The 56,641-nt window shown below is 67.1% G+C and carries 53 protein-coding genes and 1 tRNA gene (1 of these 54 only partly in view); 20 read left to right on the forward strand and 34 right to left on the reverse strand.

Annotated elements, in window-relative coordinates; all coding sequences use genetic code 11:
* The 5 genes from pafA to CGUA_RS06715 all read right to left on the reverse strand — a co-directional run.
* Window positions 1–488: the beginning of a Pup--protein ligase gene (gene pafA, locus CGUA_RS06695; protein ID WP_290193989.1), read on the reverse strand. The gene continues 856 nt to the left of window position 1, outside the view; only the first 488 of its 1,344 coding nucleotides appear in the window; its start codon is at window positions 486–488; its stop codon lies beyond the left edge, outside the window.
* Window positions 485–676, reverse strand: coding sequence for a ubiquitin-like protein Pup (locus CGUA_RS06700; protein WP_290193991.1), 192 nt, complete (start codon window positions 674–676; stop codon window positions 485–487). The genes pafA and CGUA_RS06700 overlap by 4 nt, the downstream gene beginning before the upstream one ends.
* A 3-nt stretch (window positions 677–679) precedes the next feature.
* On the reverse strand, window positions 680–2,149 hold the full coding sequence (dop, locus tag CGUA_RS06705; RefSeq protein ID WP_290193993.1) for a depupylase/deamidase Dop: 1,470 nt from the start codon (window positions 2,147–2,149) through the stop codon (window positions 680–682).
* A 61-nt stretch (window positions 2,150–2,210) separates the two neighbouring features.
* Window positions 2,211–3,710, reverse strand: coding sequence for a proteasome ATPase (gene arc, locus CGUA_RS06710; RefSeq protein ID WP_290193995.1), 1,500 nt, complete (start codon window positions 3,708–3,710; stop codon window positions 2,211–2,213).
* Window positions 3,711–3,734: 24 nt separating this feature from the next.
* Complete coding sequence (locus CGUA_RS06715) at window positions 3,735–4,571, reverse strand: tRNA (adenine-N1)-methyltransferase (RefSeq protein WP_290193997.1); 837 nt, start codon at window positions 4,569–4,571, stop codon at window positions 3,735–3,737.
* Between the two features lie 175 nt (window positions 4,572–4,746).
* Between CGUA_RS06715 and CGUA_RS06720 the strand changes: the two genes are divergently transcribed.
* Window positions 4,747–5,235: a CinA family protein gene (locus tag CGUA_RS06720; RefSeq protein ID WP_290193999.1), complete on the forward strand. Its 489-nt coding sequence runs from the start codon at window positions 4,747–4,749 to the stop codon at window positions 5,233–5,235.
* A gap of 10 nt (window positions 5,236–5,245) precedes the next feature.
* On the opposite strand, the gene CGUA_RS06725 is transcribed toward CGUA_RS06720, so the two are convergent.
* Window positions 5,246–6,469: a M18 family aminopeptidase gene (locus tag CGUA_RS06725; protein ID WP_290194001.1), complete on the reverse strand. Its 1,224-nt coding sequence runs from the start codon at window positions 6,467–6,469 to the stop codon at window positions 5,246–5,248.
* A gap of 126 nt (window positions 6,470–6,595) precedes the next feature.
* Between CGUA_RS06725 and CGUA_RS06730 the strand changes: the two genes are divergently transcribed.
* Complete coding sequence (locus tag CGUA_RS06730) at window positions 6,596–7,462, forward strand: RecB family exonuclease (protein ID WP_290194003.1); 867 nt, start codon at window positions 6,596–6,598, stop codon at window positions 7,460–7,462.
* Here CGUA_RS06730 and CGUA_RS06735 read toward each other — a convergent pair.
* The 8 genes from CGUA_RS06735 to CGUA_RS06770 all read right to left on the reverse strand — a co-directional run bounded on the left by CGUA_RS06735 (window position 7,459) and on the right by CGUA_RS06770 (window position 15,113).
* Entirely contained in the window at window positions 7,459–9,117 is a 1,659-nt protein-coding gene (locus CGUA_RS06735; protein WP_290194005.1) for a formate--tetrahydrofolate ligase, read from the reverse strand. The genes CGUA_RS06730 and CGUA_RS06735 overlap by 4 nt on opposite strands.
* Window positions 9,118–9,320: 203 nt before the next feature.
* The gene (gene aspA / locus CGUA_RS06740) at window positions 9,321–10,763 is read right to left on the reverse strand and encodes an aspartate ammonia-lyase (protein WP_290194007.1); all 1,443 of its coding nucleotides are present in this window, start codon (window positions 10,761–10,763) and stop codon (window positions 9,321–9,323) included.
* Window positions 10,764–10,838: 75 nt separating this feature from the next.
* Window positions 10,839–11,681 (reverse strand): ATP phosphoribosyltransferase, encoded by an 843-nt coding sequence (gene hisG, locus CGUA_RS06745; RefSeq protein WP_290194009.1) that lies wholly within the window; start codon window positions 11,679–11,681, stop codon window positions 10,839–10,841.
* A 21-nt stretch (window positions 11,682–11,702) separates the two neighbouring features.
* Window positions 11,703–11,966 carry a phosphoribosyl-ATP diphosphatase gene (locus CGUA_RS06750; protein ID WP_290194011.1) on the reverse strand — a complete coding sequence of 88 codons (264 nt, stop codon included), beginning with the start codon at window positions 11,964–11,966 and terminating at the stop codon, window positions 11,703–11,705.
* Window positions 11,953–12,627, reverse strand: a complete 675-nt coding sequence (locus CGUA_RS06755) for an HAD family hydrolase (protein WP_290198336.1) — start codon at window positions 12,625–12,627, stop codon at window positions 11,953–11,955. Before CGUA_RS06755 ends, CGUA_RS06750 begins: the two co-directional genes overlap by 14 nt.
* Window positions 12,628–12,634: 7 nt before the next feature.
* Entirely contained in the window at window positions 12,635–13,018 is a 384-nt protein-coding gene (locus CGUA_RS06760; RefSeq protein ID WP_290194013.1) for a hypothetical protein, read from the reverse strand.
* Window positions 13,019–13,033: 15 nt separating this feature from the next.
* Window positions 13,034–14,275: a cysteine--1-D-myo-inosityl 2-amino-2-deoxy-alpha-D-glucopyranoside ligase gene (mshC, locus tag CGUA_RS06765; RefSeq protein WP_290194016.1), complete on the reverse strand. Its 1,242-nt coding sequence runs from the start codon at window positions 14,273–14,275 to the stop codon at window positions 13,034–13,036.
* Between the two features lie 10 nt (window positions 14,276–14,285).
* Window positions 14,286–15,113, reverse strand: coding sequence for an undecaprenyl-diphosphate phosphatase (locus CGUA_RS06770; protein ID WP_290198337.1), 828 nt, complete (start codon window positions 15,111–15,113; stop codon window positions 14,286–14,288).
* Between the two features lie 105 nt (window positions 15,114–15,218).
* Here CGUA_RS06770 and CGUA_RS06775 point away from each other — a divergent pair, with 105 nt between their 5' ends.
* Entirely contained in the window at window positions 15,219–16,226 is a 1,008-nt protein-coding gene (locus CGUA_RS06775) for a hypothetical protein (RefSeq protein WP_290194018.1), read from the forward strand.
* Window positions 16,227–16,244: 18 nt separating this feature from the next.
* Complete coding sequence (locus CGUA_RS06780) at window positions 16,245–17,321, forward strand: quinone-dependent dihydroorotate dehydrogenase (RefSeq protein WP_290194020.1); 1,077 nt, start codon at window positions 16,245–16,247, stop codon at window positions 17,319–17,321.
* Window positions 17,322–17,325: 4 nt separating this feature from the next.
* Here CGUA_RS06780 and CGUA_RS06785 read toward each other — a convergent pair whose 3' ends face one another.
* Window positions 17,326–17,868 (reverse strand): YbhB/YbcL family Raf kinase inhibitor-like protein, encoded by a 543-nt coding sequence (locus tag CGUA_RS06785; RefSeq protein ID WP_290194022.1) that lies wholly within the window; start codon window positions 17,866–17,868, stop codon window positions 17,326–17,328.
* Between the two features lie 174 nt (window positions 17,869–18,042).
* On the opposite strand from CGUA_RS06785, the gene CGUA_RS06790 reads away from it, so the two are divergent.
* Window positions 18,043–18,128, forward strand: a tRNA-Leu gene (locus CGUA_RS06790).
* A gap of 203 nt (window positions 18,129–18,331) precedes the next feature.
* On the opposite strand, the gene CGUA_RS06795 is transcribed toward CGUA_RS06790, so the two are convergent.
* Complete coding sequence (locus tag CGUA_RS06795; RefSeq protein WP_290194025.1) at window positions 18,332–18,745, reverse strand: cupin domain-containing protein; 414 nt, start codon at window positions 18,743–18,745, stop codon at window positions 18,332–18,334.
* A gap of 161 nt (window positions 18,746–18,906) precedes the next feature.
* On the opposite strand from CGUA_RS06795, the gene CGUA_RS06800 reads away from it, so the two are divergent.
* Both CGUA_RS06800 and CGUA_RS06805 read left to right on the forward strand, forming a co-directional pair.
* Window positions 18,907–19,617 carry a TVP38/TMEM64 family protein gene (locus tag CGUA_RS06800; protein WP_290194027.1) on the forward strand — a complete coding sequence of 237 codons (711 nt, stop codon included), beginning with the start codon at window positions 18,907–18,909 and terminating at the stop codon, window positions 19,615–19,617.
* A gap of 21 nt (window positions 19,618–19,638) precedes the next feature.
* The gene (locus CGUA_RS06805; protein ID WP_290194029.1) at window positions 19,639–20,199 is read left to right on the forward strand and encodes a MarR family transcriptional regulator; all 561 of its coding nucleotides are present in this window, start codon (window positions 19,639–19,641) and stop codon (window positions 20,197–20,199) included.
* On the opposite strand, the gene CGUA_RS06810 is transcribed toward CGUA_RS06805, so the two are convergent.
* From CGUA_RS06810 to CGUA_RS06820, 3 genes are read right to left on the reverse strand one after another with little or no spacing between them, the layout of a single operon-like run.
* Window positions 20,196–21,437, reverse strand: coding sequence for an SPFH domain-containing protein (locus CGUA_RS06810; protein ID WP_290194031.1), 1,242 nt, complete (start codon window positions 21,435–21,437; stop codon window positions 20,196–20,198). The genes CGUA_RS06805 and CGUA_RS06810 overlap by 4 nt on opposite strands.
* A gap of 4 nt (window positions 21,438–21,441) precedes the next feature.
* Entirely contained in the window at window positions 21,442–21,870 is a 429-nt protein-coding gene (locus tag CGUA_RS06815; RefSeq protein WP_290194034.1) for an NfeD family protein, read from the reverse strand.
* Between the two features lie 23 nt (window positions 21,871–21,893).
* Complete coding sequence (locus CGUA_RS06820) at window positions 21,894–22,727, reverse strand: DUF3097 domain-containing protein (RefSeq protein WP_290194035.1); 834 nt, start codon at window positions 22,725–22,727, stop codon at window positions 21,894–21,896.
* Between the two features lie 33 nt (window positions 22,728–22,760).
* Between CGUA_RS06820 and CGUA_RS06825 the strand changes: the two genes are divergently transcribed.
* Window positions 22,761–23,516 (forward strand): Rv1486c family protein, encoded by a 756-nt coding sequence (locus CGUA_RS06825; protein WP_290194036.1) that lies wholly within the window; start codon window positions 22,761–22,763, stop codon window positions 23,514–23,516.
* Here CGUA_RS06825 and CGUA_RS06830 read toward each other — a convergent pair.
* The 3 genes from CGUA_RS06830 to CGUA_RS06840 form a co-directional block, all read right to left on the reverse strand.
* Entirely contained in the window at window positions 23,489–24,589 is a 1,101-nt protein-coding gene (locus tag CGUA_RS06830) for a ferrochelatase (RefSeq protein WP_290194039.1), read from the reverse strand. The genes CGUA_RS06825 and CGUA_RS06830 overlap by 28 nt on opposite strands.
* Before the next feature lie 66 nt (window positions 24,590–24,655).
* Entirely contained in the window at window positions 24,656–26,389 is a 1,734-nt protein-coding gene (locus CGUA_RS06835) for a DIP1281 family NlpC/P60 protein (RefSeq protein WP_290194041.1), read from the reverse strand.
* A gap of 610 nt (window positions 26,390–26,999) precedes the next feature.
* Window positions 27,000–27,506: an Rv1476 family membrane protein gene (locus tag CGUA_RS06840; protein ID WP_290194043.1), complete on the reverse strand. Its 507-nt coding sequence runs from the start codon at window positions 27,504–27,506 to the stop codon at window positions 27,000–27,002.
* Between the two features lie 233 nt (window positions 27,507–27,739).
* Between CGUA_RS06840 and can the strand changes: the two genes are divergently transcribed.
* Together can and CGUA_RS06850 are read left to right on the forward strand one after the other, a co-directional pair.
* Window positions 27,740–30,577 carry an aconitate hydratase gene (can, locus tag CGUA_RS06845; RefSeq protein ID WP_290194046.1) on the forward strand — a complete coding sequence of 946 codons (2,838 nt, stop codon included), beginning with the start codon at window positions 27,740–27,742 and terminating at the stop codon, window positions 30,575–30,577.
* Between the two features lie 182 nt (window positions 30,578–30,759).
* The gene (locus CGUA_RS06850) at window positions 30,760–31,323 is read left to right on the forward strand and encodes a TetR/AcrR family transcriptional regulator (protein WP_290194048.1); all 564 of its coding nucleotides are present in this window, start codon (window positions 30,760–30,762) and stop codon (window positions 31,321–31,323) included.
* A 59-nt stretch (window positions 31,324–31,382) separates the two neighbouring features.
* Here the strand turns inward: CGUA_RS06850 and CGUA_RS06855 are convergent, their stop codons facing one another.
* The 3 genes from CGUA_RS06855 to CGUA_RS06865 are packed head-to-tail and all read right to left on the reverse strand — an operon-like array spanning window position 31,383 to window position 32,797.
* Window positions 31,383–32,033 (reverse strand): NAD(P)H-binding protein, encoded by a 651-nt coding sequence (locus CGUA_RS06855; protein ID WP_290194050.1) that lies wholly within the window; start codon window positions 32,031–32,033, stop codon window positions 31,383–31,385.
* A gap of 21 nt (window positions 32,034–32,054) precedes the next feature.
* On the reverse strand, window positions 32,055–32,633 hold the full coding sequence (locus CGUA_RS06860; protein WP_290194052.1) for a DUF1990 family protein: 579 nt from the start codon (window positions 32,631–32,633) through the stop codon (window positions 32,055–32,057).
* The gene (locus CGUA_RS06865) at window positions 32,561–32,797 is read right to left on the reverse strand and encodes a PLDc N-terminal domain-containing protein (protein WP_290194055.1); all 237 of its coding nucleotides are present in this window, start codon (window positions 32,795–32,797) and stop codon (window positions 32,561–32,563) included. Before CGUA_RS06865 ends, CGUA_RS06860 begins: the two co-directional genes overlap by 73 nt.
* A gap of 37 nt (window positions 32,798–32,834) precedes the next feature.
* On the opposite strand from CGUA_RS06865, the gene CGUA_RS06870 reads away from it, so the two are divergent.
* From CGUA_RS06870 to CGUA_RS06880, 3 genes are all read left to right on the forward strand, one after another.
* On the forward strand, window positions 32,835–33,101 hold the full coding sequence (locus CGUA_RS06870; RefSeq protein WP_290194058.1) for an ACT domain-containing protein: 267 nt from the start codon (window positions 32,835–32,837) through the stop codon (window positions 33,099–33,101).
* A 58-nt stretch (window positions 33,102–33,159) separates the two neighbouring features.
* Window positions 33,160–34,479 (forward strand): PFL family protein, encoded by a 1,320-nt coding sequence (locus CGUA_RS06875; protein ID WP_374725069.1) that lies wholly within the window; start codon window positions 33,160–33,162, stop codon window positions 34,477–34,479.
* A 203-nt stretch (window positions 34,480–34,682) separates the two neighbouring features.
* Complete coding sequence (locus CGUA_RS06880; protein ID WP_290194061.1) at window positions 34,683–37,379, forward strand: HAD-IC family P-type ATPase; 2,697 nt, start codon at window positions 34,683–34,685, stop codon at window positions 37,377–37,379.
* Window positions 37,380–37,449: 70 nt separating this feature from the next.
* Here the strand turns inward: CGUA_RS06880 and CGUA_RS06885 are convergent, their stop codons facing one another.
* The 8 genes from CGUA_RS06885 to CGUA_RS06920 form a co-directional block, all read right to left on the reverse strand.
* Complete coding sequence (locus CGUA_RS06885; RefSeq protein WP_290194063.1) at window positions 37,450–39,078, reverse strand: ABC-F family ATP-binding cassette domain-containing protein; 1,629 nt, start codon at window positions 39,076–39,078, stop codon at window positions 37,450–37,452.
* Window positions 39,079–39,207: 129 nt separating this feature from the next.
* Complete coding sequence (locus CGUA_RS06890; protein ID WP_290194064.1) at window positions 39,208–39,612, reverse strand: metal-sulfur cluster assembly factor; 405 nt, start codon at window positions 39,610–39,612, stop codon at window positions 39,208–39,210.
* A gap of 2 nt (window positions 39,613–39,614) precedes the next feature.
* Window positions 39,615–40,067 (reverse strand): Fe-S cluster assembly sulfur transfer protein SufU, encoded by a 453-nt coding sequence (sufU, locus tag CGUA_RS06895; RefSeq protein ID WP_290194066.1) that lies wholly within the window; start codon window positions 40,065–40,067, stop codon window positions 39,615–39,617.
* Window positions 40,068–41,330 carry a cysteine desulfurase gene (locus CGUA_RS06900; protein WP_290194068.1) on the reverse strand — a complete coding sequence of 421 codons (1,263 nt, stop codon included), beginning with the start codon at window positions 41,328–41,330 and terminating at the stop codon, window positions 40,068–40,070.
* Window positions 41,331–41,375: 45 nt separating this feature from the next.
* The gene (gene sufC, locus CGUA_RS06905) at window positions 41,376–42,134 is read right to left on the reverse strand and encodes a Fe-S cluster assembly ATPase SufC (protein WP_290194071.1); all 759 of its coding nucleotides are present in this window, start codon (window positions 42,132–42,134) and stop codon (window positions 41,376–41,378) included.
* A gap of 42 nt (window positions 42,135–42,176) precedes the next feature.
* Window positions 42,177–43,340 carry a Fe-S cluster assembly protein SufD gene (gene sufD, locus CGUA_RS06910; protein WP_290194073.1) on the reverse strand — a complete coding sequence of 388 codons (1,164 nt, stop codon included), beginning with the start codon at window positions 43,338–43,340 and terminating at the stop codon, window positions 42,177–42,179.
* A 2-nt stretch (window positions 43,341–43,342) separates the two neighbouring features.
* On the reverse strand, window positions 43,343–44,788 hold the full coding sequence (gene sufB, locus CGUA_RS06915) for a Fe-S cluster assembly protein SufB (RefSeq protein WP_290194075.1): 1,446 nt from the start codon (window positions 44,786–44,788) through the stop codon (window positions 43,343–43,345).
* Window positions 44,789–44,804: 16 nt separating this feature from the next.
* Window positions 44,805–45,584, reverse strand: a complete 780-nt coding sequence (locus CGUA_RS06920; RefSeq protein ID WP_290194077.1) for a helix-turn-helix transcriptional regulator — start codon at window positions 45,582–45,584, stop codon at window positions 44,805–44,807.
* 144 nt (window positions 45,585–45,728) lie between these two features.
* On the opposite strand from CGUA_RS06920, the gene mptB reads away from it, so the two are divergent.
* The 4 genes from mptB to CGUA_RS06940 all read left to right on the forward strand — a co-directional run bounded on the left by mptB (window position 45,729) and on the right by CGUA_RS06940 (window position 50,153).
* Window positions 45,729–47,381, forward strand: coding sequence for a polyprenol phosphomannose-dependent alpha 1,6 mannosyltransferase MptB (gene mptB, locus CGUA_RS06925; RefSeq protein WP_290194079.1), 1,653 nt, complete (start codon window positions 45,729–45,731; stop codon window positions 47,379–47,381).
* 11 nt (window positions 47,382–47,392) lie between these two features.
* Window positions 47,393–48,319 (forward strand): ABC transporter ATP-binding protein, encoded by a 927-nt coding sequence (locus tag CGUA_RS06930; RefSeq protein WP_290194081.1) that lies wholly within the window; start codon window positions 47,393–47,395, stop codon window positions 48,317–48,319.
* 45 nt (window positions 48,320–48,364) lie between these two features.
* Window positions 48,365–49,129, forward strand: a complete 765-nt coding sequence (locus tag CGUA_RS06935) for an ABC transporter permease (RefSeq protein WP_374725070.1) — start codon at window positions 48,365–48,367, stop codon at window positions 49,127–49,129.
* A gap of 73 nt (window positions 49,130–49,202) precedes the next feature.
* Entirely contained in the window at window positions 49,203–50,153 is a 951-nt protein-coding gene (locus CGUA_RS06940) for a COX15/CtaA family protein (protein ID WP_290194083.1), read from the forward strand.
* 202 nt (window positions 50,154–50,355) lie between these two features.
* On the opposite strand, the gene CGUA_RS06945 is transcribed toward CGUA_RS06940, so the two are convergent.
* Window positions 50,356–51,297, reverse strand: a complete 942-nt coding sequence (locus CGUA_RS06945; protein WP_290194085.1) for a heme o synthase — start codon at window positions 51,295–51,297, stop codon at window positions 50,356–50,358.
* Window positions 51,298–51,744: 447 nt separating this feature from the next.
* Between CGUA_RS06945 and tkt the strand changes: the two genes are divergently transcribed.
* The 3 genes from tkt to zwf all read left to right on the forward strand — a co-directional run bounded on the left by tkt (window position 51,745) and on the right by zwf (window position 56,610).
* On the forward strand, window positions 51,745–53,847 hold the full coding sequence (tkt, locus tag CGUA_RS06950) for a transketolase (RefSeq protein WP_290194087.1): 2,103 nt from the start codon (window positions 51,745–51,747) through the stop codon (window positions 53,845–53,847).
* Between the two features lie 29 nt (window positions 53,848–53,876).
* Window positions 53,877–54,962: a transaldolase gene (gene tal, locus CGUA_RS06955; protein ID WP_290194089.1), complete on the forward strand. Its 1,086-nt coding sequence runs from the start codon at window positions 53,877–53,879 to the stop codon at window positions 54,960–54,962.
* 109 nt (window positions 54,963–55,071) lie between these two features.
* Window positions 55,072–56,610, forward strand: coding sequence for a glucose-6-phosphate dehydrogenase (gene zwf, locus CGUA_RS06960; protein WP_290194091.1), 1,539 nt, complete (start codon window positions 55,072–55,074; stop codon window positions 56,608–56,610).
* Window positions 56,611–56,641 lie beyond the last annotated feature (31 nt).

The raw sequence follows: 56,641 nt of genomic DNA on the forward strand, positions 1-56,641 counted from the left end.
CGCTGGGAGACGAGGAAACCCTCTTCCGTGACCAGGCCCGCCCCGCAGATGAGCTGGCGGGTGATCATGAAGGCGAGCAGCTGCTTGCCCAGCGTCTTGAGCACCATCTCGCGGCCGATGAGGTAGTTCTCGTGGCAGCCGTAGGAGTTGCCGGCGTCGTCGACGTTGTTCTTGATCAGATGGACGTGACCGCCGATCCGCTCTTCCTCGAGGGCCTTCTCGGCCGTGTCGGCGAGATCGTTGAGGATCCGGTCCCCGGCCCGCTCATGGGCGATGAGCTGGCCGAGGCGGTCGCACTCGCCGGTCGCGACCTCCGGGTGCGAGCCTACGTCGAGGTACAGGCGCGAGGCGTTCGGGATGAAGATGTTCGTGGAGAAGTACTCCGCGACGATCGGCCGGAACAAATACCGCGCCGTGTCCTCCGGCGAGAGCTTGCCGGCGATGCCGTACTCCGTCTCGATGCCGGTGATACGGCGCGTGTAGATCACTGGCCGCCCTTCTGGACGTAGCCGCGGACGAACTCCTCGGCGTTGGCCTCGAGCAGACCGTCGATCTCGTCGAGGAGGTCGTCGGTGCCGGAGGTGTTGATCTGGGCCTGGCCGCCGGACAGGGCGTCAGCGTCATCGGCGGAGTCGTCTCCGCCACCCGGGGTGATGTTCTGCTGCGGATTGGTCATGGCCTAGATGTTACCCCGAGAGGCCACCCATGCCTCGAGACCGCCGGCGGCCTCCACCTCCTCGCGCGTCGAGCCGTCCACCTCTATGAGTTCGACCCGGGTGCCGTCGGCGAAGGTGATCAGCTGCCAGGACGCGGAGGTGATGTCCCTGGCGTAGGCCTCGCTGATCTTGCCGCGTGCCCAGGCCCGGGAATCCGCCGGCGGCTCGGCGGCCGCACGGTGGATTTCCGCCGGCGAGACCAGCGTCTCCATCCGTTGCTTGCGCACCAGCGCGTGGTAGAGGCTGCGGGAGGGATCGATGTCGGCGTACTGCAGGTCAATGAGCTTGAGCTTGGCGTCGGACCATGCCACGCCCCGGTCCACGTAGCCTTTGACCAGGGCGTACTTGGCGGTCCAGTCCAGCAGGTGCCTGGTCGACAACGGATCGGCGAGCATGTCGAGGATCCTCCCCCACAGCTCGACGACCTGCTTGTCGACACTGGTCCGCGGCGTCACGCGGGCCAGATACTCCCGCTGAATCTCGCGCGCGGTGAGCCGTCGGCCGTCGGCGAGCTCGAGCTCGTGGACGCAGTCGAGATCGCGGGAGACGTGGCGCAGCTCCGTCACCGCGTCCCTCAGCCGCAGATCCGAGAAGTCCACCCCCTCCTCGATCGCGTCGATGACCAGGCTGGTGGCGCCCAGCTTGAGGAAGTTGGAGTACTGCGACATGTTCGCGTCGCCGACGATGACGTGCAGTCGGCGGTAGGTGAGGAAGTCGGCGTGTGGCTCGTCGCGGGTGTTGACGATGCCGCGGTTGAGCGTCGTCTCCAGGGAGATTTCCTGCTCGAAGTAGTCGGCGCGCTGGGAAATCTGGAAGCCGTCGACCTCCCCGGCGGGTCCGATGCCGACGCGGCCGGCGCCGGCGTAGATCTGGCGGGTGGTGAAAAACGGGATCAGCGCCCGGGCGAAGCCGTCGAAGTCGGTGGTGCGCAGGAACTGGTAGTTCTCGTGGCTGCCGTAGGAGGCGCCCTTGCCGTCAACGTTGTTCTTGTAGAACTTCAGCGGCGGACACGGGTCGTGTCCCGCGAGCACCGAGTGCTTCTTCTCCCACAGCCCCGCGATGTCCTGGGCGGCCTGGTTGAGGATGACGTCGCCGGCGGCGTCCCAGACCATCGCGTCCCACGCGTTGGCGCACTCCGGGCTCGAGTACTCGGGGTGGGCGTGGTCGACGTAGTAGCGCGCGCCGTTGGGCAGCACGACATTGGCCACGCCGATCGCGTCCGGGTCCACCACCGGGGTGGTCGAGTAGCGGCGCAGGTCGAAGCCCCGGGTGTCCTTGAGCGGCGCCTCCCCGGCGTAGTCCCACCGCGAACGTGCGCCGGTGTGCAGGCTGGCGTAGGCGACCACCGCGTGGGTGGAGGTGACGATCGGCGAGATCGACGGGTCCTCGCAGGTGATGCCGTATTCGGTTTCGGTACCCAGGTAGCGGGCCATGCAGTTTTCCTTGTTCCTTTCAATTGACCGACGGCCGACGTCCGATGTCGGCCGGGCGGGCTCAGCTGAGCACGCGGGCCTCGACGATGCGGGAACCCCGGACGCCGGAGATGCGTGACCAGGCGTCCGGGTCGTTGGTGTTGGGCAGGTCCTCGGACTCGTCCTGCTCCATGATCACGGCGGCGCGCAAGTGCTCGGCCGTGAGGCCGGCCACCTCCGCCTCACCGGCGAGCGACGAGCCCACCGTTTCCTTGATGGCGAGTTTCTTCGCCCGGTCGACGACGTTGGCGATCATGGCGCCGGAAATGAAGTCGCGGTAGTGCAGCGTCACCTCACCGCCGTCGATGAGGCGCAGCTGAACGTAGGGACGGTCGGCGAAGAGGGCGTCGACCGTGGCGTCGACGAGCTCCTCGCGCGTGGCCGCCAGCGGCAGCCGCCCGGTGATGTAGCGCCGCGTGATGTCGCGGGCGCCCTCCCGGTCCGGGCGGTCGACGCGGATCTTGATGTCGAGGCGGCCCGGGCGGAGAATGGCCGGATCGATGAGCTCCTCGCGGTTGGTGGCGCCGATGACGATGACGTTGCTCAGCGACTCCACCCCGTCGAGCTCGGTGAGCAGCTGGGGCACGACGGTGGTCTCCATGTCCGAGGACACGCCGGAACCGCGGGTGCGGAAGATCGACTCCATCTCGTCGAAGAAGACGATGACGGGTTGGCCGGACTCGGCGATGTCGCGGGCACGCTCGAAGACCAGACGGATGCGGCGCTCGGTCTCGCCGACGAACTTGTTGAGCAGCTCGGGTCCCTTGACGTTGAGGAAGTGGCTGGAGCCGCCGCCGAGCTGATTGGCGATCGCCTTGGCGATCAACGTCTTGCCGCAGCCCGGCGGGCCGTAGAGCAGGATTCCCTTCGGCGGGTGCAGCTCGTAGCGGCGGTAGAGCTCCGGGTAGGTGAAGGGCAGTTCGATGGCGTCGCGGATCTGCTCGATCTGCGCGTCCAGGCCGCCGATGTCCTCCCAGGCGACGTCGGCTACCTCCTCCAGCGAGAGCTGGTTGACCTCGGTCTTGTCGATGATCTCCGTGGCCAGGCCGAGCTTGGTGTCGACCAGCAGCGTGTCGCCGGCACGGGCGGTGTCCATCAGGGGTTCGGCCAGGGAGACGACGTTCTCCTCGCCGCTCGCCGACGCCACGATCGCCCGGTCTTCGCCGATGCGCTCCATCAGCTGCGCCAATCCCCCGGTCTCCTCGTAACCGCCCTCCTCGACGATGATGAGACCGTCGCCGAGACGCACCCGCATGCCCGGCTTGAGGCTGTTCGGGCTGACGAAGGGCGAGATCTTCACCCGCAGGCGGTGTCCGGAGGCGTTGAGGATTTCCGCCTCCCGGTGCCGCTGGCCGTAGGCGAGGAAGGTCCCGTAGGTGCTCGCCGGCTCCGCGAGTTCCTCCAGCTGCGCGTTGAGCTGCTGCAGCTTGTCGCGGGAGTTCTTCAGGGTCTCCGCCAGCCGCCGGTTGCGGGCGGCCAGTGTCGCTTCCCTGCTCTGGCTGTTCGGTGTGTCGGGCTCCATACTTGACGAGCCTAGTCGCCGGGCCTATCGACGCGCGCGTCGCTGCGGGCGGGGCGGAGTCACCCCGTCCGCCAGGCGGCGGGTCCACACCAGGAAGGCCGTGTGGGCGTTCATGCGGTGCTCCGGGCGAGTGGCCAGGCCCTCGACCTTCCACTCTCGCAGCAGCGTCTCCCACGCGCGCGGCTCGGTGAAGCACTGCAGCTCACGGATCTTCTCCATGGTCTTCATCAGCTGTGGGACGGTGGCCACGTAGGTCATGAACACGCCGCCCGGGATGAGCACGTCCCGGACGGTCTCCATGAACTCCCAGGGTTCGACCATGTCGAGGATGACGCGGTCGACCTTGCCGCCGAGATCCTCCGGGGTGATCTCCCCGAAGTCGCCCAGGCGCGGCGACCACCACTGCGGACGCTCGCCGAAGTAGTCCTCGACGTTGGCCACGGCGTAGTCAAGGTGATCGTCGCGGATCTCGTAGGAGAACACGTGGCCCTCCGGGCCGACGGCGCGCAGCAGGCTCATCGACAGCGCCCCGGAGCCCGCTCCGGCCTCCAGGACGCGCGCGCCCATGAAGATGTCGCCCTCAACGAGAATCTGGGCCGAATCCTTCGGGTAGATCACGGCGGCGCCCCGCGGCATGGACAGCACATGGTCGACCATGAGGTGACGGAAGCACAGGTACTCGGTGCCGAGCGCGGATTCCACCACCGACCCCTCGTCCTTGCCGATGATGTCGTCATGGGCGATCGCGCCCTTGTGGGTGTGTTCTTTCGCGCCGGGGGTCAGGCGGACGGTGAGGTGACGACGCTTCGGGTCGGTCAGCTGCACCTTGTCGCCGGGCTGGAAGGGGCCGGTGTAGGCCATGCGGGGTTCCTTTCTCGCGGATCGACTCATCCTAGCGCGGGCGCGGTGCGCGCGGTCAGTTCCCCCGGTGTGCCACCTGCGGTTTTGCCCCGGCAGCCCGACGTGGCCCCGGTGAATGCCCTGGCCGGCGGAAATGTCCTCGCTGCGTGGCCGGTCAAGCGATAAACTGGCGGGCATGACTGGAATTGAGGAGAAGAACTCCGACATCTCCGCGGCGATTTCCGGGCTCGCCCGCTCCCGGGGCCTGACCGTCGCCGTCGCCGAGTCCCTGACCGGCGGGGCGCTGAGCGCCGAACTGGCCGCCGCCGAATCCTCCTCGGAGTGGTACGCCGGCGCCGTGGTCGCCTACCAGTCACGCACCAAGTACGACGTGCTCGGTGTCGCGGAGGGGGCTCCGGTGATCACGGAATCCGCCGTCCTGCAGATGGCCCGGGGGGTGCGCGAGCTGCTGCGCACCGACGCCGCCGTGGCCGTTTCCGGGGCGGGCGGTCCGGAGGGCCAGGACGGGCAGCCGGCCGGAACGGTGTGGATCGCCGTCTCCGTCGGCGAGGACACCCGCACGGAGAAGCACCTGTTCGACGGCTCGCCGGAGGAGATTCTCGCCCGCACCACGACCAGGGCGCTGACGCTGCTGCGGGAGACGATCAAGCGCGGCAGCGCCTGAGAAACGCCGCCTAGAGATCGACCAGGTAGGCGTGGAGGGCGCGAATGAAGTTCTCCAGGTCACCGACCGAGACCATCTCCCGGGCGGAATGCATGCTCAGCAGCGGGACGCCCACGTCGACGGTGGGGATGCCCAACCGGGTCGCGGTGATCGGGCCGATGGTGGATCCGCACGGCACCGCGTTGTGGGAGACGAAGCGCTGGATCGGAACGCCCGCGGCCCGGGCGGCGTTTTCCCACCGGGCGACGCTGGACGCCTCCGAGGCGTAGCGCTGTTTGGCGTTGAACTTGGTCACCGGGCCGGCGCCGAGCAGCGGGCGGTGGGTCGGGTCGTGCTTGCCGGCGTAGTTCGGATGCACCGCATGCGCCGCGTCAGCGGAGACGCAGGAGGAGGCGGCGTACATCCGGCGCTCGTCGCGGCCCAGGGCGCGGGCGGTGCGCACGAGCACGTCCTCCAGGATCGGGCCCGCGGCGCCGGTGGCGGAGGCGGAGCCGACCTCCTCGTGGTCGAAGAAGGCCAGGACCAGGACGTCGTCGCCGACTTCCTCGGACGCCACCGCCCCCAGGTAGGCCTGCAGCCCCGCGTAGACGCTGGAGAGGTTGTCGAGGCGCCCGGCCATCACTGCGTCATTGAGGAACTCGCCCTTCTGGGCGTCGGCGGTGATGAGGTCGTGGGAGATGATGTCGCTGCGGTCGACGCCCAGGGTGCGGGCGATGGTGCCCATGATCGGCGCCGGGGTGATCGGCTGCACCGAGGTCTGCGGATCGACCTTGGGATCGCGGTCCAGGTGCGGCGCCAGATGCGGGATGCGGGCGATGGGGCCGGTGTTGACGAGACGCTGGGAGCCGTCGGCAAGCAGCACTCGCCCGGCGACGGTGAGTTCGCGGTCGAAGAAGGAGGTGATTATCGGGCCACCGTAGACCTCCACGGCGATCTGGTGGAAGCCGTGCGCATCGAACTCCGGGTTCGGCTTGAGCCAGAACCCCGGAGAGTCCGTGTGCGCGCCGATGATCCGAAACCCCCGTGGCTCGGCCACGTCCGGCACCCACCACGCCATGACCGCGCCGCCGCGGACCAGGTAACGCCCGCCGGCGGCCTCCCACTCGGCGGTCTCGTCCTGGCGGGTGAAGCTGGCGGCCTCGAGGGCCTTCGCCACCTCCTCCGCGGCGTGGAAGGAACTCGGTGATGCGGCGATGAAGTCGATGATGGGGCGAACGTCGGGTGTCAGGTTCATGGGCTCAACTCTGCCACGAGCGCGCGTGGACCGTCGGCGGGGCGCGTCACGGGACTACTCGTCACGGGCCCGTGTGAGCGCCGGAAATACGCGCCCGCACGCGCGCCGATTATGGTTGAGCCCACTATGACACCCCGACCGATCGCCCTGTCCCCCTCCCGAGCCAACGACTACAAGCAGTGCCCGTTGAAGTACCGCCTCCGGGCGATCGACAAGTTGCCGGAGCCGAAGACGCTGGCCCAGGTCCGGGGCACCCTCGTGCACGCCTGCCTCGAGGACGTGCACGGCTGGGAACGATCGCGACGCACCTATCCGGCGGCGGTTAAGCGCATCAGGCCCAACTGGGAGAAGATGTGCGCGGAGGACGAGGAGATGCTCGAACTCGTCCCGCCGGAGCAGACCGAAGAATTCTTCATCGAGTGTCGGACCCTCCTGCGCGGCTACTTCGAGATGGAGAACCCGCAGGGCTTCGACGCCCACGAGGTCGAGATGTACGTCAACACCGTGCTGCCCAACGGTGTGCCCGTCCGCGGCTTCATCGACCGCGTCGACGTCGCCCCCACCGGCGAGGTCCGCGTCGTCGACTACAAGACCGGCAAGAAGCCCTCGCCGCGCTTCTCCGACGAGGCGAAGTTTCAGATGCGCTTCTACGCGCTGGTCTACTGGCGGCTCTTCGACGTGATCCCGGCCCAGCTGCGTCTGATGTACGTCAAGGTCATTGACTCGATGTTCCTGGCGCCCTCCCGGGAAGAACTGGAGTACTTCGAGCGTGACCTCGGCGATCTCTGGGCGCGCATCGAGGGCGACGGGCGCGCCGGGTCCTTCCGGCCGAAGAAGTCGAAGCTGTGCGGCTGGTGCAGCTTCCAGTCGCTGTGCCCCGAATTCGGCGGCACTCCCCCGGACTACCCGGGCTGGCCCGGATCAGCGGCCGAGGACATCGCCGCCGACGCGCATGAGCGGGTCGAGGCCGAGGGAGACGCCGAGGAGAGTTAGAACAGACCCGAGATCCTGCCGTCCTCGTCGACGTCGATGTTCTCGGCGGAGGGGCGTTTCGGCAGCCCCGGCATGGTCATCACGTCACCGGTCAGGGCGACGATGAAGCCGGCGCCGGTGCGCGGAATCAGCTTGCGCACATGAAGGGTGTGCCCGGTCGGGGCGCCGAGCTCGCCGGCGTTGTCCGAGAAGGAGTACTGGGTCTTGGAGATGCACACCGGGTACTGGTCCCAGCCGTTCTCGAGGATCTGCTGCAGATCCTTCTCCGCGTTCCAGGAGAAGTTGACCTCGCCGGCCCGGTAGACCTCGCGTGCAATGGTCTCGATGGAGGCGCGCACGCCCTCGGCGGGATCGTAGAGCGGCGTCGACTCGCCTTCGACGAGGCTGTCCAGGACGACCTGGGCCAGTTCCAGCGCGCCCTCGCCGCCCTTGGCCCAGACCTCGGCCTCGGCCAGCTGGACGCCGAAATCCTCGGCCCACTGCTTCATCCAGGCCCGCTCGGCGTCGGTGTCGGTGGCGAAGAGATTCAGGGCGATAACCGGGTTAACGCCGAATTTGCGGATGTTCTCCACGTGGCGGGCCAGGTTGGCGACGCCCAGCTCCAGCACCTCAACGTTCTCTTCGGTGAGCTTGTCCTTCTTGACGCCGGCGTTGTACTTGATGGAGCGGATGGTCGCGGTGACGACGGCGCCGGCGACGTCGAGCCCACCGAAACGGGCCTTGATGTCGAAGAACTTCTCGCCGCCGAGGTCGGAGCCGAAACCGGCCTCGGTGAGCACGATGTCGCCGTACTTCAGGGCCGCACCGGTGGCCAGGAGCGAGTTGCAGCCGTGGGCGATGTTGGCGAAGGGGCCTCCGTGGACGAACGCCGGGGTTCCGCCGAGCGTCTGCACCAGGTTCGGGTTGAGCGCATCCTTGAGCAGCGCGGTCAGGGCGCCGGAGGCGCCGATCTGATCCGCGTTGATGGCGGCGCCGTCGAAGGAGTAGCCGATGGTGATGGCTCCCAGGCGACGCTTGAGGTCGGCCAGATCGGTGGCCAGGCACAGGATCGCCATGATCTCGGAGGCGGCGGTGATGGTGAAGCCGTCCTCGCGGGGAATTCCGTTGGCCTTGCCCCGCAGACCGATGACGACGTTGCGCAGCGCGCGGTCGTTGACGTCGAGGCAGCGCTGCCAGGTGATCTGGCGCGGGTCGATGCGCAGTTCGTTGCCCTGCTGGATGTGGTTGTCGATCAGCGCGGCCAGGGTGTTGTTGGCGGCGGTGATGGCGTGGAAATCACCGGTGAAGTGGAGGTTGATGTCCTCCATGGGGACGATCTGGGAGTAACCGCCACCGGCGGCGCCGCCCTTGATGCCCATGACCGGGCCCTGGGAGGGCTCACGCAGCGCGACCACTGCCTTGTTGCCCAGCATGGACAGTGCATCGGTCAGGCCGATGAGCGTGGTCGACTTTCCCTCTCCCGCCGGGGTCGGCGAGACGCCGGTGACCAGCACCAGCTTGCCGTTTGGGCGATCCCAGTCGAGCTTGGTGATGTCGACCTTGGCCTTGGTGGTGCCGAAGGGGATGAGCGCGTCCGACGGGATGCCGGCCCGGTCGGCGATGCGGGTGATCGGCTCCAGGGTGTGCTCCTGGGCAATCTGAACGTCGGACTTCATGGTCGTGGGCTCCTTTAGGGCTGGTGGGGATCACTACGCAAAAAGCATAAGCGCAAAAGTCGGGCCGGCGGACGGCTGTCGGCCCGGGAAGGTCGGGGCCGAATGAAAGCACCAAAGGCCCGCACGTGTCCATTCTGCGACATGTACGGACCCTCACTGGCATCTCCGTCCTGTGATTTTGCTCTCACCGGCGCCGTGGCCGATTAGTTGGTGGGACCTTCCGGGTAGGTCTTGCCGGCGAAGGTCGGGTTGACCAGGTTCTCCTTCGACAGCACACGGTCCAGGGTCTCAACGTCCAGGAGCTTGCGCTCCAGGACGATCTCGCGGACGCTGCGCCCGGTCTCGAGCACCTCCCTTACCACCAGGTCACCGTTGTGGTGACCGATGAACGGGTTGAGGTAGGTGACGATGCCCGCGGAACGCTCCACGTAACCGCGGGTGACGTTCTCATTCGCCGTGATGCCGTCGACGCAACGCGAGCGCAGGGTCTCGGAGGCGGCGGTGAGGAAGCGGATGGACTCGAACAGCGCCTGGGCGATCGCCGGCTCCATGACGTTGAGCTGCAGCTGACCGGCGTCTGCCGCCATGGTCACGGTGTGGTCGTTGCCGAAGACCTTGAAGCAGACCTGGTTGACGACCTCCGGGATGACCGGGTTGACCTTGCCCGGCATGATGGAGGAACCCGCCTGCATCGCCGGGAGGTTGATCTCGTTGAAGCCGGCGCGCGGTCCGGAGGACAGCAGGCGCAGGTCGTTGGAGATCTTGGAGAGTTTGATGGCCGCGCGCTTGACGGCGGAGTGGGCGTGGACGTAGTCCCCGGTGTCGCTGGTCGCCTCGATGAGATCCTTCGCGCCCTTGATGTTGAGCCCGGTGACCTCGCCGAGCGCCTTGACCACTTCCTCCTGGTAGCCCGGCGGTGTGTTGACGCCAGTGCCGATGGCGGTCGCGCCCATGTTGACGGCGAGCAGGGCCATGGCCGCGTTCCGCAGGACGGCCTCCTCCTCCTCCAGCGTGCTGGCGAAGCCGTGGAACTCGGAGCCGAGGGTCATCGGGACGGCGTCCTGCAGCTGGGTGCGGCCCATCTTGAGGACGTCCTTGAACTCCTCGCCCTTGGCGCGGAAGGACTGCGCGAGCTCATCGAGCTCCTCGCTGAGACGCTTGAGCGCGAAGTACAGGCCGATGCGCAGACCCGTCGGGTAGGCGTCGTTGGTGGACTGGCTCATGTTGACGTCATCGTTGGGGTTGATGATGTCGTAGCGGCCCTTCTCGTACCCGAGGTGCTCGAGGGCGAGGTTGGCGACGACCTCGTTGGCGTTCATGTTGGTCGAGGTGCCCGCACCGCCCTGGAAGACGTCGATCGGGAACTGGTTCATCGCCCGGCCCTCGTAGTAGATACGGTCGCACGCCCAGACGATGGCGTCACACTTTTCCTTGGGCAGCACGCGCAGGCGGTAATTCGCCAGCGCGGCGGCTTTTTTCGCGGCCGCCAGGCCACGGATCATGTCCGGAAGCTGGTTGATGGTGGTGCGTGAGATCGGGAAGTTGTTCGTCGCGCGCTGGGTGTGGATTCCGTAGTACGCCTCGGACGGAACCTCCAGCGTGCCGAGGAGATCCTCCTCGGTACGGGTGCCGGCTACCTCAGTCATGGGGGGAGACCCTTTCTCAATCGAAGTGATACCCCCTCCACCTTAGCCAACCCTGGCCTAAGACCGGCCCCCGGCTCAGATGCGGGCGATCCGCAGCTCCGAGGCGAGGATCGCCTGGGCGCCGACTGCGTGGAGCTCATCCATGATGTGGTTGGCTTCCTTGCGTGGCACCATCGCGCGGACGGCGACCCAGTTCTCCCGCGACAGCGGGGACACGGTCGCGCCGGACAGGCCCGGCGTGATGGCCTGGGCGGCCGCGAGGTCGTCGCGGCAGACGTTGTAGTCGATCATCAGGTAGTTCTGCGCGGTGAGGATGCCGCGGATGCGGCCGAGGACGCGGCGGTCCTCATCGGTGAGCTCCCGGTCCGCGCGCTTGACGACGACCGCCTCCGAGTCGACGATCGGTTCGCCGAAGGGGGCGAGCCCGTGGGCGCGCAGGGTGTTGCCGGTGGAAACGACGTCGGCGATGACGTCGGCGACGCCCAGCTTGATGGAGATTTCCACGGCGCCGTCGAGGCGGGTGACCTCGGCGCTCATGCCGTGCTCGGCCAGGAAGGTGCGCACCAGGTTGGGGTAGCTGGTGGCGATTCGCTTGCCGTCGAGGTCCTGCACGGTCCAGGTCTCGTCCTTCGGGGCGGCGAAGCGGAAGGTGGAGCCGCCGAAGCCCAGCTCGAGGACCTCCTCCACGTCCGCCAGTGAGTCTCCGGCGAGATCACGGCCGGTGATCCCCAGGTCGATCTGACCGTTGGCGACGTAGATGGCGATGTCCTTCGGGCGAAGGAAGAAGAACTCCACGTCGTTGACGGTGTCGACGATGTTGAGTTCCTTCTCCCGGCGGCCCTTGTAACCGGCCTCCTTGAGGATGGCGACGGCGGCTTCGGACAGCGCCCCCTTGTTGGGGACTGCGATGGTGATCATGTGTGCGGTGCTCCGGGGTTTTTAGAGGTACTTGTAGATGTCGTCCAGGGTCAGGCCACGCTTGACCATCATGACCTGGGTCCAGTACATCAGCTGACTGATTTCTTCAGCGAGCTCATCGTCGGACTGGTACTCAGCGGCAATCCACACTTCACCGGCCTCTTCGATGACCTTCTTGCCGATATGATGCACGCCCTTGTCGAGTGCGTCGACGGTACCGGAGCCCTCGGGGCGCTCGGTAACCTTGGCGGTCAATTCGGCAAACAGAGAGTCAAAGTTCTTCACGGTCAGTAAGACTAGCCCACCACTGCCCCAGCGTCCGCGCAGAGACACCGTCAAAGCCGATCTCCCCCGCCAAAGAACGGATCGGGACTACACCCGCAGGGGGATCATCGGACAGTCCGATCACCTTCGCCCCGGACGCCGCGGCGGCCGTCATGCCCGCGACGGAGTCCTCGAAGACCAGGCACTCCGAGGGGTGCCTGCCGACGCGGCGGGCGGCTTCCACATACATGTCCGGGTAGGGCTTAGCCCGGGTGACCTCGTCACCGGTGATGGAGTCGACGAAGAACTCCCGGCCGACGGCGTCGATGGAGGGGTCGGCGAGTTCACGCTCGGTGTTGGTGGTCACCAGCATCGGCAGGTCGGCGGACCTGAGCTCGGCGAGCAGCTCACGCACCCCCGGGTTGGGTGCGAGCCGACCGGCCATGAGCTCGGCCATGCGGTCGTACATCCAGCGACGCTCGACGCTGTACTCGACGTCCACCCCCGCCCACTCCGACAGAATCGACAACGTGTTGGCGAAACTGCCGCCCACGGTCTTCTCACGGACCTCGGGGGTGATGCGACGGCCGAGCTTCTCGCTGAGCTCGAAGGTGGCGATGCCCCAGAGGGGCTCGGAATCGACCAGCGTGCCGTCCATGTCCCAGAAGATGGCCGCCGGCAGCCTGTTTCTAGTCGTCAAAGCTCGGCAACTCCGCCAGCGCCTCGTCATCGGCGCCGGTGGCCCCGGCCGCGGCGACGATGAGTTCCTGGATCTCCTCCCACTCCTCGGGCTCCAGGATCGCGTCCTCGTGCCGGGAGTTGAAGGCGCGCAGCCGATCGACGGATGCGTTGACCACCGTAGCCAGGGCCTCCCCGTCCGGATCGTCGGGCAGCAGCTCAAGGGCGTCGAGCATCTTCTCGAGGATGCTCTTGAGCTCGGGCAGCGCCTTCGCGTCGAAAGGGGCTTCCCAGAACTCGGTCTCCCCCTCCTGGAGGTAGGAACCGGTGGCGAACTCAGTCAGGGTGGCGATGAACTGGTCCACATCCGACTGGAAGTCTGAACGAATCGTCATGCTGGCCATTCTCACTCAAAATCCACGCAAGCGCACGCCAAGCAGCGCATCGGTCGCGGAGGCGATGAGATCGGCGGCCTCATCCTCGTGGTCGACGGCGGCGGCTGAGCGTTCGGCCCACGCGTCGAGGACCGCGACCGCCCCCGCGGTGTCGAGGTCGTCGGCCAGGCGCTGACGCAGCTGGCGGACGGTGTCCTCGGCGTCAGCAAGCGAGCCGGGTGTGGCCAGGGCCCGGCGCCAGCGGGCGAGGCGGGCCTCGTTCTCCTCCAGCAGGTCCTGGGTCCAGTCCCGGTCCTGCCGGTAGTGGTCCGCGTAGATGCCCAGGCGGATCGCCGAGGGGTCATGACCGGCGGCGGTGAGCTTGTGTACGAACACGAGGTTGCCCAGCGACTTCGACATCTTGGTCCCGTCCAGGCCGATCATGCCGGTGTGGACGTAGTGGTTGGCCATGCGCTCGACATCGTGAGCGGCTTCCGCGTGCGCCGCGGAGAACTCGTGATGCGGGAACTTCAGGTCGGAACCGCCGCCCTGGATGGCGAAGGAGTCTCCCAGGCGGTTGGTCGCGATGGCCGAGCACTCGATGTGCCAGCCCGGGCGGCCCGCCCCGAACGGGGACTCCCAGGCCGGCTCCCCCTCCCGGTGGGCGCGCCACAGCAGTGCGTCGAGGGGATCCCGCTTGCCGACGCGCTCCGGGTCACCGCCGCGCTCGGCGAAGAATTCCTCCATCTGCGCCCGGGAATAGTTCGACTCGTAGCCGAAGTCCGCGGTCGCCCCGATGGACGCGTAGACGTCCGGGTACTCCGGGTCGTCGACGACGTAGGCCGCGCCGGCGTCGAGGAGCTTCTGCACCATGTCGACGACTTCGTCGATGGACTCGATCGCGCCGATGTAGTCGCGGGGCGGGATGACGGCGAGCGCCGCCATGTCGTCGCGGAACAGGTCGATCTGGGAATCGCCCAGCTCCCGCCAGTCGACGCCGTCGCGCTCCGCGCGTTCGAACAGTGGATCGTCGACGTCGGTGATGTTCTGGACGTAGTGGACGTCGGTCCCGTTGTCCCTCATCACCCGGTGGATGACGTCGAAGGTGACGTAGGTGGCCGCATGCCCCAGATGCGTGGAGTCGTACGGGGTGATGCCGCAGACGTAAAGGCCGGAGCCGTCGACGGGCTTGATGATCTCATCAGCGCTGTCGTACAGCTTCAGTGGCACCGGGGAGCCGGCAACGGCGGGGACAACGGGTTCAGGCCAGGAATGCATAGGTGTCACCCTAGTACGGCTGCAGAACGCCGAGCACCAGCAGGAGCATCACGAGCAGGCCGGCCGGGATGCGGTAGGCCGCGAACCAGGAGAAGGAATGGTTGGCGACGAATTTCAGCAGCCACGCGATCGAGACGTAACCGAGGACGAAACAGATGATCACACCGGTGATGAGCATCGGCCCCGTGGCGGCCTGGCCGGCCTGGGGGGCGAAGGCGTCGGGCAGCGAGAACAGGCCCGAGGCCAGCACTGCCGGAATGGCGAGCAGGAAGCTGAAGCGGGTGGCGACCTCCCGGTCGATGTTGAGGAAGAGCCCGCCCGAGATCGTGGAGCCGGAGCGCGAGACGCCCGGAATGAGGGAAAGACACTGCCACAGGCCCATGATGATCGCGTCCTTCATCGTCATCTCCTCCAGGGTGCGCTGCTTCTTGCCGAACTTCTCGGCGGCGATGAAGACGAAGGAGAACAGGATCAGCACCGTGGCGGTGACCCACAGGTTGCGTAACTGGTCACGGATCAGATCCTGGAACAGGAAGCCGATGAGTCCCACCGGGATGGTGCCGACGATGACCATCCAGCCCATCCTGTAATCCTGCCCGCGGGCGTCCTTGTTCACCAGGCCCCGGAACCACCCGGTGAGAATCTGCCAGATCTCCCGGGCGAAGTAGACCAGCACCGCGGCCTCGGTGCCCAGCTGGATCACGGCGGTGAAGGAGGCTCCGGCGTCCTGGCCCCAGAAGAGCTCGGAAATGATGCGGAGGTGCCCGGAGGAGCTGACGGGAAGAAACTCCGTCAGTCCCTGAACGATGGAAAGGACGATGACCTGGCTCCAGGACATCATCTCCCCGGCTGCTGAGGCAGCGTCTGATGCTGCAATGTAGGTCGTAGTCACCCGGAACACCCTACAACTTTCGCGCCATGCCACCGAGTAGGCTTAACCGGTGTGTATTCCCGAATCCGTCGAGCCGTCACCGGCTCCATCGTTGCCTCCGCCCTGGTTCTGACCGCCTGCCAGCAGGGCTCCTCCCCCGACCCGGCCCCGGAAATGGGTAACGCCACCCCGGCGGCGTCCCCGGAGTCCGAGAACCCCGCCGGCGAGGTCATCGCGGTGGGCCAGCCGATCACCGACCTCGTCGCCGTCGGCGACGTACTCGCCTACCGCACCGAGGGTGCGTTGACCATCGGCACCGTCGACCAGCTCCGCAATGATGAGGCGACCACCGTCGAGATCGACCCCTCCTGCGGTGACCTCAACGAAGGGTCGGCTGACTTTGTCCTGGCCTGCGGCGACACCGTGCGCATCATCCCCGCGGACTCCCCCGCCGATGAGCGGGTCCGCCAGCTGGAGGACCCGGCGACCACCGCGGCGCTGGCCGACAACATGCTCGTCGTCGCCAACGGCGAGGCCTCCAACGTCACCATCTACCGGGAGGACGCGGACCCGAAGACGATCCGCGTCGAGGACGCCACCGACCAGCTCATCACCGTCCCGCGCGCCGACGGCACGGAATCCGTCGTCCGCACCAACCGTGAGACGACCATCATCCAGAACATCGAACTGGACAAGAACCGCCAGGGCGGCACCCTGCGCGTCGGTCTGGGCGTCGGACAGATCGCCCCGGGCGCCGACGGCCTGGTCATCGCCGCCGACACCATGGGTCCGCAGATCGCGGTCTACGGCTACGAGGCCGCGATCCGCCTGCAGCAGACCGCCCCCACCGAGGCCAGCCCGTGGGGCGCGGCCTGGGATCCCGCCCGCGAGCTGGCATGGGTCACCTCGACCGCGGAGAATGAGGCCATCGGCTACCGCATCGCCGACGGCGTGCCCGTGGAGACGCAGCGCTTCCCCACACTCGCCGACGCCCAAAACATCCGCGCCACCACCGACGGCTCCGTCGTCGTGGCCTCCGCCACCGGCGAGGGCCTGCAGATCGTCAGTCCCGCCGAATAAGCCCCAAGGAGACCGCCCATGTCCCGTCTGTATCAGGCAGCACTCAACGTCATGTTCCGGATTCCGCCGGAACGCATCCACGAGATCATCAACGTGTGTCTCGGGGCCCTGCAGAAGACCGGGCCACTCAACCGCGGCCTGGGTGCGATCCTGCCGGTCACGGATCCGGTCCTGTCCCAGCAGGTCCTCGGCACCACCTTCCCTCGCCCGCTCGGCCTGGCCGCCGGCTTCGACAAAAACGCCGCAGCCCCGGACGTGTGGTCGCCGCTAGGCTTCGGCTACGCGGAACTCGGTACTGTCACCGCCCAGGCGCAGCCCGGCAACCCCGCCCCCCGACTGTTTCGCCTGAAGCCGGACAAGGCTCTGCTCAACCGGATGGGCTTCAACAACCGCGGCGCCTCGCAGGCGGCCCGCAACCTCGAGGCTCGCCGCTACGGCGACGTCGTCGGCATCAACATCGGCAAGACCAAGATCACCCCCGCCGAGGAGGCGGTCGGAGACTACGTGGCGTCGACGCGCCAGCTCAGCCACCTCGCGGATTTCCTCGTGGTCAACGTCTCCTCCCCCAACACCCCCGGCCTACGCGACCTGCAGGCAGTCGAGTCCCTCCGGCCCATCCTGACGGCCGTGCAGGCCGCTGCCGAATGCCCGGTCCTGGTCAAGATCGCCCCCGACCTGGCCGACGAGGACGTCGACGCCGTGGCCGACCTGGCCCTGGAAATCGGGCTGGACGGCATCGTCGCGACCAACACGACGATCTCCCGGGAGGGCTTGGAATCTGACACATCGGGGCTGGGCGCCGGCGGCGTTTCCGGCCCCCCGGTACGCGCCCGCGCGCTGGAGGTCATGGATCGTCTGTACGGGCGTGTCGGCGACCGCCTGGTCCTCGTCGGCTCCGGGGGCATCTCCGACGCCCGCGACGCCTGGGAGCGCATCGGCGCGGGAGCCACGCTGCTCCAGGGCTACACGGCGATGATCTACCAGGGCCCGGAATGGATGCGCGACGTCCACCGCGGCCTGGCCGAGCAGGTCAGGGCCCACGGCCTCAGCAACATCTCTGAGGCCGTGGGCAGGAAATTGGAGTGGCGCGACTAACGGGTTACTCCGTGGCCTCGTACCATCCCCACAGCACGGCACGGCCGATGCTGTGGAAGTAGAGGTTGAAACCGAGCACCGTGGCCGTCGACTCTGGGTCGATGTCGAGCTCCTCGACGTCGACCGCGTGGACCGCGTAAAGATACCGGTGCGGGGCATGACCAGCCGGGGGGTTGGCGCCGTAGTGGCGTCGCTCCCCGGCGTCGTTGCTCAGGGTGACGGCCCCGACCCCGAGGTCGGCCAGGGCGCCGGCATCCGACGGCAGCTCCGCGACGTCCACTGGGATGTTGAAGGCCGCCCAATGCCAGTAGCCGGAGCCGGTGGGTGCGTCCGGATCGAAACAGGTCACCGCGAGGGACTTGGTGCCCTCCGGAAGATCCGACCAGGACAGCTGCGGGGAGACGGACTTCGGCGCCCGCAGTTTCTCGTCGAGTTCCGCCCCGTCCTCCAGATCGGTGGACGTGAGAGTGAACTCCGGGAGAACCTTCAGCGGCGCGTACGGATCCGGACCGGGAAAACGTGCGTCTTGTGCGTAGGAGTAGCTCATGTCCCCGTTGTACACGAAACCCCCGATCCGAGACCCAGGCTGCCCCCTCGAACGACATCGATGTAACTCTCTGGCCAGGCGATTTGTGTCCTTCCGGGGTTCGGGCTAAATTATTGCAAGTACCGCAACGGAGCGCGCCGCAAGGCAGTGCCCGGAACGGATACAACACCCGAAGCCCGGGTGGCGGAATGGCAGACGCGCTAGCTTGAGGTGCTAGTGTCCTATTAACGGACGTGGGGGTTCAAGTCCCCCTCCGGGCACAGAATGAAATCCCGTCTCATCGACACGATGAGGCGGGATTTCTCCGTTTTCCTTGATGACCCCCTCGCCTGAAACGACCTGGCCTCGCCCAGGCTCGGCTTTCCGTCCACTGAAGTGGCAGGTTCGCCCGACCCCCTTTTTCGGAAACAGAAAAACCCGGCCGGCAGAATCACTGTTCCGTCAGCCGGGCCCCGCGCGGCCACTACTCCTTGTCGGCTTCGGCCTTGGTCTCGTGGACGGTGCCGTGGGTGTGCTCCGGCGCCGCGTAGATCGAGTAGAGCTTCACCGGCTCGTCAAACTCGTTGACGAGGTTATGCCACTTGCGTGCCGGGACGAAGACCGCGTCATCGTCCCCGACGATCCTGTCGATGGCCAGGTTCTCCGGGCCCTCACCGATCATGACCCGGGCCCTACCCTGCTCCAATCGAAGGAACTGGTCGTGACCGTCGTGAATCTCGGCGCCGATCTCACCCCCCCCAGCCGGAATGGCCATGACGGTCATCTGGAGGAGCCTGCCCGTCCACAGTGTGTCGCGGAAGGCGTCGTTGGCGCGGGTAGCCTCGTCAATGTTGAGGGTGTACGGGTGCGGGCCATGGTCGCTGCGAAGGTCGCTCATGGTCTGCTCCTCTGATTGATCGGGTTTTACCCGTTTCAGCTTAGGGATTGATTGATTAACTGACCACGAGCCATAGGCTTGCCTAGGCAGCATCGAAGCGTCCGCGGGCCGACGCGCGTCGCCACGCGGGCCGCGTCGGGACACCTTCTAGAATCAGAATGATGACATCACTGCGGAGCCTCCGATCCTTCCTCGCCTCAGTCGCGCAGGACGCGATCTCCCGCATCCGTGCCTGGCCCCGCGCCAAGCAGCTCGCCGTCGCCCTGGCAGTGACGCTGGCGGTGCTCGTCGTCATCACCTTCGACGTCCCGCCCCTGTCCACGCTGCGGGATTGGGCGGGGACGGCAGGTCCCTGGTTCCCGGTCGCCTTCTGGGCCGCCTACGTGGTCATCACCCAGCTTCCCGTCCCCAGGACCATCTTGACCCTCTCCGCGGGGGTGTTGTTCGGACCGTGGACGGGAATTGCCCTCGCCCTGTCCGCCACGGCCGCCTCGGCGGCTCTGAGCCTGACGGTCGTCCGGTTCTTCGTCGGGGACTGGATTCGCCCGTACCTCACGCACCCGGCGGTCGCCGGCGTCAACGAGCACCTTGAGCGGCGCGGCTGGGTGGCCGTCCTGAGTCTGCGGATGATCGCCGGCGTGCCGTTCTCGATCATGAACTACACCGCCGCCCTGACGTCGATCAGGCTGCTGCCCTTCACCGTCGCCACTTTCTTCGGATCGGCGCCGGGCACGATTGCCGTCGTGCTTTTCGGCGACACACTCACCGGAGAGGCGGATCCCGTCATCATCGTCATCACTGTGGCGCTGGCGTTGCTCGGCGTGACCGGGCTCATTCTCGACGCGGCCACCCCGGTCAAGTCCAAACGCTAGACCACCGATAGGATGGATTCCATGTTGGCCATCCATGCACGTTACCGGGGGCGGGAACGACGACGGGCCGAACTGGTCCGCCGTTCCGCCGAAGCGCTTTCGCGACTTGACGGGGTCGCCGGATTCGAGTTACTCGGAGTCGAGGACATCCGCTCCACCGTCGACGATCCCGAGACCCTGGCCAACGTCGTGATGGCCCTCCTGTCCGACGGTTCATGGGCCATCGGTATCGGCGTCGACACCGCGGAATGGGCCGAGGACGCCGCCACCGTCGCGCTGGGCGCGGGTGGCCGAGCGGGCGTGGTCAAGGCACGTGTTCGTTCTCCCCACGCCGGTACTCTCGGGGAGGACATTTCCGCGGCGTTTCTTCTCATGTCCCACGTGCTGGCCAAGCGCACCGTCGAGGGCCGGGAGGCCACGTCGCTGGTGCGCTCCGGGCTGAACCAGAATGAAGCGGCCGCGGAGCTGGGCATCTCCAAGCAGGCGATGTCCCAACGTCTGCAGGCCGCCGGGTGGCAGGCCGAGCAGGCCGGCTGGAAGCTGGTGGTCAACCTGCTCACCCTGGCCGGGCAGACGCGCTAGAACTCCTCCTCGCGCCGGAGCGACTCCTGGGCCGGAAGGGACTCGCCCCGCGCCTGTTCCAGCTCCGGCGCCGTGGCGGCCGAGGACCGTGGCGTGGCGCCCGCCGCCTCATCCGCCTGCGCGGCGAGTTCGTGGACCTCCGGGTCGATCGGTTTGTTGGCGACGGCGTTGGCGGCCGCCACGGCCCGGGCGATCTCCGGCGAGGACTCGGTGTTGAACCACTCGTCGGTGTCCTCCTCCGGCTGCGCCATCCGGCGGGTCGCGTCATCGACCTGCGGCGGCTCGTAGCGGAAGACCCCCTGCTCATCCTTGGTGGCGAAGGACTTGGCGAATTGCTCGAGCGTGTCACCCAGCTGCGAGGGGATCATCCACATCGTCGACGCCTGGCCGTCGGCCATCTCGGGGAGCTTCTCCAGGTACTGGTAGGCCAGCACCTCGGGCGTGACCTGCGAGGCCTTGATCGCCGCGTTGATTTTCTGGATGGCCCGGGCCTCGCCCTGGGCGTTGAGGTAGCGGGCCGCGCGGTCACCCTCGGCCTTGAGGATGGAGGCCTGGCGGTCGGCCTCGGCCTTGAGGATGGCCGCGTGCTTCTCGCCCTCGGCCGAGAGGATGCGGGCCTGCTTCTCGCCCTCAGCGGTCTTGATGTCGGACTCGCGGCGCCCCTCGGCGGTGAGGATCATGGCGCGCTTCTCGCGGTCTGCCTTCATCTGCATCTCCATCGACTGCTGGATGGACGGTGGCGGATCAATGGCCTTGAGCTCGACCCGGCTGATGCGGATGCCCCACTTGCCTGTTGCCGCGTCCAGCTCACCGCGCAGACGACGGTTGATGGTCTCACGGCTGGTGAGCGACTCCTCCAGGGTCATTCCGCCGACGACGTCACGCAGGGTGGCGACGGAGATCTGCTCGACACCGTATATGTAGTTGTCCACCCCGTAGACGGCGCGGGCGGCGTCGTTGATCTGGAACGTGACGACGATGTCGATGGCCACTGTCAGGTTGTCCCGGGTGATCACCGCCTGCGGCGGGAAGGAAACGACGCGCTCGCGGGTGTCCACGCGAGCGCGGACCCGGTCGATGAAGGGAATCAGCAGCGAAATGCCGCCGGAGATGGTGCGGGTGTAACTGCCGAGGCGCTCGACGATGGCCGCCTCACCCTGCGGGATGACCACAATCGACTTGATGACGATGATGACCACGAAAACGAGTATGAGAAGTAGGACTATCAATCCGGTCATGAGGTTAGGGCCCCTTCCACACGACGGCGGTGTTGCCGTCGATGCTGACGACTGTGACGGTCTCGCCCTCAACGAACGAGACGGTGGGATCCAACGCCTTGGCGGACCAGATGTGGCCCTCCAGGCGAATCTGGCCGCCGTCGCCCGAAACATCCTCCAGGACCTCGGCGGTGTGCCCCACCAGGCGCCGGTCGGAGGTTTCCAGCTGTCCCGGTCGTCTCATCCGCTTCTTCAGCGCCGGGCGCACGAAGACGAGCAACCCGAGAGCGCTGATCGAAAACGTAATGACCTCGGCCCACAGGGGGATGTCCGCCACCGCGACGCCGGAGGTGATCAACGCCGCCCCGGCAAGCATCAGCAGCGTGAATTCCCCGGCCGCCAGTTCGAGCAGCGCCAGGACAATGGCAACGATCAACCAGATAAGGGCTCCCACACCTGCCAGGCTACCTGCAGAAACTAAAGAAGATCGGCCTTTGAGAGTTCTGGGGTGGTCACGAAGTCGACGAGGCGCTCGACGGCCCCGATCAGGGTGGCGTCGAGGTCGCGGAAACTGTTCACCGCGCTGTAGACCCGGCTCCACCCTTCCTTGGGGTCCGACCAGCCCACCCGCCGGCAGATGCCCGTCTTCCAGTCCTCCCCGTAGGGCACCTCCGGCCACGCCCGCAGGCCCAGGCGCTCCGGTTTCACCGCCGCCCAGATATCGATGTAGGGGTGGCCGGTCACGAGAACGTCGGGCCCGAGGGACTCGGTCAGCCGCGACTCCTTCGACCCCTCCACGAGGTGGTCCGCCAGCACTCCCACCCGGCGTCCCGGGCCGGGCTGAAACTCGGCCAGCCGGTCCGGGAGGTTGTCCAGGCCCTCGATGAATTCCACGACCACGCCCTCCACGCGGAGGTCATGCCCCCACACCTTTTCGACGATCGCGGCGTCGTGGAGTCCCTCCACCCAGATGCGCGAGGGCATCGCCACTTTGGCAGTGACGTTCTCCACGCGTCGGGAGCCTGAGTTGGAGCGGCGCGGCGCCTGTTTCTGCACGTGCCGGGTCAAGCTCACACGCTTGCCTTCGTGGAGGAAACCGCCGCGAATCATCTGGAACAGCCGAGTGCGACCGTGCCGGTCCTCCAGCCGGACCAGATCTCCCTCGTGGGTCTTCAGCGTTTCCACGACCGCGCCCACGAAGTCCTCGCCGAACACCTCGATGATGAGGCCGGGCTGCGCCGGCAGGATCGGATACTCGACGGGACGAGTGCGCTTGTGACCGGAGAAGATGTCGCCTGAGTACCTGTTCATGGCCGGAGAGTCTAGCCACTAGACTCACCGGCCATGGATATGCGCGCCGAAGTCTGGTCCCCTCTGCAGAACACCGCCGTCTGGCTGGGCGCGTGGCTGTACGGCCACGAAAGCACCGACGACCTCCTGGACGCGCTGCGCGACCTCGGCGGGAGCCAGGAGCTTGCCGACGCCCGCCCGCTCACCGACATGCTCGCCGGCCTCCGTGCCGTCGCCGACTTGAAAAGCGAGGAACCGGTCGTGCGCCTGGTCCTCGCCGGTCCCGGCGAGGCGATTGCGCTGCCGGCCGGGTCGGAGGCCGCCGCCATGGCGTCGACCAACGGGGCGGGCGCCGTCATCGTCCGGGACGCCGACCGCGAGCACGCCCACGTTCTGGTACCGGAGATTGACGCGACCACGACCCGCTGGCACTGGTTCACCCATACCCACCCATTGCCGGCCGCGGCATGGGTGAGCCCCGGTGAGGCAGACGCGCTGCTCACCCAGGCGACCGAACGGGCGGCCCGCATGATCGAAGCCCTGGGCTACCGCACCGACGCGCTGGCCAATCCCCGTCTGACCGTCGGCGCGCTCTCGGATTTCTACGACACCCCCGGACTGCCGTCAGCGGTGCCGGCGCGGGCGGCCAAGCTGTTCGCCCGCGCGGATCGCGTCGCGGCGATCGTGGAAACGGTGACGGCCCGGATGGGTGACCACTCGCTTGACCCCCAACTGCTGGGCCTGTGGCGTCACATCCGGACCGCCCGCATGGCCGGGGTGACCTACTGCGTCGCCGAATTCTCCCGCTGAGCCCCCACGGCGACCTCGTCGCGCTGGGAACAGCAGCCCGGGGCGCAGGCGGCGCCGTTGACGGTGGCCCCGGAGACGGTGACCTCGCCCAGGCCCGCCCACGGCGTGCCCTCGATCTGCTCGGTGATGTTGTCCACGATCATCCGCGCGAAGCGCTTGTCCGGGCCCGCGGTCCTGGTGCGGTGGACGGTGACGTCAATGGCGTCCGCGGCCTGCTGGAGTTCAGTGTCGAGATCCCAGATGACTTCCATGTGATCGGAGATGAAGCCGACCGGGCACACCACGACCGACTTCACGCCTTCGGAGGCGGCGATCTCCTCGGTGTGATCGACGATGTCCGGCTCCAGCCACGGGGTGGCGGGGTTGCCGGAGCGTGACTGCCAGACGACGTCGTACTTCTCGACGCCCGCGGCCGCGGCGATCAGCCGGGACGACTCCTCCACCTGCCTGGAGTAGAGGTTCTTGTCGCCGGAGCGGCCCGATTCCTCATCCGCCCTGGTCGGAACGGAGTGGGCGGTGAAGAGCATGCGGGTGGCCTCCCTGCGCTCAGCGGGAACCTCCGCGAAGGATTCGCGCACCGCCTCCGCCATGATCTCGATGAAGGTCGGGTGGTCGTAGAACTGACGCAACTTGGTGAATGTGACCTCCGGCAGGCCCCGGGCCGCCAGGTGCTCGCGCATCTTCTGGATGTCCTCGTCGTACTGCCGACAGGCGGAGTATCCTCCCCAGGCGCTCGTAGCAAAGACCAGGACGTTGCGGTGGCCGTCGGCGGCGATCCTTTCGGCGGTGTCGTTGGCCAGGGGGTGCCAATTGCGATTGCCGAAGTAAACCGGAAGGTTGAATCCCCGGGCCAGCAGCTCAGCCTTCAGGTTGACGATGATCTCCAGGTTGAGGTCGTTCAACGGGCTACGCCCGTTGAAGTGGAAGTAGTGCTCCCCAACCTGCTTCAGGCGCTCGTCCGGAATCCCCCGGCCGGCGGTGACGTTGCGCAGAAAAGGGACGACATCCTCGTTACGCTCCGGCCCGCCAAAGGACAGGACCAGGACAGCATCATATTCACGGTTCTCGGTCATGCGCTTAGGTTACCAACTTTCGGTGGATCCATAGAGTCAGGCTGGCGGCCTGCCCGAAAACCGGGGTTAGATGAGCCGGACCGCGTACGGGGACATGCCTGACCAGCGAACCGGGGTCGTCTGGACTACGCCACCGGAGGACGGGGCCTCGATCATCATGCCGTCACCCAGGTAAATGGCGACGTGCTGATCACCGCCGGGGCCGTAGAAGATGAGGTCACCGCGCTTCATGTCCTGCGGGTCCACCTGTTCGCCCCGCTGGTACTGGTAACCGGTGTAGTGCGGAAGGGAGATGCCCGCACCGGCGAAGGCGAAGAGGGTGAAGCCCGAGCAGTCAAAGCCGACCTTGCTGTAGTCGCCGTGGGAGTCGGCGGTGCCGCCGTCACGGATACCGGCGGTCGGGCCGGCGGCGTTGCCGCCGCCCCAGGCGTACGGGGTGCCCAGCTGGGACTCGGCACGGGCGATGACGGCCTCAATACGCGCGTCCGCTCCCGGCTCCACCAGCCCGGCGGCGGCGTCGGTGACGCTCTCGGCGGTGTCGATCTCCGGGAGGACGGTCTGCAAGTCCCCCACGTTCAGACTGCTGCTGGTGCCGCCGGTGGCGGGCTGGCCCTCCGTGGCCGCCGACTCCGTGGCGGGGATGGCCCCCAGGAACTGGGCGACCTCGGTGACGAGGCTGGTCGAGGAGCCGCCGGCCGGCGCCTGGGTCTCCGACTGGTCGGCCACCTGCTCGACGGGGACCTCGGTGGGTTCCTCCGCGGCGGGGGCGTCCGACTCCTCGCCGAGGGTGAACTCCGCCGAATCAGCCGCGGCGCGCACCTGCGGCGCCTGCCGGGCGGCGATTCCGGGCTGTTCGACCAACGCCTCATCGTCTCCGCCGACGGCTTCCCCACCGTCGGTGAGCGCCAGGGGCACATAGGGATCGGCCAGCGACTCGTGCTCGGGCTGCGACGCCGCCACCATCGCTGCCGCCGCGGTGGCCGGCGATTCGTCGACGGCGGCGACCGCAGCGTCGACCTCCACACCCGATCCCTCAGCGTCACCGGCGATAACCTGCGCCGGCGCCGCCTCCTCGGGCTCCTCTGCGGGTTCCACGCGGCGCTGGGCGTCGAGCTCCGCCTGGGCCTCGTCGCGCTGACGAATCAGGGCGTCACGCTCTGCCAGAGCCTTCTCCAACTCGGCGCTGTTTTCCGCGAGGCTGGCCTGGGCCTGCTCCTCGGCCGCGATGGCGGCGGCCGCGCGGGCGTCGGCAAGCTCAGCCGCCGCACGCGCCCGGGACTCGGAGTTCGCGCTCTCCGTTCGTGCGTGATCCAGCTCATCGACGACGCGCTGCTGTTCGTCGGCACGCTGGCGCAGGAAAGTGCGTCGGTCGAGCGCGTCCTGGGTGGCGTCGTCACCGGTGAGGCCGGCGGCGGAGGTGCCGCCTCCCTGGCGGTAGGCGGCACGGGCGATTTCGTCGAGCCGGGCCTGCGCCACCTCCAGCTCCGACTGGGAGCCGGTCAGCTCATCCTCCGCGTCGGCGGCCCCTTGCCGGGCCTGTTCGGCCGCGCCCTGGGCGTCGTCAAGGTCGACGAGCTTACGGTTCACCTCTTCGCGGAGGGAGCCGAGAATGAGTTCGAGACGGTCGAGGTCATTTTGAGCGGTGGACACCTGGCGGACAAGGCTGGAAATGTCGTCGGTCGGCGACGCCAGCGCAGGAGTCATCGTCGACCCGACGCCGAGGCCGATGACGACTGCGACAGACGCGGTGAAAACGCGTCGGCGTGCTGCATGAGCGACAGTGCGAGTAGGCAGGGACACGGGGGTTCTCCTCCCGCCGACGACTGCGATGAGGGGTGTGGTCGGACCGGGGGCCGACCGTCCCGCCCGTGGTTCGTCGACCGGCACACCAGTTTTCGGCATGGATCGACCACGGCAGGAGCGAGCGAGAGCGCCTCAGGGCACGCGAATGACCCTACGTAGAGGAAATCCGCCTGACGCGTTCTCGTCGTCAAGGCTTCTCGGTTGACACCCCATCAGTGTCGGCAGTGGTGATGTGAAGTGGATACGGACAGAGGTGACTCACGATTCCGACCACTCGTCGAATGCCCTGGCCTTCTCCGCGCCTGGCCTGCTTCCCCACATGCCCGTGCGTCGTTCTCCGCGATCTCACCCGTACCGCGCCTCCGGAAATTCCGGTGGCACGACAAGAGTAAAGATCTCAACCATGACACTCAGGAGTTGTCGGTCGACTCGTGAGCCGACACCCGCACCTTAATCCACTTGTTATATTCCCCGCATCTGGAACCACACGCACCCCAAGGTTAAGTGTCCAGACATGACGAATTTAGGCCCGGCGACCTGCGGGAACCCGCGGAACGAACCCAACGCGTGACCTTCCTCACTTTCTGCACGGTAGGTCACGGCCAGGTTACGGCCCCGTCAAGCGCTTTCGCTTGACCTGGGCGGCGGAGGCATAGGTGACCACGACGATCGCAACGACTGCGGCGAGCGTCAGCACGAAGAACGGCAGCCACTGCCCGCCCCCGCCCGCCTGCGTGTCCAGCTGGAGCAGCAGGTGGCCGAGCCCCTCCACGTAGTCCGGGAATGCCAGCAGCTGCCCCTGGGTGGATTCGATTTCCGCGCGCGACAGGGACTGACTGACCATGGCGACGGAATCCGGGCCGCGGACTATCACCGTCTCCAGCGAACCGGCGGAGTGATCGAGCGCCGCCTGGCCGACGTCACGCAGCTCCGCACCCGAGCCGGGACCCGCGACGATGTACCCGGTCCGGCCCGCCGGCCCTTCCGCCCCCAGAAGGAGTGAAGAGAGCTGGCTCGCGAGCGCCGCGTCGACGGGGGCCTCCGGGGTGAACGCGACGGCGTCGTCGGCAAGGTCAGCCGCGAGGTCGTCGACGGCAATATGCTGGGAAATCATGTCGCCAAGGCTAGTGGGGGCATCCTTTTGGGGGTGGAAAGACTCGCCACGACGCGCCAATATGGATAACAGAACGTGCGTACTGTTATTCTTGCCGGACAAACGCTTGGGCCACTACCTACACTTAATGGGTGTGAACCAGACGCGTGCCCGCCTCCCCCGACGTGGGTGGCGACGGACATGACGTTCACGCGTTTAAGACGTACCAGAAACCGAGAAATTGGAGCAGAAGAGTGACTGAAAGCCTGAACTCCTTCGACGCCAAGCGCACCCTCGAGGTTGGCGACAAGTCGTACGACTACTTCGCCCTCGACGCCGTGCCGGGCATGGAGAAGCTGCCGTACTCCCTCAAGGTGCTGGGTGAGAACCTGCTGCGCACCGAAGACGGCAAGAACGTGACCACCGAGCACATCGAGGCCATTGCGAACTGGGACGCCTCGGCAGAGCCGTCCAAGGAGATCCAGTTCACCCCTGCCCGCGTCCTCATGCAGGACTTCACCGGCGTCCCCTGTGTCGTCGACCTGGCGACCATGCGCGAGGCAGTCTCCACTCTGGGCGGCAACCCGGACGACGTCAACCCGCTGAACCCGGCCGAGATGGTCATCGACCACTCCGTCATCGTCGAGTCCTTCGGTCGCCCGGACTCCATCGACAAGAACGTCGAGATCGAGTACCAGCGCAACGAGGAGCGCTACCAGTTCCTGCGTTGGGGCGCCGAGAACTTCTCCAACTTCAAGGTCGTCCCGCCGGGAACCGGCATCGTCCACCAGGTCAACATCGAGTACCTGTCCCGCGTCGTCTTCGACAACAACGGCGTGGCGTACCCGGACACCTGCATCGGCACGGACTCCCACACCACCATGCAGAACGGACTAGGCATCCTGGGCTGGGGCGTCGGTGGCATCGAGGCGGAGGCCGCCATGCTCGGCCAGCCGGTCTCCATGCTCATCCCGCGCATCGTCGGCTTCAAGCTGACCGGCGACATCCCGGTCGGCGTCACCGCGACCGACGTGGTCCTGACCATCACCGACATGCTGCGCAAGCATGGCGTGGTCGGCAAGATCGTCGAGTTCTACGGCAACGGCGTCAAGGCCGTTCCGCTGGCAAACCGCGCCACCATCGGCAACATGTCCCCGGAGTTCGGCTCCACCGCCGCCATGTTCCCGATCGACGAGGAGACCATCAAGTACCTGCACCTGACCGGCCGTGACGAGGCGGACATCGCCCGCGTCGAGGCCTACGCCAAGGCCCAGGGCATGTGGCTGGAGCAGGACGCGCCGGAGGCAGAGTACTCCGAGTACCTCGAGCTGGACCTCTCCACCGTCGTTCCGTCCATCGCCGGCCCGAAGCGCCCGCAGGACCGCATCCTCCTCAACGAGGCCAAGACCACCTTCCGCGAGCAGCTCAACGACTTCACCGACTCCCCGGTCGCCGAGGACCGCTCCCCGGCCGCCGAGAAGATGGGCGCCGAGGGCGAGGCCCAGGCCGACTCCGGCGACAAGGCCGAGAACCCGAAGATGCTCGTCGACGACTACAACTCCGCCTGGCCGGGCCACGGCGAGTCCGCCGCCGAAGGTTCCGCGGGCCGTCGTTCCAACCCGGTCAAGGTCGAGTCCGGCGCCGGCGGCGAGTTCACCGTCGACCACGGCATGGTCGGCGTCGCCGCCATCACCTCCTGCACCAACACCTCGAACCCGTCCGTCATGATCGGCGCCGCTCTGCTCGCCCGCAAGGCCGCCGAAAAGGGCCTGCGTTCCAAGCCGTGGGTCAAGACCATCATGGCTCCGGGCTCCCAGGTCGTCGACGGCTACTACAAGCGCGCTGACCTGTGGAAGGACCTGGAGGCCGTCGGCTTCTACCTCGCCGGCTTCGGTTGCACCACCTGTATCGGCAACTCCGGCCCGCTCCCGGCCGAGGTCTCCGCGGCCATCAACGACAACGACCTCGCGGCCACCGCGGTCCTGTCCGGCAACCGTAACTTCGAGGGTCGCATCTCCCCGGACGTCAAGATGAACTACCTGGCGTCCCCGCTGCTCGTCATCGCCTACGCGATCGCGGGCACCATGGACTTCGACTTCGAGACCCAGCCGCTGGGCCAGGACCAGGAGGGCAACGACGTCTTCCTGAAGGACGTCTGGCCGTCCACCCAGGAGATCGAGGACACCATCGCCGGCGCCATCTCCCGCGAGATGTACCTGGCCGACTACGCCGACGTCTTCAAGGGCGACGAGGCCTGGCAGAACCTGGACGTCCCGACCGGCAAGACCTACGACTGGGCCGAGGACTCCACCTACATCCGCAAGGCCCCGTACTTCGACGGCATGCCGACCCAGCCGGAGCCGGTCTCCGACATCAAGGGCGCCCGTGTCCTGGCGAAGCTGGGCGACTCGGTCACCACCGACCACATCTCTCCGGCCTCCTCCATCAAGCCGGGCACCCCGGCCGCGAACTACCTGGACGAGAACGGCGTCGAGCGACAGGACTACAACTCCTTCGGTTCCCGTCGCGGCAACCACGAGGTCATGGTCCGCGGCACCTTCGCCAACATCCGTCTGCGCAACCAGCTGGTCGACGTCGCCGGCGGCTACACCCGCGACTTCACCCAGGAGGGTGCGCCGCAGGCCTTCATCTACGACGCCGCCCAGAACTACAAGGCCGCCGGCACCCCGCTGGTCGTCCTTGCCGGCAAGGAGTACGGCACCGGTTCCTCCCGTGACTGGGCAGCCAAGGGCACCAACCTGCTCGGCGTCAAGGCCGTCATCACCGAGTCCTTCGAGCGCATCCACCGCTCGAACCTCATCGGCATGGGCGTCATCCCGCTGCAGTTCCCGGAGGGCGAGTCCCACGAGTCCCTGGGCCTGGACGGCACCGAGACCTTCGACATCTCCGGCATCACCGCCCTCAACGACGGCGAGACCATCCCGCAGACCGTCAAGGTCGTCGCCACCAAGGAGTCCGGCGAGACCGTCGAGTTCGACGCCAAGGTCCGTATCGACACCCCGGGTGAGGCCGACTACTTCCGTCACGGCGGAATCCTGCAGTACGTCCTGCGCAACATGGCCAACGTCTAGGATCAATCCTGACGCTGAACGCAGGCCACCCGCGCTGATCTTCCCGAAGATCAACGCAGTCCGTTGGCCCTGACCTCAGGGCCGGCACGGCAAACAGGGCTGTGTCACCGGTGTTTCGCACCGGCGGCATGGCCCTGTACTGTTCCCACCCACCAATCCCCGATCCGGGAAGGAGTCCAAGGATGCCGGTCATCAGCGACGATGAGCTGAACCGCAGGCGCGAGGAAATTCTCGAGGGCGCCCGTGGCTGTTTCGCGGAGCACGGTTACGAAGGGGCCACTGTTCGACGACTCGAGCAGGCCACCGGGAAGTCGCGGGGAGCCATCTTCCACCACTTCGGCGACAAGGAGAGCCTGTTTCTGGAGATCGCCCGTCAGGACGCGGCCCGGCAGGCACAGGTTGTCGCGCGCGACGGCCTTGTTGAGGTGATGCGTGATCTGCTACGCCACCCCGAGCGGCACGACTGGCTCGGCACCCGCCTGGAGATCGCCTCCATGCTCCGCACCGACCCGGATTTCCGCGGCAAATGGGAGGACCAGCAAGCGGTGCTCGACCAGGCGGTCCGTGAGCGTCTGGTCGCCAACGCCCGGGACGGACGCCTACGCGACGACGTCCCAGTCGAACGGGTGCAGATGTTCCTGGAGACCGTGATGGACGGTTTCGTCTCGCGCCTGGCGTCGGGCCACCCCACCGAGGGCCTGGACGAGGTTCTCGACATGGTCGAGGATGCGGTCCGCAAAAAGTAGCGCCGCCACGGTGTGAGTCCCCGCGAGCTCCCCGGAGAGCGCGGGGACTCACCCATTGCTCAGGAGTCGACGAAAGCGTACGTCCCGGAGGTCTGCTTTGGCTCGAGAACGTGCTCCACGAGCGTGTCGGCGACGAGTTCGCGCGAGGTGGTCGCGTCCTCGATGTCGGAATCATTCGGGATGGGGCGGCCACCCCGGGAGGGCTCGACGGTGAGTTTCGCCGGCGCCAGTATGGTGTGGCTGAAGGACGCCCTTGACAGTCTCTCGCCCACGGCGCGCTTGGCCTCGACGTAGGCGGCCCAGGAGTTCGTCGCGGGATCGGCCTCCGAGGTCATCCGGTCCCAGCGGTAGTAGCCGATCGTGAGATAGAACGGCGGCTCGTCCATCGTGTCGAGTGCCTCGATGACCCGGAGTTCGCCGTCGCGGTCGACCGCGGTGGTCACCTCGGGGCCACTCCTTCCCCCGTTCCCCGCCGACCAGATCACACAGTCGTACCCCTCGAACAGCCGCGCCCAATCCTCGGTGGACTGCTCGGTGATGTCGCGGATGACGACCTCATCGGCGCCGAGCTTCTTAAGCACCCGTTCGTAATCCTTGTTGCGGACCACAGCGGTAGTGGTCAAGCCCGCAGCCTTGAGACGAGGCAGCGTCAGTTGACCCACTTTGCCGTTTGCGCCGATGTACAGAACGTTCCCAGTGTTGTTCGCCATGCTTCCTCCCGTGATCGGTTTCTACCTGCCCTTGACGGTAGGCAGCTTCCCGGGATTCCGCCAGGTTTTCTGCGCTTTTCGGTGCCCCCTGGGCCCCATTCCCCGCAGATAACCGGCCATGGCCCAGCCCTGGAGCCTGTTCAGCGGCGCCCACACCGGTCGGGACACGGCGGCGACCGTGGCGGTGACGGCTCCCGCGTCGTCGAGGCGGACGACGAAGGCCTCCTCCCCGCTGAGGACATGGCGCGCGCCGGCGCGATAGACGAACTCGTACTCGCCGTCACCGAGCCTGTCCTCGATGACCTCACACCAATTGGGCAGGCCGAGAATGCGCAGTCGGACGGCCGCGTCCCGGCGGCGGAATCCGATTCCGATGCCGCGGTGCATTCGGCCGGAGCGAATCCGGACCACCGCCTCGTCGAACACCCCTCGACCTTGGCCCAGAATCAAGGATCGGCGGACGCAGGCCCAGCCGGCGACGCGGAAACCGGGGTCGTCGACAAGCCTGAGGGCTTTACTTCGCACCCCTATTTGCGGCCGAAGGCGAAGTAGGCGGCCGGGCCGATACCGTTGACGGCCTGGGCCAGAGCCCAGAGCCATTTGGGCCCGCGGACCCGGTCGGCGGGGCGGCGGGAGATGTCGCGCAGCGCGGCGACCTTGGCGGCGACCTCCACCGCGGCGGCCAGACCCAGGCCGACGCGGGCGCCGGTGGGCAGGTCAGTGAATTCACGGCGGAGCTGGTTTGGTTTGTCTCGGAATGTCATGGGATAAGTCTATCCACTCAGCGATAACATGGCTCCCATGTACGCCATCATGACTGTCACCGGTGCGGACCGCACCGGCATCATCGCCGCCGTCACCCACGCCCTCGCTGAGCGCGACATCAACATCCTCGACGTCTCCCAGACGCTCATGGACAAATGGTTCACCATGATTCTGCGCATCGGACTGCCCGAGGCCGCGTCGATCGGAGAGCTGCAGCGCGTGTTCGACGAACTCGGTGAGCGCGAGCGGCTCGAGATCCGGGTGCAGTCCGAGGCCATCTTCAAGGCCGTCAACGAGATTTAGGGGTCACACACCAGTGTCATTGAACTTCCAGTCCCAGGGCATCCTCGACACCATCGAGATGATCGAGAAGTACCGTCTCGACATCCGCACGGTGACGATGGGCATCTCCCTGCTCGAATGCACCCGCACCACCATGGCCGAGACCGCCGAGGCCGTCTACGACCGCGTGACGACGCAAGCGGCCCGACTCGTCGAGGTCTGCGAGGGGATCGAGGCCGAGCTCGGCATCCCGATCGTCAACAAGCGCATTTCCGTCACCCCCATCGCGCTGATCACCGCCGGCGTCGACGGTTCCCCGGTCGAGGTGGCCCGCGCCCTCGACCGAGCGGCCGCCACGACCGGCGTCAACTTCATCGGGGGCTACTCAGCGCTGGTGGAGAAGGGCGGCACCACCGCCGACAAGGCGCTCATCCGCTCCATCCCAGAGGCCCTGTCGACGACCAACCTCGTCTGCGGCTCCGTCAACGTCGCCTCCTCCCGCGCGGGCATCAACATGAACGCCGTCGCGGAGATGGGCCGGGTGGTCAAGGAGGCCGCCGAGCTGACCCGCGACGACAGCGCCATCGCCTGCGCGAAACTCGTCGTCTTCGCCAACTCCGTCGGCGACAACCCCTTCATGGCCGGCGCCTTCCACGGCATCGAGGAGCCGGACGCCGTCGTCTCCGTCGGCGTCTCCGGCCCCGGCGTCGTGGACCGCGCCCTCGGCTCCCTGGAGGGCGCCACCCTGGATCAGGTGGCGGAGGAGATCAAGAAGGCCGCCTTCAAGATCACCCGCACCGGCCAGCTGGTCGGCAATCTCGCCGCCGAGCGCCTGGGCGTGCCCTTCGGTATCGTCGACCTCTCCCTGGCCCCGACCGCCGAACTCGGCGACTCGGTCGCCCACATCCTCGAGCACATGGGGCTGGACCAGGTCGGCACCCACGGCACCACGGCCGCGCTCGCCCTGCTCAACGACGCCGTCAAGAAGGGCGGCATGATGGCCTCCGCCCGCGTCGGCGGCTTGTCGGGCTCCTTCATCCCGGTCTCCGAGGACAAGGGGATGATCGATGCGGTACGCACCGGTGCGATCAGCATCGACAAGCTCGAGGCGATGACCGCCATCTGTTCCGTCGGCCTCGACATGGTCGCCATCCCGGGCGCCACCCCGGCCGAGTCCATCGCCGGCATGATCGCCGACGAGGCCGCCATCGGCGTCATGAACCATAAAACCACTGCTGTGCGCGTCATCCCCGCCCCGGGCACCGTCGCCGGTGACGAGGTCAACTTCGGCGGACTGCTCGGCTACGCCCCGGTCATCCCCGTCAACCAGGTCGGCAACTCCGGCTTCATCAACCGCGGCGGATTCATCCCCGCCCCAGTGCACGGGTTCCGGAACTAGGCCGGAGCCGACTAACCCCAGGTTTTCCCTGGGGTTTTCTCCTTTTCCATCCGACGCCGGACAAAGAGCCGGAATATCTCCGCGCGGTCCAGCTCACGCGTCCGGCGTGGGCCGGGCCGAACTGCACCCGCCGAACTGCACCCGACAAATTCTGATGTGCGTCCTTAGAATGGAATCGTCTGCCAGCGAAAGGACCTGCCAGGATGACCTCATCCACGCCAACCGTCTCCGGGGAACCCCTCCCCGACGCCCATGCCCTGACCACCGAGCAGGTGCTGGGGCGGCTGGGGACCTCGCGGGCCGGGCTGAACTCGGGCCAGGCCGCCGCGCTCCTGGAGCGCCACGGCCCCAACGCCCTGCCGGAGGCCGAGCAGGAGACCTGGTGGCAGCGTCTGCTCCGCCAGTTCAATGATCCGATGATCTACGTGCTCATCGCCGCGGGCGTCCTCACTGCCGTGCTGGGCCAGGTCATCGACACGATCGTCATTTTCGCGGTGGTCCTCGTCAACGGCCTCGTCGGTTTTCTGCAGGAGGGCCGGGCCGCGGACGCACTGGCCTCGATCAAGAACATGCTGTCGCCAGAATCCGAAGTCCGGCGTGACGGCGGTTGGGTGAAGCTGCCCTCCGAGGAACTGGTCATCGGTGACGTGGTCCGCCTCCGGGCCGGGGACAAGGTGCCGGCGGATCTCCGGCTCCTCGAGGTCGCCAGCCTGCGGATTGAGGAATCCGCCCTGACCGGGGAATCCGTCCCCTCGGAGAAGAGCCTTGAGCCCGCTGCGGGCGACGCCGGCGTCGGCGACCGTCCCGGCATGGCCTTTTCGGGTACCACCGTGGCGGCCGGCACGGGCACCGGCGTCGTCACCGGCACCGCGGCCGGCACCGAGATCGGCAAGATCACCACGATGCTCGACGACGTCCAGCAGGTGGAGACGCCGCTGACCCGGGCGATGGGAAGATTCTCCTCCATGCTCGCCATCGTGGCGGTGGTGCTGGCCACCGCCATGATCGTGGTCAGTTGGGCGCTCTACCGCACCGGTCTGGTCGACCTGCTGATGTCCGCGATCGGCTTCGCCGTCGCCGCGATCCCGGAGGGCCTGCCCGCCGTCATGGCGATCACCCTGGCCCTGGGCGTGCAGACGATGGCGGGCCGGAAGGCGATCACCCGCCGCATGAACTCGGTCGAGACGCTGGGATCGGTCACCACGATCTGCACGGACAAGACCGGGACCCTGACCCGCAATGAGATGACGGTCCGCGCCGTGGTCACCCGGGACTCGACCTACCAGGTCACGGGCACGGGTTACGCCCCCGAGGGCGAGGTCCGTCTCGACGGGGAAACCGCGGCCCTGGATGATCACCCCGACCTGGCCGGGATGGCCCGCGTCGCCGCCTACGCCAACGACTCCGACGTCGTCGAACAGCCCGACGGCTCGTGGGCGCTCCAGGGCGAGCCGACCGACGGCTCCATCACGACCTTCGCCATGAAGGCCAACTACGACAACACGGGCCGCCGCCTGGACGAGGTGCCCTTCGACTCCTCCTTCAAGTACATGGCCAGCCTCGACGAGGTCGGCGACGACCTCGTCATCCACCTCAAGGGCGCCCCGGATCGCCTCCTCGACCGCGCCGACTCCCAGCTCGGTCGCGACGGCACCCCCCAACCGCTGGAGCGTGATTTCTGGGAGCGGCAGATCGAGGAGTTGGGCTCCCGCGGGCTGCGGGTGCTCGCCGCCGCCTATCGACGCGCCGACGCGGGCTCCCTGTCCGTGGCCGAGGTCGACGCCGGCGGTTTCACCTTCGTCGGCCTCTACGGCATGATCGACCCGCCCCGTGGGGAGGCCGTCGACGCCGTCCGCCAGGTCCAGGAGGCCGGCATCACGGTCCGGATGATCACCGGCGACCACGCCACCACCGCCGCCGCCATCGCCGAGGAAATCGGCATCGCCAGCGGCGGAACGCTCACCGGCGCCGACATCGAGGACGCGTCCGACGAGGAGCTCCAGGAAATGGTCCGAGAGGCCAGCGTGTACGCCCGCACCTCCCCAGAGCACAAACTCCGGCTGGTCCGTGCCCTGCAGGCCAACGGCGAGGTCGTGTCCATGACCGGCGACGGCGTCAACGACGCGCCCTCACTCAAGCAGGCGGACGTGGGGGTCGCGATGGGCGTCAAGGGCACTGAGGCGACGAAGGACGCCGCCGACATCGTGCTTGCCGACGACAACTTCGCCACCATCGCCGACGCCGTGAAGATGGGCCGCACCATCTTCGACAACCTGCGCAAGGCCATCGTGTTCATGCTGCCCACCAACGGTGCACAGGGTCTGATCATCTTCGTGGCGATGCTGGCAGGCATGACCCTGCCCATCACTCCCCTGCAGGTCCTGTGGGTCAACCTCATCACCGCGGTGACACTGTCCCTGGCGCTCTCCTTTGAGCCGAGCGAGCCGGGCATCATGCAGCGAAAGCCCCGCGATCCGAAGGCGGGACTGCTCAACAGCGAATCCGTCATCCGCATCCTCTACGTCTCGCTGTTGGTCGCCGGCATCACCATCGCCGCGTTCCTGTGGGCCGATTCCGCTGGCTTCAGGATCGAGGAATCCCGCACCTTGGCGGTGAACACTCTGGTCGTCGCGCAGATCTTCTATCTGTTCACCGCCCGCTTCACCAGGGTCAGCGCGCTGCGCAGCGAGCTGTTCACCACCAACCCGATTTCCTGGCTCTGCGTCGCGGTCATGTTCGCGCTGCAACTGGTGTTCGTTTATGTCCCGGGCATGCAGTACGCCTTCGGTACGACCGCCGTCTCCCTCCGGTCCTGGCTCATCCCGGTGGTCGCGGGCGTGGTCGTCTTCGCGGTCGTGGAGGGCGACAAGGCGATTCGTCGGGCACGCCACCGAAACTAGGCCGACCTCACAGAACTCCAATCCAGGGCGGCGACGGCGGATCCCGTTCAGGGAACGCGGCCGTCAGGCGCTAGGCCAGTTCCACGATCTCCATGTACTCGTCCGACCACATGTCCTCGTCGCCGTCGGGCATGATGATGACCCGCTCCGGGGACAGTGCCTTGACCGCGCCCGGGTCGTGGGTGACCAGGACGACGGCGCCGGTGTAGGTGCCCAGCGCGTCGAGCACCTGCTCGCGGGACTGGGGGTCGAGGTTGTTGGTGGGTTCGTCGAGAAGCAGGACGTTGGCCCGGGAGGAGACCAGCGTCGCGAGCGAGAGGCGGGTCTTCTCGCCACCGGAGAGCGTGCCGGCCGGCTGCTCCAGCTTGTCGCCGGAGAACATGAAGGCGCCGAGCAGGCCACGCAGATCCTGCTGGTCCGCGTCGGGGCAGGCGTCGATGGTGTTCTCCCAGACGGTCTTGGCGCCGTCGATGTTGTCATGTTCCTGAGCGAAGTAGCCGATCTTCAGGCCGTGGCCGCTGACGATGCCGCCCTCGCCGTCGGTGCGCTCGACGCCGGCGAGCAGCTTGAGCAGCGTGGTCTTGCCGGCGCCGTTGTAACCGAGGACGACGACGCGGGATCCCTTGTCGATGGCCAGGTCCACGCCCGCGAACACCTCCAGCGAGCCATACATCTTGGTCAGGCCGGTGGCGTTCATCGGGGTTTTGCCGCAGGGTGCGGGCTCGGGGAACTTGATGGAGGCCACCTTGTCGGCGACGCGGACGTCGTCGAGCTGGTTCATCATCCGATCCGCACGCGCCAGCATCTGCTTGGCGGCGGCCGCCTTGGTGGCCTTGGCGCCGAGCTTGGCGGCCTGCTTCTGCAGTGCGGAGGCCTTCTTTTCGGCGTTGGCGCGCTCACGGCGGCGACGGGCCTCGTCGTTGGCGCGGGCGTCCTTGTACTTGCTGAAGCCCATGTTGTAGACGTCGGCCTCGGCGCGCACCGCGTCGAGGAACCACACCTTGTTACAGACGGCGTCGAGAAGCTCGACGTCGTGCGAGATCATGATGAGCCCGCCCTCATGCTTCTGGAGGAAACCGCGCAACCAGGTGATGGAGTCCGCGTCCAGGTGGTTTGTCGGCTCGTCGAGCAGCAGGGTCGTCTGCGATTTGCCGGAGCCGTTGGTCGCGGCAAAGAGGATCTGGGCCAGCTCGACGCGACGACGCTGACCGCCCGAGAGCGTCTTCAGCGGCTGGTCGAGGATGCGCGCCTCCAGGCCGAGGTTGTCGCAGATGGCGGCTGCCTCGCTGTCGGCCTCGTAGCCGCCGAGGGCGGCGTAGCGCTCCTCCAGCTTGGAGAAGCGTGCGATGGCCCGGTCGCGCTTCTTCTCGTCATCGGTGTCCATGTAGCCCTGCTGCTTGCTCATGGACCGGCGAATCTCGTCGAGACCGCGGGCGGAGAGGATGCGCTCACGCGCCGTCTGCTCGACGTCTCCCTCCTTGGAGTCCTGCGGCAGGTAGCCGATGTCGCCGGAGGAGATGATCTTGCCGCCGTAGGGTTCGGTCTCCCCGGCGAGGATGCGCATGGTGGTGGTCTTGCCGGCGCCGTTACGCCCGACCAGCCCGATGCGGTCACCCGGCTGGACGCGAAGATGCTGTCCGGGGGCGGTGAGGAGGGTGCGCGCGCCGACGCGGACTTCAAGATCATTGGTGACAATCACAAGGGGTAACTGTAGCAACCGTGTCAAATGAGCCGAAATATGCGATGACGTGCACGAACGTCGGGAAATGCCGATCGGCCCGCCCCCTGTGACGTGTGCTCAGGGGGCGGGCCGGCGCGGCGGGTTCGACTAGACCGCGAAGCCGAGGGCGCGCAGCTGCTCGCGTCCCTCCTCCGTGATCATGTGCGGGCCCCACGGCGGCATCCAGACCCAGTTCAGCTCCAGCTTGTCGGCGGCGCCGTTGCCGACGACGGCCTGGGCCGCCTGGTCCTCGATGACGTCGGTGAGCGGGCAGGCCGGCGAGGTCAGGGTCATGTTGATGACCGCGGTGGTTTCGCCGTTCTCCTCCTCCATCCAGATGTCATAGACGAGGCCGAGGTCGACGACGTTGATGCCCAGCTCCGGGTCGATGACGTCGTGCAGGTACTCCTCGACGTTGCCGGCCTGGATGATCTGGTCCTCGGTCTGGGTCGGTCGCTGCTGGTCCTTCGGGCCGTCGAAGTTCGACGAGCTCTGCGGCTCAGGTGCGGTCATGGTTATTTCTCTCCTTCATTGAGTGCGTCAGACGTCGCCGCCTGGAACGCCTTCCATCCCAGCAGCGCGCACTTGACGCGGGCCGGGAACTTAGCGACGCCGGAGAAGGCCACACCGTCACCGATGAGCTCTCCGTCGCCCTCCTCCTCCCCGCGGGAGGTGATCATCTGCTCGAATGCGGCGAGCTTCTCCATGGCCTTATCGACGCTCTGGCCGATGACCTCGTCGGTCATCACCGAGGTCGAGGCCTGGGAGATGGAACAGCCTTCCGCGTCGTAGGACACGTCCTCGACGACCTTGCCGTCATCGGAAAGCCTGACGCGCAGCGTGATCTCGTCGCCGCACGACGGATTGACGTGGTGAACCTCGGCACCGAAAGGGTCACGCAGACCGGAGTGCTTCGGGTTCTTGTAGTGGTCCAGGATGACCTCCTGGTACATGGCTTCCATGCTCATCTACTTCACCCCAAAGAAATTCTTGGCCCGTTCGATGGCGTCGACGAGGGCGTCGATCTCGGAGCGGGTGTTGTACAGGTAGAAACTAGCACGCCCGGTCGACTGGCAGTCCAGGCGGCGGTGGGCGGGCCAGGCACAGTGGTGCCCGGTGCGGATGCTGACGCCGGCGTCGTCGAGCAGCTGGCCCAGGTCGTGCGGGTGGACTCCGTCGATGGTGAAGGAGATGGCGCCTCCCCTGTCCACGGCCTCCGTCGGCCCGGCGATGCGCAGGCCGGAGATCTGGTTCATCCGTTCCAGGGCGTAGGCGGTCAGGTCGTGCTCATGGCGCTGGATGGCGTCCATGCCGATCTCCGCGAGGAAATCGACGGCGGCACCGAGTCCGACGACCTGGCTGGTCATCTGGGTGCCCGCTTCAAAGCGCTGCGGAGCCGGCGCGTAGGTCGACTGGTCCATCTGCACGACCTCGATCATGGAACCGCCGGTGAGGAACGGGGGCAGCTTGTCCAGGTGGTCGCCGCGGCCGTAGACGGCGCCGACACCGGAGGGGCCGAGCATCTTGTGGCCGGAGAAGGCCGCGAAGTCCACGCCCAGCTCGGTGAAGTTCACCGGCATGTGCGGAACGGACTGGCAGGCGTCGAGCACGGTGAGCGCGCCGACGGCCTGGGCACGGCGGACGACCTCGGGGACGTCGGTGACCGCGCCCGTCACGTTCGACTGGTGGGTGAAGGCGACGACCTTGACGGTCTCATCCAGCTCGAGGGAGTCGAGGTCGATGCGGCCGTCGTCGGTCATCTCGTACCACTTGAGGGTCGCGCCGGTGCGGCGGCACAGCTCCTGCCACGGAACCAGGTTCGCGTGGTGCTCGAGCTCGGTGACGACCACCGTGTCCCCCGCCTGCACCCGCAGCTCGCCCGCACGGTCGTCGCCCAGGGTGTAGGCGACGAGGTTGAGCGCCTCGGTGGCGTTCTTGGCGAACGCGATCTCGGTGCCCCTGGCACCGACGAAAGCGGCGATCTTGTCGCGGGCGCCCTCGTAGGTCTCCGTGGCTTCCTCAGCGAGCTGGTAGGAACCGCGGTGGACGGGAGCGAAGGTGTGGAGGACGAACTCCTCCTCCGCACGCCAGACCCGTTCCGGACGCTGTGAAGTGGCACCCGAGTCCAGATAGACCAAGGGCTTGTCGCCGCGCACGCTGCGTCCGAGAATCGGGAACTCGGCGCGGATGGCGTCGACGTTCAGCGTTCCGTCAGGGTTGACGTACGTCATTTCTCTCCTTTTGCTATTACCTCAGGGTGATGATCTCGGCGGCGCTTAACCGACGAACTGCTCGTAGCCCGCGGCCTCGAGGGCGTCGGCCAGCTCCGCGCCGCCCGTCTTGATGACCTGGCCGTTGGCGAAGACGTGGACGTAGTCCGGCTTCACGTACTCGAGGATGCGCTTGTAGTGCGTGATCATGAGGATGCCGCCGTTGGTCTCCTCCTGGTAGCGGTTGATGCCGTCGGAGACGATGCGCAGGGCGTCGACGTCGAGGCCGGAGTCGGTCTCATCCATGATGGCGAACTTCGGCTTGAGGATGCCCAGCTGCAGGACCTCGTGGCGCTTCTTCTCGCCGCCGGAGAAGCCCTCGTTGACGGAGCGCTCACCGAAGGACTTGTCCATCTTCAGGTTGTCGCGTGCCTCGTTGACCTCCTTGACCCACTCACGCAGGGCGGGGGCCTCGCCGCGGACATGGGTGGCGGCGGTGCGCAGGAAGTTGGAGGAGGCGACGCCCGGGATCTCGGTCGGGTACTGCATCGCCAGGAACAGGCCCGCGCGGGCGCGCTCGTCGACGTCGAGCTCCAGGATGTTCTCGCCGTCCAGCAGGACCTCGCCCTCGGTGATCTCGTACTTCGGGTGGCCGGCGATGGCGTAGGACAGGGTGGACTTGCCGGAGCCGTTCGGGCCCATGATGGCGTGGATCTCACCGGACTTGATGGTCAGGTTGACGCCGTTGAGGATCTTGATCGGCTCGGCGCCCTCCTCCGACGGGAGGACCTGGGCGTGGAGGTTCTTGATTTCGAGAGTAGACATCTTCTAATCTTCCTTCTTTAACTCAATCAGGTGTGGTTGGGCTTACGCGCCGAGCTCGTCGACAACGCGGTTCTCGAGCTCTTCGCGGATGGACTCAACCGGCACCCGGTTGATGACCTCGGTGAAGAATCCGCGGATGATCATGCGGCGGGCATCCGCTTCCGGGATACCGCGGGACATGAGGTAGAAGATCTCCAGGTCGTCGAAACGACCCACGGTGGCGGCGTGGCCTGCGCCGGCGATCTCGCCGGTCTCGATCTCCAGGTTGGGGATCGCGTCTGCACGGGCGTTGTCGCTGAGGACCAGGTTGCGGTTGGTCTCGTAGGTGTCGGTGTTCTGCGCGTTGGAGCGAATCAGGACGTCACCGACCCAGCACGTGCGGGCTTCCGCGGCGCGCTCCTTGGACTCGGCCTGCAGCGCGCCCTTGTACAGGACGTTGGAGCGGCAGTTCGGCTGGGAGTGATCCACCGTCAGCCGGTTCTCGATGTACTGGCCGGAGTCGGCGAAGTACAGGCCGGAGAGCTCCGCGTCGCCGCCCGGGGCGGTGTAGGTCACGCGCGGAACGATGCGCACGGTCTCGCCGCCGAAGGTGATGACGGTGTGCTTGATGGTGGCGTCGCGACCGACCTGGATGCGCTGGTTGGACAGGTGGACGGCGTCGTTGTCCCAGTTGGCGTCCACGACGACGTTGACCCGCGCGCCGTCGCCGACGAGGAACTCCACGTTGTCGGCGTGGGTGCCGGAGCCCTCGTAGCGCAGGACGACGGTGGACTCGGAGTGGCGGCCGAGGTCGACGGTGGTAGCGCCGAAGGAGGTCACGCCCTCCCCCTTGCCGGAGATGGTGATCACGACTGGCTCGGCGAGGCGGGCCTCCGCCGGAACAGTGACCAGGTGGGCCTCCGGCATGGAGGTCCAGGCCTGGGCCGCGACGCGATCGACTGGGGCGCCGGCGACGCCGACGCGCTCGTCATCCTTGGCGACGGCCTCGAAGGTCACGTTCTCCGGTGCAGACACGGCGATCGCCTGACCGGTGGCGTCGGCGAACTCGCCGTCGTGGAGGCCGCGCAGGCGACGCAGCGAGACGAAGCGCCAGACCTCGTCCTTGCCCTTCGGGACGGCGAAGTCCTCGACGTTGAATGAGGCGAAGACGTCGCCCTTGTTCGCGATGCCGTCACCGCTGGCAACGGTCTTCAGTGGTGCAGTCACTCTTAACCCACCGATCCTTCCATCTGGAGTTCAATAAGACGGTTGAGCTCGAGCGCGTACTCCATCGGGAGCTCCTTCGCGATCGGCTCGACGAAGCCACGGACGATCATCGCCATGGCCTCCTCCTCCGGGATGCCGCGGGCCATGAGGTAGAACAGCTGCTCCTCGGAGACCTGGGACACCGTGGCCTCGTGACCGAGGGTCACGTGGTCGTTGCGGATGTCGTTGTACGGGTAGGTGTCCGAGCGGGAGATGTTGTCCACCAGCAGCGCGTCACACTCGATGTTGGAGTACGAGTGGTGGGCGTTAGCGTTGATCTGCACCAGGCCGCGGTAGGACGCCCGGCCGCCGCCGCGGGCGACGGACTTCGAGACGACGTTGGAGGAGGTGTACGGAGCCATGTGCACCATCTTGGCGCCGGTGTCCTGGTACTGGCCCTCGCCGGCGAAAGCGACGGAAAGGACCTCGCCCTTGGCGTGCTCGCCGGTCATCCAGACCGCCGGGTACTTCATGGTGACCTTGGAGCCGATGTTGCCGTCGACCCACTCCATGGTGGCGCCCTCTTCGGCCTTGGCACGCTTGGTGACCAGGTTGTAGACGTTCTGGGACCAGTTCTGGATCGTGGTGTAGCGGACGCGCGCGTCCTTCTTCACGATGATCTCGACGACCGCGGAGTGCAGGGAGTCCGACTTGTAGATCGGGGCGGTGCAGCCCTCGACGTAGTGGACGTAGGAACCCTCGTCGGCGATGATCAGGGTGCGCTCGAACTGGCCCATGTTCTCCGTGTTGATGCGGAAGTAGGCCTGCAGGGGGATGTCCACGTGGACTCCCGGGGGCACGTAGATGAAGGAGCCGCCGGACCAGACCGCGGTGTTCAGGGCGGAGAACTTGTTGTCGCCGGCCGGGATGACCGTGCCGAAGTACTCCTTGAACAGGTCGAAGTGCTCCCGCAGTGCCGTGTCGGTGTCGACGAAGATGACGCCCTTCTCCTCCAGGTCCTCGCGGATCTGGTGGTAGACGACCTCCGACTCATACTGCGCGGCGACACCGGCGACCAGGCGCTGCTTCTCGGCCTCCGGGATACCCAGCTTGTCGTAGGTGTCCTTGATGTCCTCCGGAAGGTCCTCCCAGCTCTGGGCCTGGCCCTCGGTCGACCGCACGAAGTACTTGATGTTGTCGAAGTCGATGCCGGAGAGGTCTGCGCCCCACGTCGGGACCGGCTTCTTGTCGAAGATGTTCAGTGCCTTGAGTCGCTGCTCAAGCATCCACTCGGGCTCGTCCTTGAGTGCGGAGATGTCGCGGACGACATCCTCGCTCAGGCCACGTCGTGCAGATGCACCGGCCTCGTCGGAATCGTGCCATCCGTATGCGTAATCACCGATCGAGTCGATGATCTCGTCATCGCTCATCGGGTTTTCGAGGCCCGGTGCGGGCTTAGCCTGGGTCATGATCCGCTCCTTTCAGTTACTTTTCATCTTTGTCGCGGAGGCCCCTGCGTCGGGGTCCGTCCTCCACGGCGGCGAGTTCGTCCAACGCATCCAGCGTCGCGTTGGTCTTCAGCGGAATATTGGTCGTGCAGATGCCGTGGCCGTCAGTGATTGAGGCGAGCGGCTGGACGTGCAGGCCGACCAGCGACGAGATGACCTCGTGCTCGGCCTCACATAGCTCCGGATGCTCACCGGCGACGCTGGCCACCGGACAATGGTGCTGGCAGATCTGGATGCCGTTGCCGGCCCGGGTCACGGTTGCCGCGTACCCGTTCCGGTCGAAGGCCTCGGCCAGTTTGCGTGTCGTCTCCTCCACGGAGTCCTCGGACTCGTCCGCGGGATCCACGTCGGAGACGATGTCCTCGACCCGCTTGCGGGCGAAGGCTGCCACGGCATCGTCCCCGCCGAATTCGCGCAGGCTGTTCAGCGCGTCCGCGGCGAGGTCGTCGTAGGCGTGGCCGAACTGGCCGCGCCCCCGATCCGTGAGTCGGTAATGTTTGGCGGGGCGGCCGCGGCCGACGGACTTGCCGTCCCGCCACTCCACCACCTCCGCCAGACCATCATCGACGAGAATGTCTAGGTGCCGACGAACGCCGGCGGCTGAAAAGCCGAGGGAACCGCCCAGGTCGGACGCTGTTGATGGGCCATGCTTGAGGAGGTGGCGCAGCACCTGGCTGCGGGTCTCCCCTTCGACTGATCGAGTTTCCGGCGACGGGGTCTCGCCCGGCGACTTCTGTGCGCCATGTCCCTGTGCCATATACTCTCACCACCCGTTCTTAAATCTTTGTCGGACCAAGCCGGTCCCCTTTAGACAACAATAGTGTTCCGTAAATATTCCGGCATGTCCACCTGTGCCTGTCCCGGCGTGTCGCGCAGGGGGAGAAACGTAGGATGGGCCGACGTGAGCACACCCAACCCATCCCGCGCGCGAACCGGCCGACGGGGGGTCCTCAACGGGACCCTGCCCCGCCTCGGGCTGCCCGGCTCCCGGGCCGCGGCCCTGCATGATGCCGAGCATGAGGACGCCCACGTCGCCTCGTCGGCCCGCCACCTGCACCGCTTCGCGGTCCTGCGCTGGATTGGCACGGTGGGCACGTTATTGATCGCCGTCGGCGCGCTGGGGGCGGGCGCCCTGCCGGTGGTCGCCAACCCCTACGTCCACGCCCCGCTGGGCTCACTGATGTCGCGCATGCTGCAGACCTCCTCGATCGTCGTGTTCGTTGGGGTTGCGCTGATGGTGGTTTCCTGGGTGCTCATGGCCCCGGTGGTGGGCGCGACGCGCTCGGCCATCACCGTGCCGCTGGGCCACGTCAAACGCACTTTCGTCGCATGGACCCTGCCCCTGTTGGTCACGGCCCCGCTGTTCACGCAGGACATCTACTCCTATCTGGCGCAGGGCTCGATCGTCGCGCAGGGGATGGACCCCTACGCCGCCGGACCTGTCGAGCTGCTGGGGACGGAAAATCACCTGGCCCGGTCGGTGCCGTTCATCTGGGCGCAATCCCCCTCCCCCTACGGGCCGGTGGCTCTCGGCCTCGCCGCGGCCATCAGCGTCCTCACGGCTGACAACATCATGCTCGGCGTCATCGCCCACCGGCTGGTCTCGATCACCGGCCTGGTCGCCGCCTCCTGGGCCGTCTCCCGGCTGGCACGCCGCTGCAACGTCTCCCCCGTCACGGCACTGTGGTTGGGCATCCTCAATCCACTGACCATCCTCCACCTGGTCGGGGGTATCCACAACGAGTCGATTCTCCTGGGTTTACTCCTGGTCGGACTTGAGGTCGCGCTGCGCGGCATCTCCCGCCTGGAACGCGGCCGGAGGCGCAGCGGATGGGCGCTCACCCTGTTGTCCGCGGCGCTGATCACCTGTGCCGGCCTGGTCAAAGTCACCGGCTTCTTGGGCCTGGGCTTCACCGGTATGGCGCTGGCGGCTTATTTCGCCCGCGGGGGTGTGAATAAATGGGCGTCAATCCTTGCCGCAGGACTGGTCAAGACGCTGGCGCTGGTCGTCACCGTCGCCGTCGCCTCCGCGGTGACCGGCATCGGGTTGGGGTGGGTCACCGGCCAGGGCGGGGCGGCCACCATCCGCAGCTGGATGTCGATGACCACCGACCTCGGGGTGGTCTTCGGGTTCCTCGGCATGCTGCTCGATCTCGGCGACCACACCGAGGCGGCCCTCGGCATCACCCGCACCGTCGGCCTCGCGGTCGCTGCCGGCTTCATCGTCCGGATGCTCTTCGCCACCTATGACGGCCGCATCCACCCGGTCGGCGGTCTCGGCGTCGGCACGCTCGTGCTCGTCGTCCTTTTCCCCGTCGTTCACCCCTGGTACCTGCTGTGGGCGATCGTCCCCATGGCGGCGTGGGCCAACCGGATGTTCTTCCGGGTGGTCGTCGTCGTTTATTCCGCGCTCATGTCCTTCACCGTTCTGCCGCGCGGTCTGGCCCTGCCGCCCGACACGGTCGTCACCATCTATCTGGGGGCCATCGTGTCCGCGCTGACCATCCTGGCCGCCGGGTGGTTCCTACTTCGGAAACTCCGCTGGATACCCTAGACTGTGCAGCCGTGACTACTACTTTCGACGGACCCGCGCTGACGTTGACCGACGTGGTCAAGTCCTTCGGAGGCACCAGAGCCGTCGACGGCCTGACCATGGATGTGCAGCCGGGCACCGTGCTCGCGTTCCTCGGCCCCAACGGCGCCGGCAAGACGACCACCATCGAAATGTGCGAGGGATTTTTGGCCCCGACTTCCGGGGAGATCTCCGTGCTCGGTCTCAACCCGGCCACCCACCCGGAGCGGGTTCGGGAGCGCATCGGCATCATGCTGCAGGAGGGCGGCGCCTACAACGGCGCCCGCGTCGCGGAGATGATGCACCTGTCCGCCTCCTACCACCACAACCCCCACGACCCTGACTGGCTCATCGGCCTCCTCGGCCTCGACGGGGTGCGATCGACGGCTTATCGACGCCTCTCCGGCGGCCAGAAGCAGCGCCTGTCCATCGCCATGGCCCTGATCTCGCGCCCGCAGATGGTCTTCCTCGACGAACCGACCGCCGGCATGGACGCCCAGTCCCGGCTGGCGGTGTGGGATCTCATCAGGGCCCTCAAGCGCGACGGCGTCACCGTCGTCCTCACCACGCACATGATGGACGAGGCCGAGGCGCTGGCCGACGACGTCGTCATCATCGACCGCGGACGCGTCGTCGCGCAGGGTTCGCCCGCCGAACTCACCGCGGGTGACGCCACCCGGGCCGAGGAGCTCCTGCTGACCACCGACCGGGACCTGGACGTGAGCGGCATGAACGTCCACGGCCTGACGATGACGAGGCCGCTGCACTACCGGGTGGCCGCCCCCGCCACCCCGGAGCTGCTCGCGGCCGTCGCCGCCGGCGCCGCCGCCCAGGGGGTGCTGCTGCGCAGCGTGGCGGTCACCCACCGCAACCTGGAGGACGTTTTCCTGGACATCACCGGTCGAGACCTGAGGAGCTGACCCCCGTTGACTGAACGCACCATCCGCCGGGAACCCGCCGAGACCCTGGCCGCGGCCTTCCCCCCGGGGACTTTCACACCGGCCCCGAAGCACGCCTCCCACGCCGCCATGGCGCGGGCGCAGGGGCTCATCGAGACGAAGCTGATGATCCGCCACGGTGAGCAGCAGCTGCTCAACCTCATCGTGCCCTTGGCCATGCTCATCGTCGCGGCCTTCATCCCGGTGCTCGGCGAGGAAACGGGGGTCGCCGAGGTTTTCCCGATGATCCTCGCCGTCGCCGCCACCTCCGCCGGTTTCACCGGCCAGGCCATCGGCCTGGCTTTCGACCGGCGCTACGGCGCACTCAAACGCACCGGCGCCTCGGGCGTTCCGGCCTGGACGATCATCGTGGGCAAGATCCTCGCGGTCCTGGCCATGGTCGTCATTCAGATCCTCCTGCTGGGCGTCACCGCCCTGATTCTGGGCTGGCGCGCCGACGCCGTCGGGGTCGTCTTCGGTCTCATCACCCTGCTCGTCGGCGTCACCGCGTTCACCTCCATGGGCCTGCTGATGGGCGGCTCGATGTCCGCGGAGGCGGTGCTGGGGCTGGCCAACCTCGTGTGGCTCATCCTCGTGGCCCTCGTCGGCTGGGTGCTGTACTCGCAGGGGCTCGCCGACGCCGGCTGGTGGAACCTCCTTCCCTCCGTCGCCCTGGCCTCCGGCCTGACCGTGGCGTTCGGGGGCGCCGTCCCCTGGCTCCAGCTGGGGGTCCTGACCGTCTGGGCGGCGCTTGCGTCGGCTGCGGCGGTCAAATGGTTCCGCTTCGACTAAATGAGTTTTCCCACGTCCGCCCCGCGCGCCCGCGGGGCCGGGCGAATCACTCCGAAAGGTACGCTTGACCACCGTGAGCACCTCAACGACTTCCTCCTCCCCCGCGCGGCGGACCCCGACCGGGACGGGCCCCTCCCTCCGGCTGCAGCGCATCCTCGCGCTCGTCCTCCTGATCGCCCAGGGCAGCATCACCGTCACCGGTTCCATCGTCCGTGTCACCGGCTCCGGGCTCGGCTGTGACACCTGGCCCAACTGCCACGAGGGCTCCCTGGTCCCGATGCAGGGCGCGGCCCCCGCCATCCATCAGGCCATCGAGTTCGGCAACCGCCTGCTGACCTTCGTGCTCGCGGCCATTGCGCTGGCCCTGTTCATCGCCGTCCTGCGCGCGCACCGTCGCTCCGAGATCCTCTGGCTCTCCTTCCTCTCCGGCCTCGGCGTCATCGTCCAGGCCGTCATCGGCGGCATCTCCGTCCTGCTCGACCTGCAGTGGTGGGCAGTCGCCATCCACTTCCTGCCCTCGATGATCCTGGTCTGGATCGCTGCGCTGCTCTACATGCGCATCGCCGAGCCCGACGCCGCCGAGCCGGTCCGGCGCTTCCCGGGCACCATCCGCACCCTGGCCCTGGTGGCCGCTATCGCGTTGTCGCTCGTCCTGGTGACCGGGACCATGGTCACCGGCTCCGGCCCCCACTCCGGCGACGCCGGCGTGGGGATGGACGGCCGTCTGGAACTCGACACCAAGATGCTCGCCTACGTCCACGCCGCCAGCATGTACCTTTACCTGGGCCTGACGATCATCACCGTCGTCATGCTCCACCGCACCAGGTCCCCTCGGGACGCCGTCCGTACCAGCTGGGTCCTCATCGCGATGATCGTCATCCAGTGGGCCATCGGCGTCACCCAGTTCTACCTGGGGGTGCCGCGCTGGACCGTTCCGGCCCACATCGCCATGAGCTCCGTCGTGGTGGCCTTCACCGCTTTCCTGTGGGCCCACGGCCGACGTCGGCTTCCGGTCCTGACCTAAGAACCCCAGGACGCGCCACCGCCCGCCGGTGGCGCGTTCCTCGTTTCCGGGGTGGATGGGGCGCCGACGGCCCGGGCCTCCCCGGGGCGCTGCGGGCAGCTGCGGACGTCGACAAGCAGGCGGGTCCGGCGGAAACCACCGGGCCCCGGCCACGCTGTGCGCGCGGCCGGGGCCCGGTGCTCCTCGGGAGTTGGAGGAAAGCCTAGAAGAAGGCGATGTTCCAGCCGAGTATCTCGGCGAGGGTCGGCAGGTTGACGACCGCGTCGACGGAGAGACCGATGAACAGCAGCGCCAGATAGTTGTTCGAAAGGATGAACAGGCGCAGCGGCTTGACCTCTTCGCCGCGGGCGACGTCGCGGTGCAGCTTGGTGGCGACGGCGATGAAGACGACGCCGGTGAGGATCGCGGCCACGAGGTAGATCCAGGAGGCGGCCGGGATGAGGAGGAGGGAGGTGATGACGGTGAGCCAGGTGTAGAGCAGGATCTGGCGGGTCGTCTCGACCGGGGAAGCGATGACCGGCAGCATCGGAACCTCCGCCTTGGCGTAGTCGTCGCGGTACTTCATGGCCAGGGCCCAGGTGTGCGGCGGGGTCCAGAAGAAGATGATCATGAACAGCACGATCGCCTGCCACCACATGTCCGGCTGGCCGTCCTGGGCGTTGTCGCGGATGACGGCCCAGCCGACAAGCACCGGCATGCAGCCGGCGGCCCCGCCCCAGATGACGTTCTGCCACGTACGACGCTTGAGCCACTTGGTGTAGACGAAGATATAGAACCAGTTCGTGATGACGATGAACAGGGCCGCCAGCCAGGAATTGCACAGCAGGCCCAGCCACAGGACACTGATGACAAGCATGGCCCAGGCGAAGACGGTGGCCTTCTGCTTGGTGACCTTGTGGCGTACCAGCGGGCGGGCCCGAGTGCGGCCCATCTTCTGGTCGATGTCGTAGTCGGCGACCATGTTGAAGGTGTTTGCGGCGGCCGCGCCCATCCAGCCACCGATCAGGGTGCCCAGGATCAGGAGCAGCTGCTGGAGGTCGGGCAGGCCACGTTGCGCCTGCAGCATGGCCGGGATTGCGGCGACCAAGAGAAGCTCAATCACCCTTGGTTTCGTAAGCGCAATGTAGGCCTTAATGATGTCCAAGGGGACTTCCTCCAGTGATCTCTCAAAGAGTCTCGGTCGCGGGCAATAAAACGAGGCGCTCTCCGCATCAGCCTCAGCGACATGGGCCGCGGCCTGTTTGGGCGCCTACGTGATCAGTCGTCGGGCACTGTCCAAAAGTTCCAGAAGTAATCAACCTCACGATTGGGCGCGGAGGATCATTCCGGGCAGTGGTCCCACAGTCTATCCCCCACTCAACCCGGTGGATAATCCACGTCCCCCACTGCCACCCGACCCGTCGGACGCCGCCCCCGAACCAGGTACCTCACGTTACAGCGCCCGGAACCCGGTGCGGTGGACCACATTTTCACGGACGAAAGTCAATGGGTAACATCAATAGCGCACGGAAAACCACTATGCTGGTTACTGTCGTAAATGTCCGGAGAAAATCCGGTCCCGTAGCCGAACGATTATAGCGAGGAATCCCCTGTGACACTGTCACCCGAACTGAAGGCTCTGACTGAGCGCCACTACCCGTCCGACTGGACGGACCTCGACACCAAGGCCGTCGACACCGTTCGTGCCCTCGCCGCTGACGCCGTCCAGAACGTCGGCTCCGGCCACCCGGGCACGGCCATGTCACTGGCCCCGATGGCGTACACCCTCTTCCAGCGCGTCATGGACCACGATCCCAGCGACGACAAGTGGGTCGGCCGCGACCGCTTCGTCCTCTCCCCGGGCCACACCTCCCTGACCCTCTACCTCCAGCTCTTCCTGGCCGGCTACGGCCTGGAGATGGAGGACATCAAGGCGCTGCGGTCGGAGAACTCCCTGACCCCGGGCCACCCGGAGTACGGCCACACCAAGGGCGTCGAGATCACCACCGGGCCGCTGGGCCAGGGCCTGGCCTCCGCGGTCGGCATGGCCATGGCGGCCCGCCGCGAGCGTGGGCTTCTCGATCCGGAGACCGCCGAGGGTGAGTCCCCGTTCGACCACTTCATCTACGCCATCTGCTCCGACGGCGACGTCCAGGAGGGCGTCACCTCGGAGGCATCCTCCATCGCCGGCACCCAGGGTCTGGGCAACCTCATCGTCCTCTACGACGACAACCGCATTTCCATCGAGGACGACACCGTCATCGCGTTCACCGAGAACGTCGCCGACCGCTACCGGGCCTACGACTGGCACGTCCAGGAGATCGACGGCGGCGAGGACGTCGCCGCCCTCGAGGCCGCCATCGCCGAGGCCCAGAAGGTCACCGACAAGCCGTCCTTCATTCGGGTGCGCACCGTTATCGCCTACCCGGCCCCCAACGCCCTGAACACCGGCGCCTCCCACGGCTCCGCCCTGGGCGCCGACGAGGTCGCCGCCACCAAGGAAATCCTGGGCCTGGACCCCGCCCAGACCTTCCACATCGACGACGAGGTCCTCGCGCACACCCGCCGGGCCATCGACCGCGGCGCCGAGAAGCGCGCCCAGTGGCAGCAGAAGTTCGACGCGTGGGCCGCCGCCAACCCGGAGAACAAGAAGCTCTTCGACCGCCTGAGCGCCGGCGAGCTGCCGGAGAGCTGGGACGCCGAGCTGCCGACCTGGGACGCCGACCCGAAGGGCGTTGCCACCCGCAAGGCCTCCGGCGCCGTCCTCCAGGCGCTGGGCAAGACCCTGCCGGAGCTGTGGGGCGGTTCGGCCGATCTGGCCGGCTCCACCAACACCATCATCGAGGGCGAGAAGTCCTTCGGCCCGGAGAAGCGCTCCTCCGACACCTTCGCCATGTCCCCCTACGGCCGCAACCTCCACTTCGGCATCCGCGAGCACGGCATGGGCGCCATCCTCAACGGCATCGCCCTGCACGGCCCGACCCTGCCCTACGGCGCCACTTTCCTGCAGTTCGCCGACTACATGCGCCCGTCGGTCCGCCTGGCGGCGCTGATGAACATCGCCCCGGTCTACGTCTGGACCCACGACTCCATCGGCCTGGGCGAGGACGGTCCGACGCACCAGCCGATCGAGCACCTCGCGGCCCTGCGCGCCATCCCCAACCTGGCCGTCATTCGCCCGGCCGACGCCAACGAGACGGCCGCCGCCTGGGTCGCCACTGTCGAGAACCGTCAGGGCCCGCGCGCGCTGGCGCTGTCCCGCCAGAACCTGCCGGTTCTCGAGGGCACCAAGGACAAGGCCCGGGAGGGCGTCGCCCGCGGCGCGTACGTCCTGATCGAGTCCTCCGCCGACACCCCGGACGTGATCCTCATGGCCACCGGCTCCGAGGTCCAGTACGCGGTGGAAGCCGCCGCCAAGCTCGAGGGCGAGGGCACCGCCGCCCGCGTCGTGTCTGTTCCGTGCATGGATTGGTTCCTGGAGCAGGACGAGGCCTACCGCAACGAGGTCCTTCCGCCGGAGGTCAAGGCCCGTGTCTCCGTCGAGGCCGGCATCGCGATGCCGTGGTACCGCCTGCTCGGCGACGCCGGTCGCGCCGTCTCCATCGAGACCTGGGGTGAGTCCGCGTCCGCTGAGGTTCTCTTCGAGAAGTTCGGCTTCACCACCGAGAACGTCCTCGCCAAGGCCCGCGAGTCCCTAGCCGCCGTCGGCAAGTAGCCCCCCACACATCTACAAGGAGTTTGAGCATGACCACCATTGACGACCTGTACCAGCTCGGTACCTCCACCTGGCTCGACGACCTCTCCCGCGACCGCATCAAGTCAGGCAACCTGGCCGAGCTGCTCGAGACCAAGTCCATCGTCGGCGTGACCACCAACCCGGCCATCTTCGCCTCCGCGATGAGCAAGGGCACCGCCTACGACGCCCAGATCGCCGAGCTCAAGGACGCCGGCGTCGCCGTCGACGAGGCCGTCTTCGCGATGAGCATCGATGACGTCCGGGACGCCTGCGACATCCTGGCCCCGGTCTACGAGCGGACCGGCGGCAAGGACGGCCGCGTGTCCATCGAGGTCGACCCGCGCCACGCCGCCGACCACGCGGCCACCATCGAGCAGGCCCGCGACCTGTGGGCCAAGGTCGACCGCCCGAACGTCATGATCAAGATCCCGGCGACCGACGAGTCCATCCCGGCGATCTCCGACGCGCTGGCCGAGGGCATCTCCGTCAACGTCACCCTGATCTTCTCTGTCGACCGCTACAAGCAGGTCATCCACGCGTTCAAGGACGGCATCAAGCGTGCCGCCGAGGCCGGCAAGGACGTCTCCACGATTCACTCCGTGGCGTCCTTCTTCGTCTCCCGCATGGACTCCGAGGTCGACAAGCGCCTCGAGGCCATCGGCTCCGAGGAGGCCCTGGCGCTGCGGGGCAAGGCCGGCATCGCCAACGCCCGCCTGGCCTACGCCCTGTTCCTCCAGGAGCTCGGCGAGGATTCCGGTCTTCCGGCCGGGGCCAACCCGCAGCGGCCGCTGTGGGCGTCGACCGGCGTGAAGAACCCGGAGTACCCGAAGTCGCTCTACGTCTCCGAGCTGGCCGGCCCCAACACCGTCAACACCATGCCGGAGGCCACCATCGACGCCGCCCTCGCCGAGGGCAACCTCCACGGCGACACCCTCACGGGCACCCAGGACGAGGCACAGCAGGTCTTCAAGCAGCTGAAGGCCGTCGGCATCGACATGGCCGACGTCGTCCGCGTCCTCGAGCAGGAGGGCGTCGACAAGTTCGTGGACGCCTGGAACGACCTGCTCGAGTCCATGGCCGCGAACCTCAAGTAACGTTACGCAGCGTTCTGACCGTCAGACCCATCCGTGATCCCCTACGGATGGGTCTGTCGGTTGACAGGTAGAATTTAGAGACCGAGAACAACCGCGAAAGGACCAACTCGTGTCAGATCCCCAGAATGGTTGGGTCAACCCCCTCCGCAGTGACATTGACAAGCGTCTCCCCCGCATAGCCGGGCCCTCGGGCATGGTCATCTTCGGGGTCACCGGCGATCTGGCACGGAAGAAGCTCCTGCCAGCGATCTACGACCTCGCCAACCGTGGCCTCCTCCCGGCCGGCTTCACGCTCATCGGCTTCGGCCGCCGGGAGTGGAGCAAGGAGGAGTTCACCGAGTACGTCCGCGCGGCCGTCGAGGAGGGCGCCCGCACGAAGTTCCACCAGTCCGTCTGGGAGCGACTCGCCGAAGGCATGAACTTCGCGCAGGGCAACTTCGACGACGACGAGGCCTTCGACAAGCTGGCGGCCATGCTGGCGGAGATGGACGCCCACCGCGGCACCGGCGGCAACTGGGGGTTCTACCTGTCCATCCCGCCGAATTCCTTCGCCGACGTCTGCCACCAGCTCGAGCGCACCGGCATGGCCAAGGCGACCGAGGAGTCCTGGCGCCGAGTCATCATCGAGAAGCCCTTCGGCCAGGACGAGGAGTCCGCCAAGGAACTCAACAACATCGTCAACGCCGTCTTCCCGGAGGAGTCGGTCTTCCGCATCGACCACTACCTGGGCAAGGAAACGGTGCAAAACATCCTGGCGCTGCGTTTCGCCAACCAGCTCTTTGATCCGCTGTGGACCTCCCAGTACATCGAGCAGGTGCAGATCACCATGGCCGAGGACATCGGCCTGGGCGGGCGCGCCGGCTACTACGACGGCATCGGCGCCGCCCGTGACGTCATCCAGAACCACCTGCTGCAGCTGCTGGCCCTGATCGCGATGGATGAGCCGGTCTCCTTCTCCCCCGACCAGCTACGCATGGAGAAGGTCAAGGTCCTGCGTGCCACCCACCCGGTGTACCCGTTGGACGAGACCACCGCCCGGGGCCAGTACACGGCCGGCTGGCAGGGCTCGGAGAAGGTCGTCGGTCTGCGGGAGGAGGAGGGCTTCGACCCGCAGTCCAACACCGAGACCTACGCCGCCCTGACCCTGGAGGTGCAGAACCGCCGCTGGGCCGGTGTGCCCTTCTACCTGCGTTCCGGCAAACGTCTGGGCCGCCGTGTCACGGAGATCGCCCTGATCTTCAAGAACGCCCCGCACCTGCCCTTCGACGCCTCCGACATCAGCGCCCTGGGCAACAACGCCGTGGTCATCCGCGTCCAGCCGGACGAGGGCGTCCTCATGCGCTTCGGCTCCAAGGTCCCGGGCACCGAGATGGAGGTCCGCGACGTCAACATGGACTTCTCCTACTCCGAGGCCTTCACCGAGGAGTCGCCGGAGGCCTATGAGCGCCTCATCCTGGATGCCCTGCTCGCCGAGTCCAGCCTCTTCCCCACCAACGAAGAAGTTGAGCTGAGCTGGCAGATCCTGGATCCCATCCTCGACTTCTGGGCCGAGGACGGGCGTCCTGACGAGTACAAGGCGGGCACGTGGGGCCCGGAGAGCGGCGATCAGATGCTGGCCCGCAACGGCCACGCCTGGCGTCGTCCGTAGCAGCCAGCCGGTCGAGACAAGAATCGAGAGC

The sequence above is a fragment of the Corynebacterium guangdongense genome, assembly GCF_030408915.1.
In the GTDB taxonomy this organism is placed as follows: Bacteria; Actinomycetota; Actinomycetes; order Mycobacteriales; family Mycobacteriaceae; genus Corynebacterium; species Corynebacterium guangdongense.

Coding starts and splice junctions, on each gene's coding strand:
- CGUA_RS06700 (WP_290193991.1), bottom strand. CDS start 676: ATGACCAATCCGCAGCAGAACATCACCCCGGGTGGCGGAGACGACTCC.
- dop (WP_290193993.1), bottom strand. CDS start 2,149: ATGGCCCGCTACCTGGGTACCGAAACCGAATACGGCATCACCTGCGAG.
- arc (WP_290193995.1), bottom strand. CDS start 3,710: ATGGAGCCCGACACACCGAACAGCCAGAGCAGGGAAGCGACACTGGCC.
- CGUA_RS06715 (WP_290193997.1), bottom strand. CDS start 4,571: ATGGCCTACACCGGCCCCTTCCAGCCCGGCGACAAGGTGCAGCTGACC.
- CGUA_RS06720 (WP_290193999.1), top strand. CDS start 4,747: ATGACTGGAATTGAGGAGAAGAACTCCGACATCTCCGCGGCGATTTCC.
- CGUA_RS06725 (WP_290194001.1), bottom strand. CDS start 6,469: ATGAACCTGACACCCGACGTTCGCCCCATCATCGACTTCATCGCCGCA.
- CGUA_RS06730 (WP_290194003.1), top strand. CDS start 6,596: ATGACACCCCGACCGATCGCCCTGTCCCCCTCCCGAGCCAACGACTAC.
- CGUA_RS06735 (WP_290194005.1), bottom strand. CDS start 9,117: ATGAAGTCCGACGTTCAGATTGCCCAGGAGCACACCCTGGAGCCGATC.
- aspA (WP_290194007.1), bottom strand. CDS start 10,763: ATGACTGAGGTAGCCGGCACCCGTACCGAGGAGGATCTCCTCGGCACG.
- hisG (WP_290194009.1), bottom strand. CDS start 11,681: ATGATCACCATCGCAGTCCCCAACAAGGGGGCGCTGTCCGAAGCCGCC.
- CGUA_RS06760 (WP_290194013.1), bottom strand. CDS start 13,018: ATGACGATTCGTTCAGACTTCCAGTCGGATGTGGACCAGTTCATCGCC.
- mshC (WP_290194016.1), bottom strand. CDS start 14,275: ATGCATTCCTGGCCTGAACCCGTTGTCCCCGCCGTTGCCGGCTCCCCG.
- CGUA_RS06770 (WP_290198337.1), bottom strand. CDS start 15,113: ATGTCCTGGAGCCAGGTCATCGTCCTTTCCATCGTTCAGGGACTGACG.
- CGUA_RS06780 (WP_290194020.1), top strand. CDS start 16,245: ATGTCCCGTCTGTATCAGGCAGCACTCAACGTCATGTTCCGGATTCCG.
- CGUA_RS06785 (WP_290194022.1), bottom strand. CDS start 17,868: ATGAGCTACTCCTACGCACAAGACGCACGTTTTCCCGGTCCGGATCCG.
- CGUA_RS06795 (WP_290194025.1), bottom strand. CDS start 18,745: ATGAGCGACCTTCGCAGCGACCATGGCCCGCACCCGTACACCCTCAAC.
- CGUA_RS06800 (WP_290194027.1), top strand. CDS start 18,907: ATGACATCACTGCGGAGCCTCCGATCCTTCCTCGCCTCAGTCGCGCAG.
- CGUA_RS06805 (WP_290194029.1), top strand. CDS start 19,639: ATGTTGGCCATCCATGCACGTTACCGGGGGCGGGAACGACGACGGGCC.
- CGUA_RS06810 (WP_290194031.1), bottom strand. CDS start 21,437: ATGACCGGATTGATAGTCCTACTTCTCATACTCGTTTTCGTGGTCATC.
- CGUA_RS06820 (WP_290194035.1), bottom strand. CDS start 22,727: ATGAACAGGTACTCAGGCGACATCTTCTCCGGTCACAAGCGCACTCGT.
- CGUA_RS06825 (WP_290194036.1), top strand. CDS start 22,761: ATGGATATGCGCGCCGAAGTCTGGTCCCCTCTGCAGAACACCGCCGTC.
- CGUA_RS06830 (WP_290194039.1), bottom strand. CDS start 24,589: ATGACCGAGAACCGTGAATATGATGCTGTCCTGGTCCTGTCCTTTGGC.
- CGUA_RS06840 (WP_290194043.1), bottom strand. CDS start 27,506: ATGATTTCCCAGCATATTGCCGTCGACGACCTCGCGGCTGACCTTGCC.
- CGUA_RS06850 (WP_290194048.1), top strand. CDS start 30,760: ATGCCGGTCATCAGCGACGATGAGCTGAACCGCAGGCGCGAGGAAATT.
- CGUA_RS06855 (WP_290194050.1), bottom strand. CDS start 32,033: ATGGCGAACAACACTGGGAACGTTCTGTACATCGGCGCAAACGGCAAA.
- CGUA_RS06860 (WP_290194052.1), bottom strand. CDS start 32,633: ATGGCTCTGGGCTCTGGCCCAGGCCGTCAACGGTATCGGCCCGGCCGC.
- CGUA_RS06865 (WP_290194055.1), bottom strand. CDS start 32,797: ATGACATTCCGAGACAAACCAAACCAGCTCCGCCGTGAATTCACTGAC.
- CGUA_RS06870 (WP_290194058.1), top strand. CDS start 32,835: ATGTACGCCATCATGACTGTCACCGGTGCGGACCGCACCGGCATCATC.
- CGUA_RS06875 (WP_374725069.1), top strand. CDS start 33,160: ATGATCGAGAAGTACCGTCTCGACATCCGCACGGTGACGATGGGCATC.
- CGUA_RS06880 (WP_290194061.1), top strand. CDS start 34,683: ATGACCTCATCCACGCCAACCGTCTCCGGGGAACCCCTCCCCGACGCC.
- CGUA_RS06890 (WP_290194064.1), bottom strand. CDS start 39,612: ATGACCGCACCTGAGCCGCAGAGCTCGTCGAACTTCGACGGCCCGAAG.
- sufU (WP_290194066.1), bottom strand. CDS start 40,067: ATGAGCATGGAAGCCATGTACCAGGAGGTCATCCTGGACCACTACAAG.
- CGUA_RS06900 (WP_290194068.1), bottom strand. CDS start 41,330: ATGACGTACGTCAACCCTGACGGAACGCTGAACGTCGACGCCATCCGC.
- sufC (WP_290194071.1), bottom strand. CDS start 42,134: ATGTCTACTCTCGAAATCAAGAACCTCCACGCCCAGGTCCTCCCGTCG.
- sufB (WP_290194075.1), bottom strand. CDS start 44,788: ATGACCCAGGCTAAGCCCGCACCGGGCCTCGAAAACCCGATGAGCGAT.
- CGUA_RS06920 (WP_290194077.1), bottom strand. CDS start 45,584: ATGGCACAGGGACATGGCGCACAGAAGTCGCCGGGCGAGACCCCGTCG.
- tal (WP_290194089.1), top strand. CDS start 53,877: ATGACCACCATTGACGACCTGTACCAGCTCGGTACCTCCACCTGGCTC.